Raw genomic sequence first — 57,671 nt, 5'->3', positions numbered from 1 at the left:
TGGCAGGGGGAATAGCTCGCTACTTGAGACGCCGAGTGACTTTGCGATGTTGGCCAGCGAGGATAGCGACAGGCCGGTCATGTCCCGTTCGGCCTGGGACAGGAAGCCTGCAGAAACCCCGGCCTCTTTGGATACTTGTACCAGTGTCTTGCCGCAGAGCTTTCTGTATCGCCTTAGTCGTTGGCCTATCGATTCTTCTGACATCGCTGTTGTATTCCCGTTGCGCGGTATGCGCATGTTTTATCAATATCGTGAGTTTGGCAATCAAAATTTAAGTGACACTAAAATTTGCTTGCTATCATGCACTGAATTATTACGCAAAAGACAGGGAGCAGGTGATGGCAATCGGGATTGGTGGTGTCAGCAAGCAGGATGCACTGCAAAAATTATCGTGCATGACGGCAAATGTGCAGCCGATTGAACTGGCTGAATATCAGGCGAGAATGGGCAAGGCCGCGAGTCTGATGCAAGAGCATGGTATTGATGCCATGTATCTGCATGCAGGGACTAGCCTCAAGTATTTTACCGGTCTGAAATGGTATGCCAGCGAGCGTATGGTCGGTGCAGTGCTGACGGCCGGTGGTCAGCTACGTTTTATTGCACCCCATTTCGAGCTGGGTACGCTGGATGAGTATATGGTTCAGCGCGCGCCGGTGAGTGGCTGGCATGAGCACGAATCGCCTTATGCGCTGTTGTTCCGTGTGCTTGGCGAGCTGGGTGTCAATGCTGATCAGGCCAATACCGTACTGGCTATTGATGAAAGTACTCCGTTCTTCGTGTTTGACGGTTTGCGCGAACAAGGTGCGGCTTGTCGTTTCGTCAATGCCAAGCCAGTGACAGCTGGTTGCCGCATGCAGAAATCTGCTGCCGAGCTCGCGCTGATGCAGGCGGCCAAAGACATGACGCTGGAAGTTCACAAGGCGGTTGCCAGCATCTTGCATGAAGGCATCTCCACGCTAGAGGTCGAGGCGTTCATCGATGAGGCGCATCGCAAGGTGGGTGCGGCTGCGGGTTCCTATTTCTGTATCGCCTTGTTTGGCCCGGCGACGGCTTTTCCGCACGGGGTGAAGGAACCGCAATACCTGAAGCAGGGTGATATGGTGTTGATTGATACCGGTTGTGAGCTGCATGGCTATCTGTCGGATATTACCCGCAGCTATGTTTTTGGCGAGGCCAGCGAGCGTCAGCGGCAAGTATGGCAAGCAGAAAAGTCAGCGCAGGCTGCGGCCTTTGCTGCTGCACAGCTGGGCAAGCCTTGCGGCTCGGTTGACCTGGCTGCCAGAGCGCAATTGCAGGTGGATGGTTTTGGCCCGGAGTACGAGCTGCCGGGGCTGCCGCATCGTACGGGTCATGGCATCGGGCTGGATATTCACGAGTGGCCGTATCTGGTGAGTTCTGACCAGACGCCGCTGGCGGTCGGCATGTGCTTCAGTAATGAGCCGATGATATGCGTGCCGGGAGAGTTTGGCGTGCGGCTGGAGGATCATTTCTACATGACCGAGCAAGGCCCGCGCTGGTTTACCGAGCCTAGCCACAGTATTGACGATCCGTTTGGTTATCAGCGGTAAACGGACCGTCAATCCGGCTTTGTACTAGCCTGGTGTGAGGTCGGCGGCCACGGTGCTGACGGCCTCTTTTTCCAGCCAGTCATGAATGGCCTTGGCAGCCAGCAGCCATTGCCTGTCCAGCATCACCATATGGCCCAGTTCGTCGATATTGCATTGCTTGGCATTCAGGCGTTGCACGACCTCGCGAACATCGCTGTCGCCGATCAGCAAGTCAGACTTGCCCAGCAAGACCAGCGCATGATCAGGGCGTTGGCTATATCTTGCGGCCAACGTTGACCAGCTCATGTCGAGCAGGGCTTTCTGGCTTTCGGGCCGGCAATGGCTAAGGCACCATTCGATATCCTTGTCCGAACTGTGTTCGCTGAACAGCAGGGCGCGTACGCTGTCAGCATCCATGCCGGTGCCGGTCAGCTGAAACATATTGAGCCGGGTCAGCAGGTCGGGGCGCTGACACATCATGCGCCAGGTCGAGCGTGACAGCCCGCTGGCCGGTACGGGTGCCAGCAGGGCGACGGCGTGCAGCGGGTGTCGGGTCAGGTATTCCTGCACCACAAAGCCGCCCATGGAGTGGGCGATGATGATAGGCTGCGGGTCACCCAGCAAGGTCAGCGCTTGCGCAAGATTATCGACATAACGATCAATGCCCGGCGGCAGACCATTGCTGTTGGGTGATTTGCCGTGGCCCTCGAAGCTGAGGGCCCAGCAATCAAAACCTTGTTTGGCAAACCAGGGCATGAAGCGCTCATGCCAGCAGCTGGCATCCGAATAAGCGCCATGTAAAAACAGCAATGGACGCGTCTGGCGTGACTTGCCCATTGCCGGTTTGTGTATCAGTTCAAGTGCGGACAAATCAGAGTACCTCCGCCGCGTGGTCGGCGAGTCGCGAGCGCTCGCCGCGTTGCAAGGTGATATGGCCCGAATGCGGCCAACCTTTGAAGCGATCTACGACATAAGTCAGGCCAGAGCTGCCTTCCGTCAAGTAGGGGGTGTCAATCTGGCTGATATTTCCCAGGCAGACAACCTTGGTGCCCGGGCCTGCACGGGTAATCAGGGTCTTCATCTGCTTGGGCGTCAGGTTTTGCGCTTCGTCGATGATCAGATACTTGTTGAGGAAGGTGCGGCCGCGCATGAAGTTCAGCGATTTGACCTTGATGCGGCTGCGGATCAGGTCGCGGGTGGCGGCGCGCCCCCAGTCGCCACTGTCATCTTCGCTGCGATTGAGCACATCAAGGTTGTCTTCGAGTGCGCCCATCCATGGCAGCATTTTTTCCTCTTCGGTGCCAGGCAAAAAGCCGATGTCTTCGCCGACTGGCACCGTCACCCGCGTCATGATGATTTCGCTGTACAGCTTTTGTTCCAGCGTCATGGCGAGGCCGGCAGCCAAGGTCAGCAAGGTCTTGCCGGTACCGGCCTGGCCCAGCAAGGTCACGAAATCGATCTCCGGGTTCATCAGCAGATTCAGCGCGAAGTTTTGTTCGCGATTGCGTGCGGTGATGCCCCAGACATTGTTTTTCTGGTGACTGTAATCCTTGAGGGTTTCGAGTGTGGCTTCTTTGCCTTCCTGCTGGATGACACGGGCTTGCAGGGTTTGATCGCCGCCTTGCCATAACAGCTGGTTCAGCAGCAGCTTGTTGGCATCCGGGCCTTTGAGCTGGTAATAGGTGCGACCGTTTTCCTGCCAGGATCGCAGCTCCTTGCCGTTTCTGTCCCAGAACTGGCTGTTGATTTCGAGTGTGCCGGTATACAGCAGGTCGCTGTCTTCCAGCACCTTGTCGTTGAAGTAGTCTTCGGCATCCAGCCCCAGCGCACGTGCCTTGATGCGCATATTGATGTCTTTCGACACCAGTACGACCTCGCGTTCGGCATCGTGCTGCTTCAGTGCCATCACGATGCCGAGTATCTGGTTATCGGCCTTGCCGACTGGCAGCGGATTGGGTAGTCGTGTATCGAGCAGGCGAGTCTGCAAAAACAGGCGGCCACTGGCGGCCTGATGGCTCTTGCTGCCTAGCGGGATGCCATCGTCGATATTGCGTTGCTGGCTGACCAGCTCGTCAATGAAGCGGCTGGCCTGGCGGCCGTTGCGGGCAACTTCGGACATGCCTTTCTTGTGATCGTCGAGCTCTTCGAGAGTGATGATGGGGATGTAGATGTCGTGTTCTTCGAAGCGGAACAGGCAGGTGGGGTCATGCAACAGCACATTGGTGTCGAGGACGAACAGTTTGCTGATCTTGCTTTTCTTGCGGCCAACCATGATTACCCCCTTGTCTGGTCAGGCCTGATGGCCTGACCGTGATCATCGCGGTGCCGGCAGAGATTTTATCCGGCTGTCGGCACCTGGCTCAGGGACTCGATGAAGGCGAGTACTTCATCGACGTGTCCGGGCACCTTGACGCCGCGCCATTCGCGCAGGATCTGGCCTTGGCCATCCAGAACGAAAGTGCTGCGCTCAATGCCTCTTACCTGTTTGCCGTACATGTTTTTCATTTTCATGACAGCAAACATCTCACATACAGTTTCGTCCGGATCGCTGATCAATTCAAATGGCAAAGCGTACTTGGCGCGGAAATTTTCATGGGATTTCAGGCTGTCACGCGAGACGCCGAAAATCGTGCAGTTGGCCGCAAGAAAGCGCTCGTGCAGATCGCGAAATGCCAGTGCCTCGTTGGTGCAGCCCGGCGTGTTGTCCTTGGGGTAGAAGTAGGCAATGGCAAGGCCGCTGGCCGGCAGGCGGGCAGTCAGGCCGCTGGTGGCCGGGGCTTCAAAAGCGGGGATAATCGTGCTCATGGTGGTCTCCATGTGGGTGATGTCGTCTGAGCAAAACCAGTACGGCACCGCTGCCGCCCTGATGGCTGTCGGTTTCACAAAAGGCCAGTACGTCCGGGTGCTGGCTTAACCAGCCGCGTACCATTTTGGGCAGTACCGGTTCGCCGCGCGAGCTCAGGCCTTTGCCGTGAATGATGCGCACGCAATTGCCTTGCTCGCGTTTTCGGTGCAAAAACACGGTCAGCTGTTCGTGTGCGGTGTGACGGTCAAGACCATGCAAGTCGAGCTCGCCGCAGACAGGCCAGTGTCCGCTCTTGAGGCGGCGCAGGCTGTTGCTGGCAATGCCGGGGCGGCGATGTTCGTAAGGAAGCTGTGCCGGTTCAAACCAGGCTGACATTTGTGTCAGCAGGGCATCGGTGGTCAGCAAGCTGTGGGATTTGCCATGCATGGGGCGCGGGCGTGGCTTGGGCAGTTGCGGGATGTGACGATTGTCAGGCTTGAGTGGCTTGACGCCGGGGACGGCAGACGGGAAGTCGATTTCAGCCGCAGGCGGCTCAGGGTTGGCCGCAGCCGGCGCCACGGGGGCGCGGGGCTGCAGCTTGATTTGCTTCAGTTGCGACTTGAGTGCTTTCAAGCAACTTACTTCAGCTGATCCAGATAACGCTCGGCGTCCAGAGCGGCTTGGCAGCCGGAGGCGGCGCTGGTTACGGCCTGGCGGTAGATATGATCCTGCACGTCACCGGCAGCGAAGACACCTTCGACGCTGGTGAGGGTGGCATTGCCATCGCGGCCGCCACGGGTAATCAGGTAGCCGGTTTCATCCATTTCCAGCTGGCCTTTGAAGATGTCGGTGTTCGGCTTGTGGCCGATGGCGATGAAGACGCCCATCAGGCCGATATCTTCGCTGCTGCCGTCGTTGAATTTCAGGCGAACACCCGTCACGCCGGAAGCATCGCCGAGGACTTCATCCAGATTGGCATTCAGCTTCAGGGTGACTTTGCCTTCGGCAACGCGAGCCATCAGCTTATCGATCATGATCTTTTCGGCGCGGAAGCTGTCGCGGCGATGGATCAGGGTCACATGCTTGGCGATGTTGGCCAGATAGAGTGCTTCTTCAACGGCAGTGTTGCCACCACCCACGACGGCTACGTCCTGATTGCGGTAGAAGAAACCATCGCAGGTCGCGCAGGCGGAAACGCCTTTGCCGGAGAACGCTTGCTCGGATGGCAGGCCCAGGTACTTGGCGGAAGCGCCAGTGGCGATGATCAGGGCGTCGCAAGTGTATTCGCCGCTGTCGCCGATCAGGCGGTAAGGCTTCTCATCCAGCTTGGTAGTGTGGATGTGATCAAAGATCATCTCGGTACCGAAACGCTCGGCATGCTGCTGGAAGCGCTGCATCAGCTCCGGGCCCATTACGCCGGAAGCGTCGGCAGGCCAGTTATCAACCTCGGTCGTGGTCATCAGCTGGCCGCCTTGGGCGAGGCCGGTAATGATGACCGGTTTCAGGTTGGCGCGTGCCGCGTAAACGGCAGCAGTGTAACCGGCAGGGCCGGAACCGAGGATGAGAAGCGGGGAGTGACGAGTCTGGCTCATGTTTTTTTCCTGTCAAACAGAAACGATAAGGCGTATTCTAACAGCTAAAGCACCTGTATCCGATTGAGTGTTGCTACTTGCCGGATAGATTTCGATTATCAACCATAGCAAAGGAGGATTTCATGGATGGCATTTCGGCGGCATCGGCGCAGAATATCAAGCAAACCACAGAAACTTTCGTGCTGAAGAAGGCTATGGAAGTGGCAGGAGATTCGGTGTTGAGTCTGGTTGGGGCGGCGGTTTCTGCATCGCCAAATCAGACCAATAATCCGCCAAATCTGGGTAATCGCATTGATGTGCGTGCCTGATGCCTTGAGGCAGTAAAACAAGAACGGGAGCCTTGGCTCCCGTTTTTCATTGCAGCTCAGGCGCTGGCACTGATAGCCGGGCCACTTGGCGGGCCGGCATCCTGCAGCAAGGACTGGTTGGCCTGATATTGCACGACAGCCTGCCTGGCAGGGTTGCCGCTGAAGCGCTGGTCTGCAAGTTCATTGCGATTCTGCGCAGGTGGATTGCTGGCAGGAGGGCGTGGCGCGGCTTCCGCGCGAACGGCATCGTTGGCGCTGTTGCCGCGGTTCTCGCTGCCTTGACTGTTACTGCTCTGTGCCGTGACGGCCTGGTTGGCCGCAACCTCACGCTGGCGATCAAACAGCTGGCTTTGCAGGGCGCTGCTGGTGGCGCTGATGGCATTGCTGCTTACCGGTGGTGCGGCCGGTGGCGGGGCAGCTTGTTCTGCTGCCGGTGCGGGCGTGGCGACGGCGGCGGGCGGGCTGTCTTCCGGTCGCTCGCGTACATTGCGGCCAACGTTGCTGACCGGGCTGTTAAAACTGTTAATCGCGTTCAGGTTCAGATCCATGATGGCGAGTCCCATGGCTTGGATTTGATTCTATTGTAGCGCAAGTACTTGATGTTGTTGGTGGTGAAGGCAGTCTGATCATCCAGATAATCAGGCCAAGTCCGAACGTAACCAACCCCGCGCCGAGCAGGGCCTGGTCAGCACGGAGCTGATAGCTGCTGAAGCCGATGGATAGCGTAATGGTGCAGATGGCAATGGTTTTGCTTCTGCGTGTCATGGTGCGATGCTGTTGCCACAGTCGCAACGGCGGGCCGAAGCGCGGGTGGTCGAGCAATTTTTGCGACAAGGCCGGATTGCTACGCGAAAAGCATGCCAAAGCCATGATCAGGAAGACGGTTGTTGGCATGACCGGCAGTAGTGCGCCGATCAGGCCCAAGAGCAAAAACAGGTAGCCGGCGACCAGCCAGAGCATTCGCAGGGGCTTTTGCATGCACCTCTCCGTGTGGTCGTGCCGGATTCAGTTTGGGCTGTTGTTCAGGGTGAGGGCCAGCATGCGCTCCGCCAGCTCGCTGACAGACAGATCACCACTATCGCGATACCACTGCACCGTCCAGTGCAGGCTACCCAGCAGGGTGCGACGCAGTAGGCGGGTGTCCTGCTTGACGAGGCCTTCGGCAGCAGCCTGATCCAGTACGTCCTGCCACAACGCTTCGTAGCGGTCGCGCAGGATGATCAGCCCCGGTTTGGCGTTGTCCGACACGCTGCGCCATTCGTAGAGCATCACTTCCAGCGCGGCCTGGTTGTCACCCAGCAGCGAGTGCAGATGGACGTGGAATAGTGCGGCCAACTTGTCGTGGGTGTTTTTGGCTTGACCCAGTGCGATGGCCAGTTGTTCGGTCGTGGCGGTAATGCCCAGCGCCATCACCGCCACCAGAATCTCTTCCTTGGTGCGGAAATGATAGAACAGGCTGCCAGACTGTAGGCCGACGGCATTGCCGAGGTCGCGCACCGTGGTGCGTTCGTAACCCTGATCGCGGAACAGGCGGGCGGCCGCACGGATCAGCTCCATGCGGCGGCTATTGTCTTCGGTGTGGCCAGGCAAGGTTTTACTCATCTTGAATTTCCACGGTGATTGGCAGGGGGGCGCGGTTCAGCAGTTGTTCGCAGGCTTGCAGGACGCGTTGCGGCTGCATGTCTTCGAGGCAGCGCAGGTGCTGATAAGGGCACTGGCGCTCGAAGCAGGGGCTGCAGTCCAGACCCAGCGTAACGATTTCAGCCTTGTCGCTCAAGGGCGGGGTGAAGTCGGGGCTGGATGAGCCATACAGGGCTACCAGCGGCAGATCCAGTGCGGCTGCAACATGCATGAGGCCGGAATCATTGCAGACGGCGAGCTTGCACAGCGCCAGCAAATCGATTGCCTCATCGAGGCCGGTCTTGCCGCACAGATTGATGGCGATGTCGCTGCTGAGGCGGCTGATCTCATCACCGATTTCCTGATCCTTGCCCGAGCCGAACAGCCAGACCTGAAAGCCTGCCTCGTGCAACATACGTGACAGGGCAGCAAAGTGGCGTGCCGGCCAGCGCTTGGCCGGGCCGTATTCGGCACCCGGGCACAGTGCGATAGCCGGTTTGTCGAGATTCAGGCCAATGCGGCTGGCGGCTTCGGCGCCCTTGGCAGTCGAGCCTTGCAGTGAAGGGTAGGGAATCGGTCGTTGCAGGGCGTGGCGGGGCGCTTCGGCAAGTATGCAGAAGCGCTCGACCATGGTTGGCAGCTCGTGCTCGTCCAGTTCGCGCAGATCATTCAACAGGCCGTAGCGCATTTCACCGGTAAAGCCGGTGCGCAGCGGAATGCCGGCCATGAAGGGGATCAGTGCCGCCTTCAGCGAGCCGGGCAGTACGACCACCTGATCGAACTTTTCTTTCGCCAGTTCGCGCGCAACGCGCCAGCGCTCGCCCAGACGCAGCTGGCCATGGCCGAAGGGATTCAGGTGGGCCTTGGCCACCTCGGGCATGCGTGCCAGGAGTGGCAGCGTCCAGGCCGGTGCAAACACATGCAGCTCGACGCCGGGGTTGCGCTCGTGCAAACGGCGGTACAGCGGCTGTGCCATGACGCCATCGCCCACCCAGGACGGGCCGATTACCAGTATTTTTTTGATCATGTAGCAATTAAAAAAGGTGCGACGTTGGCCGCACCTTGTCAAAGTGAAGAGCCGGCTCAGTGATGGCCGCTAACCGGGCCGTTCAGCTTGTAGCGGGTGCCACAGTAAGGGCACAGCGCTTCGCCGCCGTTCTTGACGATAGGCAGGAATACGCGCGGATGCGAGTTCCAGGCCACCATGTCTGGCGTAGGACAGTGCAGCGGCAGGTCCTTGCCGGTGACTTCGATCAGGCGTTCCTTGTTTTCTTTCAGCTCGGCCATGGTATTGCTTTCAGTTCTTTGCCCGCAGGCGGTTAGTCGATATAGGTGAGCCAGTGCTGCTTGTCGGCAGCCAGGCCTTTGACGCAGTCAAAGTAGCGTTTCTGGATGGCGGCGGTGATCGGGCCGCGTGTGCCTTCGCCGATAGGGCGGCGGTCCAGTTCGCGGATCGGGGTCACTTCGGCGGCGGTGCCGGTGAAGAAGGCTTCGTCAGCCGTGTAAACCTCGTCGCGGGTAATGCGTTTCTCGATGATCTCGTAGCCCATCTCTTCGGCCAGTTGCACTACGGTGTCGCGGGTAATGCCTTCGAGTGCGCTGGTGAGATCCGGCGTGTAAATCTTGCCCTTGCGGATGATGAAGATATTCTCGCCCGAGCCTTCGGCGACAAAACCGTCCACGTCCAGCAGCAGGGCTTCGTCATAGCCTTCAGCCGTGGCTTCGTTGTTGGCGAGGATGGAGTTCATGTAGTTGCCGTTGGCCTTGGCCTTGCACATGGTGATGTTGACGTGATGACGGGTGAAGGAACTCGTCTTCACGCGGATGCCTTTTTCCAGGCCGTCTTCGCCCAGATACGCACCCCATGGCCACGCAGCCACGATCACCTGTACATCATCCTGTTTCGGCGCTACGCCCAGTTTGCCGGAGCCGTAAAACGCCATCGGGCGGAAGTAGCAGGACTTCAGCTTGTTGGCACGCACCACGTCGATATGCGCCTGATTGATCTCGTCCTTGCTGAACGGCAGCTGCATGCCGAGAATCTTGGCGGAGCGGAACAGACGGTCGGTATGGTCCTGCAAGCGGAAGATTGCCGGGCCTTGCGGGGTTTCGTAAGCGCGCACGCCTTCGAAGACGCCCATGCCGTAGTGCAGGGTGTGGGTCAGCACGTGGGTGGTGGCATTGCGCCAGTCAACCAGTTCGCCGTTGTACCAGATGAATCCGTCACGATCAGCCATCGACATGGTGAATCTCCGTTTTGTCCTGTTTTTGATATCGCGCCATTATAGCGCTGTGTCGCTTGCTTGTGTTCTCAAGCAAGTGCTTGGAAAACATGCTGCCACAATCCGCGTACCTGCCGGTAGTCTTCCTGCGGAATGTCATGCACCTGCTTGCTGTCGTTCAGTCTGGCCGAGTGTTGCAGGCGGCGGAAATAACGGTAGGCACTTTGCACATGGGTGGCCATGTCTTCCGGTATCAGGCCAACGTTGGCCGCAAAACCCAGCAGCGCGATATTGCCGCTGTTGCGGGTGAGCTCGGGATAGTCGGCAGCGTGGGCAAGGATCAGATACTGGGTGATGAACTCGACATCAACGATGCCGCCGCGCGCATGTTTGATGTCGTCATCGTGTGCCGGGTGGCTTTCCAGCATCTTGTGGCGCATGCCGATGATTTCGTTGCGCAGCGCCGGCAGCTGCCGCGGCAGCGTCAACACCTGATGGCGAATCGCTTCGAAACGCTCGCCTATGGCGGCATCGCCGCAGACAAAGCGTGCGCGTGTCAGCGCCTGATGCTCCCACAGCCAGGCTTGGCGGTGCTGGTATTGCTCGAAAGCCGGCACGGTGCTGACCAGCAGGCCGCTGTCACCATTCGGGCGCAAGCGCAAATCCAGCTCGTACAGCGTGCCGGCGGCGGTGACGCTGGTCAGCCAGTTGCCGATCTTGCGCGCGAGGCGCGAGTAGATTTCCTGCGCATCGGGATGGTCATCGTCGTAGAGGAAAATCACGTCGAGATCCGAGGCATAGCCCAGCTCTTTGCCGCCGAGTTTGCCGTAGCCGATGATGCTGAATTGTGGCGTGTCGCGATGCTTTTTCGGCAGGCCGGCCCAGCAGTGACGCAAGGTGGCATCCAGTACCAGATCAGCCAGGGCCGACAGCTCGTCCGACAGCGCCTCCAGCGTCCACATGCCGGCCAGATCCTGCGCCACCAGACGGAAGGTCTGGGCATGCTGGAAGTGGCGCAGGGTGTCCATCTGCGCCTCGACATCGGCGTGGCAATCCTGCAACTGTTGCTCCAGCTGTGCGGCCAACGTTGGCCAGTCCGGCGCGGCATACAACACGCGGCCGTCCAGCAACTCGTCCAGCAGAATCGGGTGGCGGTTCAGATAAGCGGAGACCCAGGCGCTGGACGAGTACAGCGAAGCGAGGCGTTGCAAGGTTTGCGGATACTCCTGCAGCAGCGACAGATAGGCGGCGCGGCGGCTGATGGCTTCCAGCAGGCTGATGATGCGCGACAGGGTGGCGTCCGGGTTGTCAAAGCCGGCGGCAACCTCGATCAGCGGCGGCAGCAGGGCGTCCATCTTGTGGCGGCTGGCATCCGGCATTTGCAGATAACGTTGGCCGCAAGCCATGCTGCGCAACTGGCGCTGCACATCCTCGGGCTGCTGATAGCCCAGTTGGCGCAGAGTGTCGGCGCAATCGGTACTGGCGATGTCCAGCCACAGATTTTGTAGCGGATGAGCAGCCGCACCCTCGGTCGGCAGCAGGAATACCTGCTCGAAGTGACGGGTCACGCGGTGGCGGTGCTGGTTCAGTACCTGCATGAAGCCCGCCCAGTCGGCAAAACCCATGCTGCCGGCGATGCGGGTCTGGTTCTCGCTGCTGGTTGGCAGATTCTGGGTTTGCTGATCGTCGAGATACTGCAGGCGGTGTTCGAGATTGCGCAAAAAGGTATAGGCATCCAGCAACTCGGTCACGGCGTCAGGTTCCAGCAGGCGCAGCTCGGCCAGCAGGGCGTAGGTGTCACGTGTGCTTTTCAGCTGCAGGCGGCGCTCGCGGCCGCCGCGAATCAGCTGGAATACCTGGGCGATGAATTCGACCTCGCGGATGCCACCCGGCCCCAGCTTGATATTGTCGGCCATGTCGCGGCGGGCGACTTCGCGGCGAATCTGTGCGTGCAGCTCGCGCATCGCGCCATAGGCGCCGTAGTCCATGTATTTGCGGTAGACGAAAGGTCGCACCAGTTGCGCCAGATAGCTGTCGTCGCCACTCATCACCCGTGCCTTGATCCAGGCATAGCGTTCCCACTCGCGGCCTTGGGTCAGCAGATAGTTTTCCAGTGCGGCGAGGCTCATCACCAGCGGGCCGGAGTCGCCATAAGGCCGCAGGCGCATGTCGACGCGGAAGACCTGGCCATCGTAGGTCAGGTCGTTGATGGCGCGAATCAGCTCTTTGCCGAGGCGGGTGAAGTATTCGTGGTTGGATGTCTTGCGGCGGCCATTGGTCTCGCCGTCTTCTGGGTAGATGAAAATCAGGTCGATGTCGGACGAGACGTTCAGCTCGAAGCCGCCCAGCTTGCCCATGCCGATCACGATCAGCTCCTGCACTTCGCCGCTTTCCTCGCCTATCGGGTCGCCAAAGGCGGCCAAGCCCTGGCGTGCTACCGGCAGAGTCTGCTGTACGGCAAAATCGGCCAGCGCGCTGGTGGTGGTGACGACTTCGTGCAGATCGGCCAGGCCGGCCAGATCGCGGCTGATCAGCCTGGCCATGATGGCGGCGCGCAGTTTGCGCAGGGGCGGAATCAGCTCGTCGACGCTGCTGATGGCCTGCCAGTCGGCAAAGGCCAGCATTTCCTGGCGGTCAAATGGCTGTGCCAGCGATGCTTCGAGACGTTCAAGCTGTGCCGGATGGGCGTTCAGCAGGCGGTCCAGATAAAAACTGAATGCACGCGCACTAGCGATGGCCTCGTGGTTTGCTGGCATAATGTCCTTTCAACGCCATGACGAAATCGTGAACGAACATTCTACCGCCTCCGCAGCACCCGAAGTAAAGCAGGCTGATCACAGCTTGCGCGTGCTCAAGATCCTCCGACCGCTGACTCGTGCGCTGGCCTGGCTGCTGGCGGGCCTGTCTGTCTTTCTGCTGCTTGCTTTTCTGTTGTTCCGCTATCTGCTGTTGCCGCAGCTGGACAGCCTGCGCCCAGGCTTTGAGCGCCTGCTTGGCGAGGCGGTTGCCATGCCGGTCAAGGTTGGCCGCATCGAAGGCGAGTGGCAGCTGTGGGGGCCGCGCTTCGTACTGCACAGCTTGTCGCTGCAGCCCAGTCACAGCGCGCCGGCCATTGCCTTGTCGCGTATCGAGCTGGTGCCGTCATGGAAAAGCCTGCTGTACCTCGAGCCGCGGCTGACCAGTCTGCAACTCGATGATTTGTCGCTGGCCTTACGCCGCGATCGTGGCGGGCGACTCTTCCTGAACGGTATTCCCTTGCAACAGCCGCAGACTGCGGCCAACGATTACCGCGTGTTTGACTGGTTGCTGCGGCAGGATCATATCCAGCTGCGCTTGCGCGAGTTGAGCTGGCGCGACGAAATGCTGTCCTTGCCGCCCTTGAGCCTGCAAGGCTTGAGCCTGTCGCTGCGCGATGGCTGGCAAGGTCACCGTCTGCAGTTGCAAGGCAAGCCGGACAGCCGTTTGCTGCCGGGCTTGTCGGTAGACGCCAGCTGGCGTGGCGGCGAGATTGCCGATTTTGCCGAATGGGCGGGCGATGTCAGCGTGCAGACCGGCAGTGGCGAGCTGTCGCTGATCAAGCGCTACTGGCCGGATGCGCCGTTTGCCGGCAAGGGCCGCGCCAGCTCCTTTGTGCAGGCCGGCTTTGCCGAAGGCCGTATCATGTCGCTGCACGCCAACTGGCAGGTCGAGGATGTGGCTTTGGCGGTGCGTCAGCAGAATGTGCCGCTGCCAAGGCTGGCGGGCGAGGTTGATTACCAGAGTCCGGCGGCCGGCGAGCATCGCTTTCAGGCCAAACACCTGACACTGGCGACGGATAAAGGCTATCTGCTGAAGGATGCGGCTATCGAGGCCGGCTGGCATGTGGCGCGCGGTGGCCGTTTACGCGCCGACAAGGTGGTGCTGGATACGCTGTGGCCGTGGCTGCAGGAGCGCGTGCCGCAATGGCAGGACTTTCCGCTGCGCGATTTCGCCGGCGAGTTGCACGATGTGGTGTGGCAATGGCAAGGGCCGCTGCTGAAGCCGAAGCATTATCGTCTGAGCAGTCAGTTCAACCGTGTGGCAACGGTCTGGCGTGATGGCCCGGCACTGGCAGGCGCCTTGCGTGGCAAGCTGCTGCTGGGCAGCGATGGTGGCGAAGTACAGTGGCAGGGCAATGATCTGCAGCTACGTTGGCCGCAACAACTACGTGAGACCTTGGCCGTGCCAGCCATGGATGGCCGTTTGCAATGGTCGCGACAACCGGAAGGCGTGTGGCGGCTGCAACTGCCACAGCTGAAAGTGCAGACCGGCGATTTTACCGCCCAGATTCAGGGTGGCTGGCAGCTGGCTGACAAGGTCAGCGGCCGGCTGGACATCAGTGTGCCGCAGGTGGATGTGGCACGGGTGCCGGCTTATCTGCCGGAAATCATCGGCAAGGATACGCTGGATTGGCTGTATGCCGGCCTGCGCGGCGGCGTGGCGCGCGAGGTGAAGTCTGTAGTCGAAGGTGATTTCGCCAGCTTCCCTTTTGCCGGTGGCAAGGGCGGGCGTTTCGAGGTGACAACCGCCATCGACAATGGCCGTTTGCGCTTTGACCCGGCCTGGCCGGATCTGGAAAACATCCAGGGCCGTTTTGTCATGCGCAATGACAATATCGAGATCAGCGCCAGCAAGGCGGCCACGCTGGGGCTGGATCTGGCGCAGGTGCGGGTGGCGCTGGATGATCTGGTGACGCGGCCAACCGTGCTGCACATTCAGGGCAAGGTAGCCGGCAAGCTCGCCCAGATGCTTGCCTACACCGGCAAGTCGCCAGTGGATGGCTGGCTGGACGGTTTTCTGGCGACGCTGGCTGCCGAGGGCGCGGCCAGGCTTGATCTGGGGCTGAATATTCCGCTGGATGATCCTGAAGCCAGCAAGGTAGACGGCAAGCTTGCGCTAGCGGGCAATCGTTTGGGTTTCAGTGATTTGCCGCTGCCGCCGCTGACCGAAGTCAATGGCAACCTCGCGATCAACGAACGCGGCGTGAATACAGCGGGCATCCACTTTGCTGCCATGGCTGGCAAGGGTGTCTTGCGCGCCACGCAACATGGTGAGGATATCGGCTTTACCGTCGAGGGTGACGCCGATGTCAGCCAAGTGTTGCAGCGTTATGTGCCGATGTTGCAGCCATTCGCACATGGCCAGTTGCCATATCGTGCGAATTTCACCGTAGGCAAGGTGTTGTCGCCAGTGCATATCAGCAGCAGCCTGCAGCCGGTATCGTTGTCGGCCCCGGCACCCTTAACCAAGGCGGCCGGTGAATTCTGGCCGCTAGAGCTGGAAATCAGGCCGGAGGCGCAGCAGTGGCTGGTCAACTGGCAACAGGCACCGCGTGCGGCAGGGCAAGTGAAACTGGATGCCGGGGGCAATCTGCGGGCGGTCAGCGTCGGTGCCGGCGTGGCAGCACCTTTGCAGGATGGCGTGATCAGCATTGCCATCAGCCAGCCGCAGCTGGCGCTGATGCCGTGGCTGCAGGCTTTGCAGCAGGCCAGTGCGGCCAACGGTGAGGTGAGCGGGCAGAGCTTCCCCTTGCTGTTGCGGCTGAAAACCCCGTTGCTGACGGCGGCCGGCTACCGGCTGGAAGATGTGGACAGTACGCTGCGCTGGGCGGGTGGTGCCGAGCCTTTCTTGCTTGACTGGCAAAGTCAGGCGGCGGCCGGGCAGTTGCGTTATGTCTGGCAGGATGGCGGCCAGCTGAGCGGCAAGCTGTCGCGTTTGCGCCTGCCTTTGCCCGAAGAAGAGTCGCAGCCAGCACTGGGCGTCAATGATGTGGCCGATATGCCGGTTCCGGCACTGGATGTGGCGGTCGATAACCTGAGCTGGCGAGAAAGCGCGCTCGGTGCGCTGCATGTGCAGGCGCGGGTGCAGGACAATATCTGGCAGTTCCAGCGGCTGAGCCTCGGCATGCCTGATAGCGAGCTGCTGCTGAGCGGGGTGGCAGCGCGACAGCGGGATGCGGCCACGCGCATCAATGTGGCCGTCAAGACGAAGGATGCTGGTGCGCTGCTCGCACGTTTTGGCATGAACGATGTGCTGATTGGCGGCCAAGGTGAGCTGCAAGGCCAGCTGCAGTGGCCGGGGCGTTTTCTGGACTTCCAGTCGGCGCAGCTGGCCGGCAATCTGGCCCTGTCGCTGGAGCGCGGGCGTTTTGCCGAGGTGAATCCGGGCGCGGCGCGCTTGTTGGGCATCCTCAGCTTGCAGTCCATCGGCCGGCGTATCCGGCTGGATTTCACCGATGTTTTCAGCAGCGGTTTCTCGTTTGATACGCTCAAAGGCGATGCCAGCATCGCGCAAGGCGTATTCCGCAGCAATAATGTGAAAATGAGCGGGCCGGGCGCGAGCGTCGAGATGGCCGGCTGGGTCGATCTGGGCAAGGATACCCAGGACCTGCGCGCCAGCATCGTGCCGCACCTGTCGGAAAGCGTGTCCCTGCTGGCGGGGGCCACGCTGGTGAATCCGGTGCTGGGGGCGGTGACCTTGCTGACGCAAAAGATTCTGCAAGACCCGATCAATCGGGTGTTTTCCTTTGACTATCACATCAGTGGCAGCCTCAGCGATCCGGTCGTCGTGAAGATGGGCGAGAAAGTCGAGCCGGCTGCCAGTGCGCCACAAGGAGTTGCCCCATGAAACAGAACTTCACTGTCGCCACCATCCAGATGGTGTCCGGTACCTCGCTTGCGGCCAACCTTGCCACCGCCAGCCGGCTGGTGGCTGAAGCCGCTGCCGGCGGAGCACAGCTGGTGGTGTTGCCCGAGTATTTCTGCCTGATGGGCAAGCACGACAAGGACAAGGTGGCGATACGCGAGGCCTATGGCCGGGGCGAGATCCAGCAGACCTTGGCCGCACTGGCGCGCGAATACCGGCTGTGGCTGGTGGCCGGCACCATTCCGCTGGCTTGCCCCGAAGACGACAAGGTGTTCAACACCTTGCTGGTGTATCGCCCGGATGGCGAGGTGGCCGGTCGTTACGACAAGATTCACCTGTTCGGTTTTACCGGCCATGGCGAGCGCTATTGCGAGTCGGACAGCATCGTGGCCGGCGACACGCCCTTGCGGTTGCAGACGCCGCTGGCCGATCTGGCCTTCGGCATCTGTTATGATCTGCGCTTTCCCGAGCTGTTTCGCGGCATGACGCCGTTTGATGTACTGATCCTGCCGGCGGCGTTTACCGCCACCACCGGGCAGGCGCACTGGGAAGTATTGTTACGCGCCCGCGCCATCGAGAATCAGTGTTATGTGATTGCCTCGGCGCAGGGCGGCCTGCATGAAAACGGCCGCGCCACCCATGGCCAGAGTCTGGTCATCGACCCCTGGGGCAAGATTGTTGCCCAGCTCGACAAGGGTGAGGGAGTGGTGTTTGCCGATATCGATTTTGCCAATCTAGAGCAGGTGCGCAGCCGTTTGCCGGCGCTGGCGCACCGCGTCATTCATTGAAAGTTTCCGCCATGAGTCAAGCGTTTTCCATTGCCGACAGCCTGTTGCTGAGCCCCTATGGCGTGAACGAGCAAGTCATCGACAGCACGCTGTCGCGCATGCTGCAGTATCAGGTCGATTATGCCGATCTGTACTTCCAGTACACTCGCAGCGAGGGCTGGAGCCTGGAAGAAGGCATCGTCAAGGCAGGCAGTTTCAGCATTGATCAGGGTGTCGGCGTGCGTGCGGTATCCGGCGACAAGACGGCGTTTGCCTACTCCGACGATATCAGTGCCGCCGCGCTGCTGAAGGCTGCCGATGCTGTGCGTGCTATCGGTGCCATTGGCGGACAGGGCAGTGCCGGTGCCGTCAGCCAGCGCCAGCCGGCCGCGCGTTATGCGGCTATCGACCCGCTGACCACGCTGTCGGCCGATGCCAAGGTGGCGGTGCTGGAAAAGATCGAGCGCATCGCACGCAGTGTGGACCCGCGCGTGATCCAGGTGATGGCAGGGTTGGCCGCAGAATACGATGTGGTTTATGTCGCGCGCCATGATGGCGTGCGCGCTGCCGATGTACGCCCTCTGGTGCGTATCAGCGTGACGGTGATTGCCGAGCAGAATGGCCGCCGCGAAGTAGGCAGCAGTGGCGGCGGTGGCCGTTACGAGTTGACTCGACTGAATGATGCGCTGATCGAACATCATGCCCGCAAGGCCGTGCAGCAGGCGCTGATCAATCTCGAGGCGCGACCAGCGCCGGCCGGCCAGATGACGGTGGTGCTGGGCAGCGGCTGGCCAGGCGTGCTGTTGCACGAGGCCATCGGTCATGGTCTGGAGGGCGATTTCAATCGCAAGGGTACCTCTGCCTTCAGTGGCATGGTCGGCCAGCGCGTGGCAGCGCCGGGCGTGACCGTGGTTGACGATGGCACCCTGTCTGACCGTCGCGGGTCGCTGGCGATCGACGACGAGGGCAATGCCACTCATTGCACTACGCTGATCGAAGACGGCATCCTGCGCGGCTATATGCAGGATGCGATGAATGCCCGCCTGATGGGGGTGGCACCGACCGGCAATGGCCGTCGCGAGTCTTATGCACACATCCCGATGCCGCGGATGACCAACACTTATATGCTTGGTGGCGATAAGTCCCCCGAAGAAATCATCGCTTCGGTAAAGGATGGCATCTATGCGGCCAACTTCGGCGGCGGCCAGGTGGATATCACCAGCGGCAAATTCGTGTTCTCTGCGTCGGAGGCGTGGAAGATCGAAAACGGCAAGCTTGCCTATCCGGTGAAGGGTGCCACACTGATCGGCAATGGTCCGGAAGTGCTCAACTATGTCGGCATGATCGGTAATGATCTGGCGCTGGATGAGGGGGTCGGCGTTTGCGGCAAGGAAGGGCAGAGCGTGCCGGTGGGCGTGGGGCAGCCGACTTTGCGCATTGATGGTGGCCTGACCATAGGCGGCACTGCCTGATCAGCCAGCTGGCCAAACCGCCCGTAAGGGCGGTTTTTTGTTGGACGGGGCATAGTTGGCCGCAAACATGGTGCTGTGATTTTGTCTGAATCGAAAAAGGCATATTTTAAAGCGATAAATTGCCATTTGATGTGAATGTTTGATTTATTGCGCTATGTCTATTGATGAATTTGGCAGTTGCTATAAAATCCCCGCATTTTGTTGCACTGCAAGATCATCATGTTGCTTACCTTGAAGAGGGCGATGATGCCCAAGACTGAAAATCCGGTGTCCCACAGCTTGCTCGAGGATGTCATGGCCATCCTGATTGGCACATTGCTGGTGTCGTTTGGCGTGGTGATGTTCAAGCAGGCCGGCTTGCTGACCGGCAGCACGGCAGGCATTGCCTTCCTGCTGCACTACCAGACCGGCTTGTCATTTGGCCTGACTTTTTTCCTGATCAATATTCCGTTTTACTGGCTGGCCTGGAAGCGCATGGGCAAGGTCTTTACCATTCGTACCTTTATCGCGGTCAGCCTGCTATCGCTGTTCACCGGCTTGCATGGCCAGTTTCTGGATTTCGGCACATTGAACCCACTCTATAGCGGCCTGATCGGTGGCTTGATGATGGGGATGGGTTTCATCGCGCTGTTCCGGCACAAGGCCAGCCTCGGCGGCATTAATATCCTGGCCTTGTTCCTGCAGGATCGTTATGGCCTGCGTGCCGGTAAGTTCCAGCTAAGCCTGGACTTTGTCATCCTGTTTGCCTCGCTGTTTCTGGTCAGCTGGCAAGCGCTGCTCGGTTCACTGGTTGGTGCGGCCGCGATGAATCTGGTGATCGGCTTCAATCATCGACCGGATCGCTACGTGGTCTAGTTTAGTTGCCTCACAAAAAAGCCGGGACGATAGCGTCCCGGCTTTTTTATTGCAGTAGCGGGATTCAGTGGCTCGGCATGGCCGGCAGAAAACGTATGCCGGTGAGGCTGACCAGTTTGTCATAGCTGATCATTTCCGGCTTTTCCACATCACTATTGGGTGTCCAGTACACCCACGACTTGTTGGCGCTGGCATCGTATACCAGCTTGTAAAGCGCGTCGGGTATGCGAACCTCGCCGGCAAAACGGGCAGGATTGCCGGGCGCGTTGTATGTGCCGGTGATGACGTAAACATCGCCTCTGGCGCGCATCACGTATTTTCGCGTGGCCGCCTCGACAGATCTTGCCCAGACGCCGCGATTATTTTCAGGAGCTTGCGGCACCATGTTGGCGAGGCTGAAGCTCTGCGCCATCGCCTCGGGCGTGGTGCGCTGTGCGGCTGCTGCGAGGTGCCCGCGATCAAAGCCGCTGCCTTTGTAGTCGGCAAGTTGGCCGCGTTCGGCTGATGGCAGTCGTGCTTCTTCATAAAAGCGGTCGGTGCGTTTTTCGTCGGCAGCTTCTTTCAGGCTGCGTGCCGAAAGTTTTTCCGCAGCAAACAGTGGTGCCTTGTTGTTGCCACTGTGCAGGATGGCGAAATCATCAAAGCACAGTTCGCGCAGTTTTCCCTTGGTGATCGTTTCAGGGGTCTGCGGGGCGGTGTGCTGATAGAAGAAGTCTTGGCACTGAGTAAAGCGGGTAGGGGTTAGGTTGGTGGCTGGTTGGCTGGCTGCGTGAGCGGCATTCCAGGGTTGTTGAAAAGCCGTATAGGCAAGGATCAGAGCCAGTGGTGTAAGCAGTAATAACTTTTTCATGCGGCGCAGGTGAGAAACCATAAATTCTACCTGAAATTGCATGCAATTTGTGCTGATTTAAATCATTTCGGATGCTGGGAAAAGGCCGTGCTTTGTTTAATATCTTTTTTTATTCAATGACTTGTTTTTACTGTCACTTATTGCGGTCACTGAAAATGTAATTCTGGTTTCGAGGTGAGGGATGAGTCTGCATCTGTAAATTTATTGAATTCAATTTGACTGCGCGCGATATTCTGGCGCATATACTGTTTGATCCACGTCATTGCTTAACTCGCCCAGCTTGCCGTGTTCAAGCTATATAGATAATCTTGCATTAAGATTGTGGGATGAATCCTGCCCTTATTATTAAGCAATTTGCAGGGTGGTCATCGTGAACGGCTGCTGGTCTATTGTCAGTAAAAAAGTGGTACATGATTGGTAGATGCTGTCCGCTCGCTGCTGAAGAAAGTAATCGACCCGTTCAGTATCTGTTAGACCGCTTTTGCTTGACTCGGATAAGTGCAAGCAAGCCGGCAAGCTATCGAACCCTGAGTTGATCCTTGTCTTGGGTGTATTTGCGAGAAGGACGCGGTATGCTGGTAAGGCACCGATTGAGTGAGATTTGCTATGGCGGCAGGGAAAGATGATGCGGTTGTCGGAGTGAAAATATGGATGCTGAGAGGGCCATAGTTCATTTTGCATCACTTTCAAAATGGATCAGTATTTTCAGGGTGAGCAGCGCCTTGGATTTGGTGTCGTAGCTAAATCAATACTTGGTGGGTGTGTGACTTTGACACACTTTGCCTGGAAATGTGCTGGATACATTTGTGCAGCCTCAGGCGTTGCTGCTTTTTAACTTCCAGATGCATGTCATGTTTGGTTTGCCGACTAGTTTTTGTTGGTGGCTTGGCGTTTGTGGTGCTCAATAATGTGGCTTAAAACCGTTTCGGGATGTTTGCTTGGCAGTCTCAAGAGGCTCTGATGCATGACTCTGTGCATAGTGAGTGATTTGTCGGCAGGGAGAGTGCGGACGGAGTGCCGTCTTGCAGCACTAAATTGAAGGAATAAAAAGTAATGAATAACCAGAACACAATGCTGCATGAGGCTCTCAGCTTGCAGGATGCACTGAATTACGATGCTGCCGAGGCATTGTTCAAAAAGATACTTATGCTGGATGCGGCCAACGTTGTTGCCTTGTATTCACTTGGGGTTATTGCCTCGAAGCATCGGCACGATACAGAGCTGGCGCTTGGTTACTTTGAACGAGCTTGCACCATTTCCGAAAACTTCGTCATGGCTTGGAATGCGCGTGGGGTGCAGTTGCAGGCTTTAGGTCGCTATGTGGAGGCTGGTGAAGCGTACAAGCGTGCTACCGAGCTTGACCCAGCCTATGCTGAGGGCTGGATGAATCATGGAATTTTGCAGCACACCTTGGACAAGCATGTGGATGCACTGCTTGCCTTTGATAAAGTGCTTGAGATAGAGCCTGACAATCCACGGGCGTTGGCTAATCGTGGCATCATTCTCACTCAGCTGAAGCAGGGTGAGCTGGCGATCCAGACATTCAGAAGATTGACCGAGGTTGCACCTGAATATGACGAAGCAGCAGGCCTTTTGCTTTACGAGCAGCTGCACGCTTGTGATTGGGGTGATTTCGATCGACTTTGTGCGCAGATTGTTAATGGTGTGCGTGCTGGGCGGCGTATGTGTAGTACTTTGGCACTCATGTCTATGGTGGATTCGGCACGAGACCATTTCCTGTGTGCGCAGACATATGCCAAGACTTTGCAAAGCAAACCTTTCCCGCAGTTATGGCAGGGTGAGCGCTACGAGCATTCGCGTATTCGAGTCGGCTACCTGTCGCCGGATTTTCGCGAGCATCCGGTTGGCCAGTTGATGATAGGTATCATCGAGGGACATGACCGGCGTGGCTTCGAGACTTATGCCTTTTCGTTGGGGGTCGATGATGGCAGTAGTTTGCGATCTCGATACCAGATGGCGTTTGAGCATTTTTACGATGTACGTAGTCAAACAGCAGAGCAGATTGCGAGGTTGGTCCGGGAGTGCGAGATAGATGTGCTTGTCGACCTTGCCGGTTATACCTCGGATTCACGCACTGGAGTGTTGTTGCATAGACCGGCACCTGTGCAGGTCAACTATCTGGGCTATCCGGGCACAATGGGCTTGCCGTGCATGGATTACATCATTGCCGACCGCTACACGATTCCCGAGCAGGATAAGCAATATTTTTCGGAACAGGTTGTGACGTTGCCGTATACGTATTTGCCAACTGATGCCGGCCTCTGCGCTTCGCCAACCACTCCGCCACGCAGTGAATATGGCTTGCCTGAAAGTGCGATGGTTTTCTGTGCCTTCAACCACGATTTCAAGATTAATCCACGCCTGTTCGATATGTGGATGCGTATCCTGCAGCGGGTGCAGGATAGTGTGCTATGGCTGATGGCTCGTAATGAATCGATCAAAAATAATCTGCGGCGCGAAGCAGCAGTTCGTGGTATCGATCCGGCGAGGCTGATTTTTGCCAGCCGAGTGCCGGAGAAGGCGGATCACCTGGCGCGCTACAGACTGGCGGACTTGTTCCTCGATGCCACTCCTTACAATGCGCATACTACTTGTGCTGATGCACTGCAAGGTGGCTTGCCTGTGATTACCTATCGTGGCAATGCCTTTCCCGGGCGTGTTGCATCAGGCCTCTTGGCCGCAGCAGGTCTGCCTGAGTTGGCGGTAGACTCTTTCGAGGCTTATGAGAATCTAGCTGTTGATTTGGCGCATGATGCTGTGCGTCGTCATGCGTTACGTCAGTACTTGCTGGACAACCGTAGTAGCTTGCCCCTTTTTGACACCCTGCGTTTTTGTCGTGACCTTGAGTCGGCTTACACCACTATGTGGCAGTGCCAGCAGCAGGGGCAGCCAGCTGCTAGTTTTATTGTTGAATCATCTGCTGGAGTCAGCCCTGTTGATCAGATGGTTTCTCCCGCAGCGCCGGAGCCACTGCGCAGTCTGCTCCAGCTGTGTCCACAAATGCCGATTTTAACGGTATTGGATGTGGGCGCTGCGCTGGGTGAGGCTCCGCTATACGATCCACTGATTCGTGCTGGCAAGGCGAGGTTGTTTGGATTCGAGCCTGATCGCGAGGCTTGCAATGCGCTAAACGCGCGCTATGGGGCTCCGCACCGGTTCTTCCCGTATTTTGTTGGTAACGGACATGTGCAAACTTTTCACGAAACAAACTGGGGGTTGACTGGCTCACTTTTCGAGCCGAATACTGCTTTGCTTTCGCACTTCCAGAATTTGGCTGAGGTGACGACTCCGGTGGCGCAGCATGCTGTAGAGACTGTGCGACTTGATGATGTGTCTGAAGTACGAGAAGTCGACTTTTTCAAGATTGATGTTCAGGGCGCGGAGTTGATGATTTTCCAGAATGCCTTGCGCGTACTTGCGTCTACTCTGGTGGTTCAGGTAGAGGTCGAGTTTGTCGAACTCTACAAAAAGCAGCCCTTATTTGCTGATGTAGATGCCTTCATGCGTGCGAATGGTTTCAAATTTCATACCTTCCTTGGTTTTGGCAGCAGGACATTCAAGCCTCTGGTTTGCAATAATAATCCAAACCTGGGGTTGAACCAGCGCTTGTGGTCGGATGCAATTTATGTTCGTGACTGGCAGGCGCTCGGACAATTTAGCGATGTTCAATTGATGAAGATGGCGTTGATCCTGAACGATTTTTACCGCTCCTATGATTTGAGTTATTTGTTACTGTCCGAACTCGATCGTCGAAAGGGGGGCGCGCTAGCTAACGAGTATCTTGATCGTCTCAGGGGAGGTTCGAATTGAAAGTGAGTTCAGATATGAGAGATGAGCTATCTAGTGACAGTGAGTCGATAGTGCAGCGGCTGCATATCGGTGGCAAGCAGGTCCGGGCTGGCTGGAAAATATTCAATGCGATAGCAGCTGAAGGTGTCGACTATCTGGGAGATGTGCGAGATCTGTCGGGTTTTGACGATGGTCAGTTTGCCGAAGTTTATGCAAGTCACGTACTTGAGCATTTATCTCAACAGGAAATCCTGCCTGTGCTGCAGGGAATTGCGCGTATTCTGGTGAGTGGAGGGCGGCTAATGGTATCTGTTCCTGATCTGGACATCCTGTGTCGCCTGTTTGTTTCACCACAATTAGGTGCCAACGAACGATTTCATGTGATGCGGATGCTGTTCGGCGGGCAGACTGATGCCTATGATTATCACTACATTGGTCTTAATTATGAATTCCTGCAGCACTATCTCATTTCTGCCGGATTTAGTAAGGTCACTCGTGTTGAGTCGTTTGGTCTGTTCGATGATACAAGTGAGTTCAAGCCATATGGTGTAGCGATAAGCTTGAACTTATTGGCTATTAAATAAGAGAAATAATGAAAAAAGCACTGATCACCGGGATTACCGGACAGGATGGATCCTATCTGGCAGAGTTCCTGCTTGAGCAAGGCTATGAAGTACATGGTATCAAGCGCCGTGCCTCATCGTTCAATACTCAACGTATTGACCACCTGTACCAGGATCCGCATATCGAGCACGCATCATTCAGATTGCACTATGGTGACTTGACTGACTCTTCCAATCTCACTCGCATCATTTCAGAGGTGCAGCCGGACGAGGTGTACAATCTTGGGGCTCAAAGCCATGTTGCAGTGAGTTTCGAGTCACCTGAATATACGGCGGATGTTGATGCTATTGGTGCATTACGTCTACTGGAAGCGATCCGCTTCCTCGGGCTGGAAAAGAAAACTCGTTTCTATCAAGCTTCGACCTCTGAACTTTATGGTCTGGTGCAAGAGGTGCCGCAACGGGAAACTACGCCGTTTTATCCTCGGAGTCCATATGCGGTTGCCAAACTGTACGCGTACTGGATCACTGTTAATTACCGAGAGGCGTACGGTATGTACGCATGCAACGGAATTCTTTTCAATCACGAGTCACCACGTCGTGGTGAGACATTTGTTACTCGCAAGATTACCCGCGGCCTAGCCAATATTGCCCAGGGTCTGGAGGACTGTCTGTATCTGGGTAATTTAGGTGCGCTACGCGATTGGGGGCATGCTCGAGACTATGTGAAGATGCAGTGGCTGATGCTGCAGCAAGATCAGCCAGAAGATTACGTGATTGCTACCGGTGTGCAATACAGTGTTCGCCAGTTTGTGGAGTGGAGCGCAGCAGAGTTGGGTGTGACTTTGCGATTTGAGGGTGAGGGTGTTGACGAGGTTGGTGTGGTCGCCGCTATCAGCGGAGGCGCTGCCCCTGCGCTCAAGTTGGGTGATGTAGTGATACGTGTTGATCCACGCTACTTCCGCCCGGCAGAAGTTGAAACGCTGCTTGGCGATCCGTCCAAGGCTCGCGAAAAACTTGGGTGGGTGCCGGAAACTACGGTACAGCAGATGTGTGCAGAAATGGTTGCCGCTGATTTGCAGGATGCCCGACGCCATGCTTTGCTCAAGCAGCATGGCTACTCTGTGGCGGTCAGTACGGAAAGTTGAAGAGGAGAGGGGTGGCATTGCCAGCGGTTTCTATTTGACAGTGCGTCAGGATGACAGATTTTTTTCAACTACTCGGAAATTTCTCATGAAATGCAGTAAAGACCTACGCATTTTTGTTGCTGGCCATCGGGGGATGGTGGGTAGTGCCATCTTGCGTCGTCTGAGGGCTCGGGGTTATCAAAACATTATCACCCGTAGTCACGCCGAACTGGATTTGACTAGCCAGGCCGCTGTGGATGCCTTTTTTGCCGAGCAGTCAATCGACCAAGTGTATCTTGCTGCAGCAAAGGTAGGGGGTATCCAAGCAAACAATACTTACCCAGCCGAATTTATCTACCAGAACCTGATGATTGAGGCCAACGTAATTCATGCAGCGCATCAGAGTGGTGTGCAGAAATTACTGTTTCTGGGCTCATCCTGCATCTATCCCAAGCATGCGTCGCAACCAATGCGTGAGGGTGCGTTGTTGACGGGTACGCTTGAACCTACCAACGAACCTTACGCTATTGCCAAAATCGCCGGAATCAAACTATGCGAGAGCTATAACCGGCAGTATGGACGAGATTATCGCAGTGTGATGCCAACCAATCTATACGGCCCCGGTGATAACTACCATCCAGAAAATAGCCATGTCATTCCGGCTCTTATTCGCCGTTTTCATGAGGCTAAACTGGCGGTTTCTCCGCAAGTGGTAGTGTGGGGAAGTGGCGCCCCACGTCGTGAGTTTTTGCATGTCGATGATATGGCTTCGGCATCAGTGCATGTTATGGAGCTGGAGAGTGACAAGTGGCAATCTATTGTTTCTCCAATGTGTTCGCATATTAATGTCGGTAGTAGTCACGATATTACCATCCGTGAGCTAGCCGAGCTTGTTGCTGAGACCGTTGGCTACCATGGCGAGATAGTATTTGATGTGAGCAAACCTGATGGAGCGCCAAGAAAGTGGATGGAGTCCGGCGTACTGCTTAATTCAGGCTGGTTGGTGGAGAAAGAGTTGGGTGTCGGATTGGCAGAGGCATATGAAGATTTTCAGAAGTCTTTTGAGCTGGCGACAACCACCCGCTCTTCGTAGTATTTCTAACTGGCTTTCGAGGCCAACTGATCTCCTCCCGACTAACCGAGCGGTCTAATTTAGAGGTTTCGGGCTTCAAGATGGGCTAACCGGAACTCGCCGGGAGTCCGATCGCCCAACGAACTGTGTGGCCTAAACTCATTGTAATCCCGCCAACGCTCGATCTTGTCACGCGCGTTACCCAGCGACAGAAACCAATGTACGTTCAAGCACTCATCCCGCAAGCTGCCATTAAACGACTCGATAAAGGGATTATCCGTGGGTTTTCCTGGACGCGAGAAGTCCAACGTCACACTGTAATGACCCACTAAAAACCTGCACAGGTCATAACTCACACAGGAGCATGTGATGAGTATGACCATGGCAAACGATATCAAACGCTGGACCGCCAAGCGCAAAGCCGCGCTGATGATGGAGATCATTCAAGGCAAGAGCACGGTGGCAGAGGCCTCCCGCGCCTGGGCCTGTCCGAATTTTTGTGTAAACAGGGTTTAGGTTACGCCTGTGGAATGCGCTCCTCGAACTGAATGGTAAAGCGAGTCAGCGCCACCTTCCAATCCCGAATCGGCATGGTCCACTTCTGGCTGATGTTCTTCAGCGCCAGGTTGAACCGCCCCGGGTTTCGCGGAGGCCATTTTGTGTGAGTCAGACCTGCATGGCCAGCTCACTCAGACTGCGATAATAGTTTGCTTCTGCCTCCGCCGGTGGAATGTAACCGATCGGCGCCAGCAAGCGGTGGTGATTGAGCCACGCCACCCATTCCAGCGTCGCTAGCTCCACCGCCTCCAGACTCTTCCACGGCCCGCGCCGGTGAATGACCTCAGCTTTGTACAAGCTATTGATCGTCTCGGCCAGCGCGTTGTCGTAGCTGTCGCCAGTGCTGCCGACCGAAGGCTCGATACCTGCTTCGGCCAGCCGTTCGCTGTAGCGGATCGAGACGTATTGCGAGCCGCGATCGCTGTGGTGGATTAAAGAGTCGCAACTCGGCTGCCGCGCCCACAGCGCCTGTTCCAGCGCATCGAGCACAAACTCGGTGTGCATGTTGCGACTGACGCGCCAGCCAACGATATAGCGGGCGAAGACGTCGACGACGAAAGCGACATAGACGAAACCCTGCCAGGTCGACACGTAGGTGAAGTCCGAGACCCACAGTTGGTTTGGCCGTTCAGCAACAAACTGCCGATTCACCCGGTCCTGCGGACACGCTGCCGCCGGATCGGGGCGCGTGGTGCGAACCGCCTTGCCGCGGCTGACGCCACGCAAACCGAGCTGCCGCATCAGCCGCTCAACGGTGCAGCGTGCCACCGCGATGTGCTCGCGCCGGAGCTGACGCCAGACCTTGTCTGCGCCGTACACCTGCTGATTGACCTGCCAAACGCGCTCGATCTCAACCCTCAACATGTCGTCACGCAGAGCCCGAGGGCTACGCATGGCGGGATCGCGCTGCCGGGCGACATTGCGGTGATAGGCGGACGGGGCAACCTGCAAGATCCGGCAGATCGGCTCGACCCCAAGGCGGTCGCGGTGTGCGTTTATGAAGGCCCTCACGACTTGAAGCGGCGGTCGAGCTCCGCCTGCGCGAAAAATGCGCTGGCCAGTCGAAGGATTTCGTTGGCCTTCTTTAACTCACGCACTTCGCGCTCGAGTTCTTTGACGCGCGCGGCTTCGGTGCCCGCCGGGCCATCGCCCTGGCCAGTATTGCGCTCTTGCTGGCGAATCCAGCGGCGCAATGTTTCAGCGGTGCAGCCGATCTTGGAGGCGATCGAAACGATCGCGGCCCACTGCGATTCGTACTGATCCTTGGCGTCAAAGACCATGCGTACAGCGCGCTCGCGGACTTCCGGGGAAAACTTGGTGGATTTGCTCATGGCTCCATTCTCTCAAGTGAGGGAGCCTCCGCGAAACCCGGGGCGATTCAGGTAGAACAGTTTCAGCAACGCCTCATCACTCGGAAACGAGCCCCGATTCTTCGTCAGCTTTCGCAGGCTCATATTCACCGACTCGATGGCATTGGTGGTGTAGATCACTTTCCTGATCTCCGGCGGATAGTCAAAAAATGGCGTCAACCGAGCCCAGTTGCGTCGCCAGGACTGACCAATCGGCAGATACTCGTCATCCCACTTGGCCTCAAACTCGCCGAGCCGCTGCTCTGCTTCGTCGAGGGTTGCGGATTGGTAGATCCGCTTCAGGTCGGCTGCCACCTCCGGGCGCCGCTTCCACGACACGTAGTTCAGGCTGTGCAGCACCATGTGCACGATGCACAACTGCTACCGGCACGGCTGGCCAGATTCACCGGAATCCGCATCGCTTCCGGGAAGCCCTTCAGGCCATCGACACAGGCGATAAAGATGTCCTATACGCCCCGGTTACGCAGCTCGGTCACGACCTGAAGCCAGAACTTGGCGCCCTCCGTCTGGGCCAGCCGCATCCCCAGTACCTCTTTCTCTCCAGCCAGGGTAACGCCGATGGCGAGATAGACGGCTTTCACGCGGACGGCCCCCTCACGCACCTTCACGTGAATGCAGTCGAGGTAGATGATCGGATAGACCGCATCGAGAGGACGAGCCTGCCAAGCTTTGACCTCTTCGCTGACGGCATCGGTGATGGAGGAGATCAGGCTGGGCGAGACCTCGGCGCCGTACATCTCTTCCAGATGGGCCTGAATTTCCCGCACCGTCATGCCCCGGGCGTAAAGCGAGATGACTTTTCGTCGAATCCGGCCCAGCGGGTTTGGTGCTTGGGGATGAGTTGTGGCTCGAAGGTGCCTTGGCGGTCGCGTGGTACTTCGATAGGTAATTCACCGAACTCGCCCTTGAGGGTCTTGCGGCTCTTGCCGTTACGGGTATTGCCGGCGGGATTGAGCACTGGCTCGTGTTTGCGGTGGCCGAGATGCGCCGCCATCTCGGCATCCAGCGCTTTCTCGACCAGCAGCTTGGTGAGCTGCTTGAGTAGGCCGTTCTCTCCGATGAGGTCTTCGGGCTTCTGGTAATCGGCCAGCAAGCTGTCCAGTAGTGCGTCAGGTACGTTGTGATTTTTCGAGCTCATTGTGTCTCCAGACTAGGTGGCAGTTTCCTGCCAAATGTCTGTTTACACAAAATTCAGTACACGCCCGTCAGTGAGCTTGCGAGAAGTTGAAGCTCGGGTGCCAGCCGCTGTTCTTGGTCGAATCGAGTTGTTGTTCGATGTGCTGGTCGATATCAAGAATGAGCTTGGCATCGCCTAGATACCCATTGCAGCGTACAAACAAAAGCCGGCTTACGCCGGCTTTTTTGCATTACTGGACTGAAAACACCAATGGCCACTAATCGGCACTAACACACTTAGTGAATAAAGCAAAATGTGTCGCATCGAAAAATTAAGCATAAAGTGTCGTTGGCGACACATTATGCTTAACGGCACAGTCTTCATGACACGTCATGAAGTGTTTGTTTGGGCCGGCGTCTACAGAATTCAGCGCCACATTCAAGCCATATAAGCCTTTCTGAATTTTGAAAAATGGAAATGCCCCCAAAAATGCCCCCGGCAACCAGTCGCTGGCTGGTTTGCACCGTCACTACCCCTGTTGTCGCGTACTCACGGATAGCGTCTGCTGTGTAATCCGACCCGCTGGATGCCTGTCGTTTTTAGTCAACTTTTGCCCGGGCGTGAGAGAAGCCATGGTTGCATAACTTTGAAAGTGACTAATCGAAAAGATGACTGAGTGACGGTTGCTGAGGCATAATGCGAATGTGCTAATTATGCGCCGCACCAAGACATGCCTACGGATAGTGAAAGTCTGCAACAACTCAGCTACAAGCAACGCCAGCGGCTGAGCTTTATCGACTTCAGCCTGTATTTTCTGGGTGAAATCCGCCGTGCTGACCTTATGGCTCGCTTTGATATCGCGCCAGCGGTGCAAACCCGTGACCTGACGCTGTACCGCCAGCTGGCTGCGGCCAACCTAGCGCTGGATGGTCGTAGCAAATCTTACCGTATCTTGCCGACTTTCCAGCCGCTGTTCGAACACAAGCTCGAGCCAGTCATCGCCGCGCTGATGCAGGGCGAACCCTACAGCATCGAAACTCTCGGCAGCCCTTCATTGCCGGGTGATTACCCCGCCATGCTTAATCGCCCGGCCATGCCGATTCTGGCAGCGGTCAGCCGCGCCATTCGGCAGCAACGGCTGTTGAACGTGCGCTATTACAGCGCCAGCAGTGGCGAGCAGGAGAGGGTGATCGCGCCGCATGCGCTGGTCGATAGCGGCCTGCGCTGGCACGTGCGCGCTTTTGACCGCCTGCGCGGCCGCTTTATTGATCTGGTGCTCACCCGCCTGTTGGCCGCCGAGATACTCGATGCTGCCCCGCAGCCACACGAAGCAGCCAGCCACGATGAACAATGGCAACGCACAGTCACCTTGCAACTGGTGCCACATCCCAGATTGACCGACCCGACCATCGCCACGCTGGACTATGCGATGACTGACGGCATGCTGACCATCAGCGCTCGTGCGGCCAACGTGGGCTACCTGCTGCGGCGCTGGTATGTCGATTGTTCGGCGGATGCTTCGATTGATGATTCGGCTTGTCGTTTGTGGTTAAAGAACACGCAGTCTATTGACGGTGCGCCGAGCATGAGATTGGCGCCAGGCTTCGAGGAAGAATAGATGCCAGATAACGCCCCCAGGGTGTAGCCCTGGGGGTGAAGGCACGAAATGTATGCCGCCCGGCTGCCTCATTCAGAGAAAGTTCGGGTGGGACTGGTTAGCCGATAGCAGAAGAATCGTCACGTGTTGTCTGCAAGACAGCACGCAACAACAGCAGTAGTAAGGGAAAGTGAATGCAACTGAAACAAGCCCCTGCGCCAGGCGCACGTGTTTTGATTCGCGATGAAGAGTGGATTGTTCAAAAGGCTGATATGTGCAGCCTGGGTGGCTGGCAGCTTAGCTGCATTGGGGTATCTGAAACCGTAAGAAACCGAACAGCGCTGTTTCTTACCGGTCTGGAGCAGGTCACCATTATTGACCCTGCCAAAACCGAGCTGGTATTTGATGCGTCGCCTACTTTCATTGCTTCCCGGCTGTATGTCGAAGCGCGGCTGCGTCAGGCCGCTATCCGTAATGATGCAGTGGTGATGGGCCAGCACGCCGTGATGGATACCATGCCCTTCCAGTTGCAGCCTGCGCAGCAAGTACTGCAGCAGCTGCGCCCGCGTTTGCTGATTGCCGATACGGTCGGTTTGGGTAAAACGCTGGAAGCCGGCATTCTTACCGCCGAGCTGGCGCGTCGTGGCAAAGCCCGGCGCATTCTGGTGGTGACGACCAAGAGCATGATGCGTCAGTTCCAACAAGAATTCTGGAACCGGTTCACCATTGCGCTTACCCGGCTGGACTCGGCAGGTATTCAGCGCATTCGCCGCGATATCCCTACCAATCACAACCCATTCAACTACTACGACCGAACCATCATTTCGGTCGATACCCTCAAGCGCGATAGCGAATACCGCCACTATCTGCAAGAAGCATGGTGGGATCTCATCATTATCGATGAGGCGCACAATGTCTCGTACAAAGGCAACCGCACGCAAAGTAACCGCTTGGCCGAGTTGCTGGCCCAGCGTTCGGACGCGCTAATCCTGCTAACGGCCACGCCGCACAACGGTAAAAAAGAAAGCTTCGCCAGCCTGATGCGTATGCTGGACCCGACGGTGTTACCGGCGGGCGAGCGTGTTGATTACACCCGCGACGATGTTGGCCATCTGTTTGTGCGTCGCTTCAAGAAAGACGTGCGCGACCAGATGCAGCAAGACTTCCCGGAGCGCGAAGTCTACCGGCTGGAAACCCATGCCAGCCCGGCAGAGAACGCGGCTTTCGAAGCACTGGCCAACCTGCGCCTGGCCAGTGATGGCGGCACCCAGCGTGAAGGCGCCATGCTGTTTCGCACCACGTTGGAAAAGGCCCTGTTTTCGTCGCCGGCGGCCTGCTTGCAAACCCTGCGCGAACGCATGCGCCGCGTGGAGAAAAAAGACCCCGCACACGACGACCTGCCCGCATTGCGCGAGCTGGAACAACTCGTCGCCGCCATCACGCCCGACAAGTTCAGCAAATTCCAGCATCTGGTGCAGCAACTGAAGCAAGGCGCCAAGTGGCGCTGGACCGGTAGCGACCCTAGCGACCGTCTGGTGCTGTTCACCGAGCGTATCGAAACGCTTAAATTCCTGCAGACCGAGCTGCCCAAGGCGCTGGGCCTGGCGGCAGCATCCGTTGCCATTCTGCATGGCCAGCTGCCCGACGTGGAAATTCAGCAGACAGTCGAAAACTTTGGCAAAACCCATTCGCCCCTGCGCTTGTTGATTGCGTCTGATGTGGCGTCGGAAGGCTTGAACCTGCACTACCAGTCGCACCGCTTGGTTCACTTCGACATCTCGTGGTCGCTGATGGTGTTCCAGCAGCGTAACGGCCGGGTAGACCGCTACGGCCAGACCAAAACGCCGATGATCGGCTACCTGCTGACGCTGCCGGACAACGAACGCATTCGTGGTGATCTGCGTTACCTGGAAATCCTCATCGACAAAGACGAGCAGGCCGCCCGCAACATTGGCGACCCGTCTGCCTTCATGGGCTTGTACGACGAAGAACTGGAAGTGGCCGAGGTGGCCGCTGCCATTGAGGGCAAACGCACGGCTGATGAGTTTGCCGCGCTGCTGGCGCAAGACAACGTCGACCCCTTCGAATTGCTGTGGTCCAGCACCGTTGACGAAGCTCCGGCCCCGGCCGTTACCACCTCGTCCACGCCTGCTGCTGTCACCAGCGAGCTGCCCACCTTGTTTAGCGACCACTACCGCTACCTGCGCGACGCCCTGCGTCTGCTCGTTAGGCTATCGCCAAAGGAGCTTCTGTCATTAGATTGCGAAGATGCCCGCCGCACGCTCAGCTTCCAGCCTGGCAGCGACCTGGCACAGCTATTGGAACGCGAGTTGGCAGACGAGATGTATTTGAAACTGGGCTCAGACAAAGGTATTGCAAACCGCACACTGACACTCAGCGCCGACAAGGCCATCATCAACCGCGCCATTGCCGACGCGCGCGACACCAATAGTTGGCCGCAAGTGCAGTACCTGTGGCCGCTGCACCCGGTATCGCAGTGGCTGGATTACAAGCTGATGTCGCAGTTCCGCCGCATGTCCGCCCCAGTCATGCGCGTGTCCAAAGGTCTGCAAGCTGGCGAATCGCTGGTACTGGTGCTGGCGCAGGTGCCCAACCGTCGCGTCCAGGCCATGCTGGCCGAGTGGGTGGCGGTACAGGTAGACGCACGTGGTTACGTCGCCGGCGTATTGCCCTTGCCCGATGTGCTGCAGCGCACCGGGCTGGCGGACGCGCAGCTGGCCAACGATGGTCAGGCGCCCGACACCCGCACCCTGCAGCAAGCCTTGCCCCAGGTGATCGCCGCAGCAGAAGCCCATCTGCGACCCATCAAACAGGCATTCGACGCCGACTGCCAGCAGCGCCTCGATAGCGAGCTGGCCAAGCTGCGCACCCTGCAAGACAAACACCTGCAGCAGCTGGCGCTGGATTTCAGCAGCGGTATCGAGCAGGTGAATGCCGCGCGGCGTAAGCAAAAAGAACACGACACCGCCGACCTGTTCCAGAACTACCAGCAATGGATACGCGACACCCTGCAGCTGGATGACCGCGCCCAATTCACCATTGTTGCCGCCTTGATGGCCTGAAGTAAGGAAACCGCCCATGAGTTTTGCCATTCCCGGCCTGGATAACGCCAACGAGTTTTACAGTCAGCACTACCTGGACGACATCCTGGAGCGCGACCTCAAGCCGCTGTTCGACAAATGGAAAGAGCAGGGCAATAACAGCCCGCTGGCCAAAGTACGCTCTGCTTCGGGTACCAATAGCTACTTCCGCGCCCGCGACCGCTTTCTGGCAGAAAAAAAACGCAGCGAACGCCAGGCTTTGTTTATCGACCTGGTACAGCCGCTACTGGAAGCCATCGGCTATGGCCTGTCGCCGCAAAACCTGCCGCTGGCAGAAGGCGAGCTGCCCGTACTGGCGGTGTACCGCGATGCCCGCCAGCAGCCCTTGCTGGTGATTGCCGCTGCCGTATCCGACCCCGCCGACGACGAAGCCGGCCCGCTGCAGCTGTGTCCGGGCCAGCCAGGCAAGCACGGTAGCGAAGACTGGGAAGAAATCATCAGCCGCCGGCTGTTTGCCGACGACCACCCACCGCGCTGGGTGCTGCTGGTACACCACGACGAATGGCTGCTGATCGAACGCAGCAAATGGAGCCGCAAGGCCCTGCTGCGCTTTAGCCTGCCCGAGCTGTTTGGCCCGCGCGACGAACGCGCGCTGCGCGCTTTTGCCGCCCTGGCCGGTGCCGCCTCGGTGCTGCCGGTAGAAGGCGGCGCCGCCTTGCTGGACACGCTGGACGACAGCTCGCACAAGCACGCGTTCGAGGTGTCTACCGACCTCAAATACGCGCTGCGCGAGTGTATCGAGCTCATCGGCAACGAAGCCATCCGCTACAAGCGCGAAGTGGCCAAAGAAAAGGTGTTCGACCGCAACGATACCGACCTGGCCGAGCAGCTTAGCCGCGAATGCCTGCGCTATATGTACCGCCTGCTGTTCCTGCTCTATATCGAAGCCCGGCCAGAGCTGGGCTACGCCCCCATCAATGCCCCGGCCTACCTCAAGGGCTATAGCGTAGAGCACCTGCGCGAGCTGGAACGCACCCCGCTCACCACGCCCGAGGCGCAAGACGGCTTTTATTTCCACGACAGCCTCAAGCAGCTGTTCGACCTGATCTGGCAAGGCTACCCGCGCCGCGATGCCCACGCCGGCCAGATCGAGCTGCAACACGATGCCGTGCTGGAAACCGGCTTTACCATCGCCCCGCTGCAAGGCCATTTGTTCGACCCGGCACAGACCAAGCTGCTGGGCAGCGTGCGCCTGCGCAACCGCGTACTGCAGCGCGTTGTCGAGCTGATGTCGCTGTCGCGCAGCGGCAAAGGCAACCGCCGTGGCCGCATCAGCTACGCCACGCTGGGCATTAACCAGCTGGGCGCGGTGTACGAGGCGCTGCTGTCCTTCCGTGGCTTCTTTGCCGAAGAAGAGCTGTACGAAGTCCGCCCCGACCCCAAAGGCAAGAAAGCTGCCAGTACCGACGGCGACGAAGACGCTGATGATAGCGACGACAGCGTGCTGGATACCCCCAGCGCCGCCGACAAGAAAAAAGACGCCGCGCTAGATCCGTTGGACGCCGCTTACTTTGTGCCGGCCAGCCAGATTCACCTCTACACCGACGCCGAGCGCCTGTTTGGCGGCGAGCCGCGTCGTTATGCCAAAGGTGAATTCATTTACCGCCTGGCCGGCCGCGCCCGCGAAAAATCCGCCAGCTACTACACGCCAGAAGTGCTCACCCAGTGCCTGGTAGAGCACGCGCTAAAAGAAATCCTGCCCGGCAAATCGGCCGATCAGATCCTGCAGCTCACCGTGTGCGAGCCGGCCATGGGCAGCGCCGCGTTCTTGAACGAAGCCGTTAACCAGCTGGCCGAAGCCTATCTGCAAGCCAAGCAGAAAGAGCTGGGGCAGAGCATTCCGCACGAGCAGTACGCCGAAGAAAAACAGCGCGTCAAAATGTACATTGCCGACAGCAATGTGTTTGGCGTGGACTTGAACCCGGTAGCGGTAGAGCTGGCCGAAGTCTCGTTGTGGCTCAACGCCATCTTCAAGGGTAGCCACGTGCCGTGGTTTGGCATGCAGCTGTACAGCGGCAACTCGCTGGTAGGCGCCCGCCGCGACGTGTTCAGCACCGCCCAGCTATCGCCGGGCAAGGGCGACGGCGGCCAGCCGGAACGCGACTGGCGCTGCGCCGTGCCGCGCGCGCTCAAGCTGGCCGATACCCCAGCCAGCACCGATATCTTCCACTTTTTGCTACCGGCAGATGGTATGGGCATGGTCAGCGACAAGGTGGTGAAGGCACTGGAGCCCGCCGCCTTCGAGCAGTTCAAGCTGTGGCGCAAAACCTTCTGCGCCCCGCTTAGCCGCGACGAGGTAGGCCGCGTGCAAAGGTTGGCCGCAGCGGTAGAGCAGCTGTGGCAGCAGCACGCTGCCGAGCTGGCCCGCGTGCGGGTGGCTACCAGCGACCAGCTGCACGTATGGCCAGACCCGGCGGCCAACCATGCGCCCACCAGCACCGCGCAGAAAGACGCCATCTTCCAGCGCGAAATGCTCAGCGAAGCGCAAAAGAACGCCAGCCCCTACCGCCGCCTGAAACTGGTGATGGATTTCTGGTGCGCACTGTGGTTCTGGCCGTTGAATCAAGCCAGCGAGCTGCCCAGCCGCGAGCACTGGTGGTTTGTGCTGGAAACCGTGCTGCTGGGCAACGCCAGCCTGACCAGCCAGCCGGCCACCGACTTGTTCCCCGACACCGTGGCGCAGCCGGGGCTGGACTTTACCCCGGAACGCGACCGTCACGGCCACGTCGACCTGGAGGCGCTGATGGCCGCGCTGCCGCAGCTGCAAGCAGCCCACGCCGTGGCCCTGCAACAGCGCTTCATGCACTGGGAGCTGGAGTTTGCCGATCTGTTCAAGGTGCGCAGTGGTTTTGACGTGATCTTGGGTAACCCACCGTGGATCAAGGTGGAATGGAACGAACAATCACTGCTGTCCGACTTCGACCCGCGCTTTGCTATCCGCAAGCTGTCCGCCAAGCAGACCGCCGACCAGCGCGAGGCAGTATTTGCCGCCCAGTTGGCCGCACGCAGTGACTATTTGGCGGAATGTGTGGCTTCCGAGGGCATGGGGCAGTTCCTGAATGCCGTGCAGAACTACCCCTTGCTAAAAGGTCAGCAGAGCAATCTGTACAAATGCTTTCTGCCGTTGGTGTGGCGAGTGGGGGCGGGGGTGCAGGCTTTGCTGCATCCGGAAGGGGTATACGATGACCCGAAGGGGGGACCATTGCGTGCAGAGCTATACTCTAGGGTTAGCAAGCACTTTCAGTTTGAGAATCAGATTTCTCTGTTCTCTGAAGTGCATCACAACACCAAATTCAGCATCAATGTATTCGGTCCGAAGAAGGTAGCGCCTAGCTTCCTGCACATGGCAAATGTCTTTGCGCCAGCAACGATCAACACAAGCCTCGGACATGCAGGCGGTGGTGCGATTCCCGGCATCAAGCGTGATGAAGGCGGCTGGAATACCGCCGGCCACGCCAGCCGGGTAATCGAGGTGGATGCCACTATGCTGAGCACCTTTGCCCTGCTCTACGACGAGCCGGGCACGCCCGCGCTGCAGGCGCGGCTGCCGGCGGTGCACAGCCGCGAGCTGGTGTCGGTATTGGAAAAATTCGCCAAGGTGCCACGCCGGCTGGGTGATTTGCAGGGCGACTATTTCACGCTGGAAATGTGGCATGAAACCGGCGCACAAAAAGACAGCACCATTCGCCGCGATACCGGTTTTGTTGATAGCCCCGCCGACTTTGTGTTGTCGGGCCCGCATTTCTTCGTTGGTAACCCATTGAACAAAACCCCGCGGGCAGTCTGCACGCTGAATAGTCATTACGACACGCTCGACCTCGAAGCCTTGCCCAACGACTATCTGCCGCGTAGCAACTATCAGCGTGAATGCGCTAGCGACGTCTACCTGGCACGTACCCCGCGTGTGAGCTGGGTAGAGGCGGGGGAAAAAGAGGCCAAGCCAGTTACGGCGTATTATCGGCACACTAACCGAGAGATGCTTAGTCAATCCGGAGAAAGAACTCTTATTGCGATATTGCTCCCGCCCGGAGCGGGACATGTTCACACCTGCATAAGTACAGCATTCAAGAGCTATAAAGGGTTGATCGATTTCCATGCGCTCACACTGAGTATTTCAATTGATTTTTTTATAAAATCAACAGGTGCAGGTCATGCAAATCATGCTTATTTAAGTCGACTTCCGGTTCGTGTTAGCAATGAAAAACTATGTATCCGGGCATTAAGTTTATCTGCACTCACCACTCACTACTCCAGTCTTTGGGCCGAATGCTGGGATAACGCTTTCTGCCAGGACACCTGGGCTAGCAACGATCCACGCTTGCCGCAGGACTTCTTCAGCAACTTGACTGCCAAATGGCAGCGTAACTGTGCGCTGCGCAGCGACTTCGCCCGCCGCCAGGCGCTGGTGGAAATCGACGTGTTGGCCGCACAGGCGTTGGGATTGACGCTGGACGAGCTGCTTACCATCTACCGCGTGCAGTTCCCGGTGATGCGCCAATATGAGCGCGATACCTGGTACGACGCCCGTGGCCGTATTGTCTTTACCGCCAGCAAAGGCCTGGTGGGCGTGGGCCTGCCGCGCAAGGCCGGCAAGAAAGACGCCCCTTGCAAGCTGACCTACCCCGACACCGGCAACGAAACCCGCCGCCTGGGCTGGGAAGACATCATGCCCAAGCGCGCCGACGACGGCACGCTGAAGCCGCAGGTACCAGATAAAACCATCATCGAACGCCCGGTTATCGACGACACCCAGCCCGGTGGCCCGATTGAACGCACCATCCAGTACGTCGCCCCCTTCACCCTGGCCGACCGCGAAGCCGACTACCGCGTGGCGTGGGCCCACTTCGCCAAGGAGCAAGCAAATGACTAACACCGCAGAACTGCTGGATGAGGATGATATCGAGCTGGTGCTACCCAATGTCACCGAGCGGTATGAATTGCTCGGGCAGGTGGGCGAGAAGAGTGGTTTTGGTGCTGTCTGGCTGGCGCGTGATTTTTGGCTGAACAGACGGAAAGTTGCCATCAAGGTAAGCGATGAAGACCTTAGCCAGGAGGTGTTGTTATGCCGCGATGTCGAGGGGCAGACTGTCAGGATTTTCGACTATTTCAAAGGGAAGGGCTCCTGGAATGCCTACGCCATGGAATGGCTGGAAAAACCCTGGCTTACCTTGTCTACCTGGGTCGACAAGCATAAATATCGCCAGCATGACCTGCAGCATTATTTCGATTGTTTCGAGATTATCCATGATGCCTTGCGAGGGCTAAAAGATATCCATGGCCGCCCGTACAGCCGGGAAGGGCGCTATGTGCATGCCGACATTAAACCGGCGAATCTGTTCTTCCTGTGTCAGCCCAAAAAGCGGCCGAATAGCGTGTTCAGGATGCCTGCGCACCAGGACATGGTGAAAATCATTGATATGGGGGTCAGTACCGAGCGTGGCGATCCGAAAAAGGGGACGACTCCCGAGTATGACTACAAAAGAACTGCCATATCACGGCCAGGCAATGACTTGTACGCCCTGGGTATTGTGTTTCTGGAGCTGCTGTCTGGCGACCGTCCATCCGATGACATCATGGCGCACAAGGCTCGTATCAAGTCGTTTGTCGCGACATATAGCTCTGGCAGCCAGTACGTGGATGATCTGGCAGTAGAGTTTGCCCGTCTGTGCGCCCGTGCGGCAACGCAACCAACAATCACGGCGCGCAGTCTGCAAGACTGGCTGGATGAGCAGCTATTCGAGTTGAACGAGGCCAGCTTGCTGCTGCTGCGAAGCATTCATCACCACCAGCGCGGTGCCCTGATGAAAGAGGAGCTAGCCAGTGCCGCCTTCCCCGACATGGCAAGCTATTTCGGCTGGCAGAACCAGACTGTTGGCCGCATCGCGTTTCTGAAAGAGATGATTGCCGATATGTACGAGCAAGGCCTGCTGGTTCGTGAAGACGGCAGTTATCGTTATTTCGTCCGCTGAATTTGTTATTCGCAAGAGGACGACGCATGTCTGCGATAGCTGATGGGTTGAGTCTGATTGCGTTGCAGTAATAAAGCGGCAGCTTGCTGGGTCAGTGATGTATATCGATTTAGCTTGGGCTGATTGTGGTCAGGTCGGGAAGTCGCGCTTGCCGTGGGCAGCTTTGAAACAGGGGAAAGTATGAGTGCTGAGGGAAAGTTGTTTGCGATTGCCAACGACGCAACGCTGAGTGCCGCGATTCGCGCTTGTCGGCAAAAACTCGTTTACATCGCACCGGGTGTTTCAGTACCGATTGTCGAGGCAATTGATGCATTGTTTGGCCGCGCAGACCCGCCGGCGGTCACCGTCATTATCGACACGGACCCAGAGGTTTGCCGCTTGGGCTATGGCACAGAACAGGGCCTCAAGCTTTTGCAGAAGATTGCCGCTGCGCGACAACTACCTCTGCGTTGTCAGCCGGGCGTGCGTCTTGGTGTGTTGATCAGTGACGAGCAAATGTGGGTGTATACCCCGACTCCGCTTTTGATTGAAGCGGGGGCGCAACGTAGTGATCAGCCTAACGCGATGTTGCTGGGCAACGCCCAGGCCTTGCAGGTGGTCGCAAAGGCTTGTGCCGCTGACGGCTACGACAACAAGGATGTGCCACTGCCTGATCAGGCCGAGATCGGCCGTTCCCCCGCCAGCCCGGCAGCCATTCAGCATGCGCTGAAAGAGCTGGAGCGCCAGCCACCCAAACCCTTTGACCTGGCGCGTATCGAGCGGGTGTATTCCAGCAAACTGCAGTATGTCGAGCTGGAAGTCACCGGTTACCGGCTGACGGCGCGACGTGTCCAGGTGCCAAATGACCTTTTGATCGGCAACGACAGAACGCTGGAAACGCGCTTGCGTAACAGCTTTGCGCTGCTGGAAGGAAAGGAAACGCTGGTGGTAGAAATACCGGATGCCGACCCGAAAACCAATGAAAAGCGCGAAGTGGCAGGCCAGCCTGTACTGGTTAAATACTCGGAGCAGCAGATCGAAGCCGAACGCAAGGCTTTGATGAAAGACTTCCTGACGCCGATTACCGGCTATGGGCAACTGATAAGCCGTGCGCGCCGCACTGCATTTGATGTCCGTGTGCAATGGTTCAAAGACCGGATTGATGCCTACAAGACAGCCGTTGATAAAAGGCTCCAAGAAGCAGTGAACAACTCGGTAAACGAGTTGGTGGAAGCGCTGCTCCCGACTGTTCGTCGTTCCCCGCCTGACCGGCTCTTGAAAAATTGCTTGTGGGATCGCCCAAGCGATGACGATCTGCGCACCGCGCTGAGGAATGAGCTGCACGCAGCGTTTAATACCGGCGAGCGGTTTTTCCAGCCGATGGTCAAGGTTGTCTTCAAGGATTTGACTTATGAAACGACTCAGGATGAGGCATTCCGTAAGCAAATCGAAAGTACGTTCAAGATCAAGGCGGATGATTTTTTCAATGAGTTTGATGCTGCGCCAGAACTGATGGATTGACGAAAATAAATGAATAATTTCTATATAAGTGAGTGGTTGCGTCTGACTTCAAGTGGCCCTGTCACTACATCAGGCAGTGATGATTTAGTGCATTTGCGCCAAGGCGATATGGACGGCGCTTGCGGCCCTTATTGTCTGTATATGGCATTAATCGCCATGGGTTTTATTGTCCGTAGCGATGCCACTGATCTTTCAAGACATGATGGCCGCACACGTGAAGGGCGCTTGCGTGATGCCATCAAGTTGTTTGGAACGCTTTCAAGCGATGGCACGACATGCCTGGAGCTTGAATGGTTGGCGGACCACTTCCGGACTCAAAAATTGCATGCCGAGGCGCTTTTTGAAGATAACAAAAAGGGTTTTGTAGATGCAGCGGTCAAGGCAATTGATGATGGCGGTTTGCCGATTATTGGTCTGCGCTGGCCGAAAACCCTTGGCGGCGGTGGTCATTGGGTTCTGGTTGTTGGTTATGAATGGTATGCCATCGATACAGGCAATGATGATGTCAAAATCCAGCCAACCCGTTTGCTATGCTTGGACCCGGGCTCGCCCACGCCTGGTATTCACGGCTGGAATGCCGTGCTTGATGTGTATGACGAAGAGGGCAAGGCAATTCATCAAGGTAGCTTGCCCTTGGAGCACTGGAGTGCAACGGGCGAGGTGACCAAGTGCCAGATTGATGGCGGGGTCGTTCTGTCTTGTCTCAATTGACTGCATTGGTTTGCGTCAATTGGTGACCATCAACGAACAACATGCCAGCTTTCTTTCTCTTTGAATAAGCCGGTGGTCTTACATTGCGGTATTGATTGCCCGGAGTTTCTTTAATGCAACCCCTCATCGTCGCCCAACAAGTTACCCAGGGTATTGCCGACTTTCTGCGCGCCGCCTTTCCTGCCAGCAGCCCCGGTTTCGCCGGGGTGGTAGAGCGCTTTCTGGCCAAGCGGGACAACGTGTTCAAAGGCCCGTACCTGAGCATTCCGCTGCCATTTCGCCAGCAGGCGGGCGAGGCACCGGCTTTTGCGTGGCTGCCGAACGGTTTTATTCCGCATGCCCACCAGGCCAAGGCCTTCCGCCGCCTGGCGGGGGACGACGCGCGCTCTACGCTGGTGGCTACCGGTACCGGCTCTGGCAAGACCGAGTGTTTTCTGTACCCGATTCTGGAACATTGCCGCCTGCAGCAGGCGGCAGGGCGGCGTGGTATCAAGGCCATCATCCTGTACCCGATGAACGCGCTGGCAGGAGACCAGGCCAACCGGGTAGCCAAGGAGATCCTGAAAGCTGGTGCACTGGCCGGGGTACGGGCGGGCTTGTACGTGGGGGAAACGCCGGAGGTAACGTCGCAGGTGGTGGCAAAACTGCCAGATGGCAGCGTAACGGTGATTACCGACCGTAACGAGCTGCGCAATAACCCTCCGGACATTTTGCTGACCAACTACAAGATGCTGGACTTCCTTTTGGTGCGCGCGGCCGATACCCCGCTGTGGGCGTACCAGCAGCCGGATACCTTGCGCTACCTGGTAGTGGACGAGCTGCATACCTTTGACGGGGCGCAGGGTACCGACCTGGCTTGCCTGGTGCGCCGCCTGAAAGGCCGGTTGGATACCCCGCCGGGGCAGCTGGTGTGTGTGGGCACTTCGGCGACGCTGGGCGACGATGGCGTGGCGGACTTGCTGCGTTTTGCCGGCGATATCTTTGGCGAGGCGATGGACGACGAGGCGGTGATTGCCGAAGACCGCGTGTCGGTAGGCGACTACCTAGCCGATGCTGTGATCGAATACATGCAAACCCCACAGCCGGCCAGCGTGGCGGCGCTGGACCCGGCACAGTATGGCGACATCGCCAGCTATATCGCGGCCCAGTATGCACTGTGGTTTGGCCAGGCGGTAAGCACAGCCGAGGTGGAGACCAAGCCATGGCGTAACGCGTTGGGTGTGGCCTTGAAGAGCCACTTTGCTTTTCAGAACCTGCTGCGTGATCTGGACCGGCTGGGCGGCAAGTCGGTATTGCTGGACGATCTGCTGGCCCTGCTGCCGCGCCGCTTGCCGGCGTGTGACGATGAACGTTACCCCTTGTTATGGCTGTCCAGCTTGTTGTCACTGATTGCTTACGCCCGCAAGCCGGGGCATCAGGACTTCTTTTTGCAAGTAAAGGTAGAAATCTGGCTGCGCGAGCTACGGCGCATGGTGGCGCCGCTGTCTTTACAGCCGGAGTTGATGTTCCATGACGATTTGGGCCCGGCTGAAAAAGAGCACGTTTATCTGCCGGTTATCCACTGCCGCGACTGCCACGCTACCGGCTGGGGCAGTACGGTGCACAAAACCAGCCCCAATCAGCTATCTCGCGATCTGCAGGGCTTTTATAGCGCGTTCTTTGCCGAAGACGTGTCGACGCGGTTTATCTTCCCGCCTAGCGAAAACCCGGACCTGCGCGTTTTTGAACGCAAGCAGGTGTGCCCGGCGTGTGGCACCTTGCACCAGGCTAGCCATACCAGCTGCAGCCATTGCCAGCATGAGGGGCTGCTGCCGGTAGAAATCACCGCCAACCTGCGCGAGAGCACCAAGAACGGCGCCAAGTACACCCGTTCGCACCACGATTGCCCTTATTGCGGCGGCCTGAAGACGCTGAGTATTGTGGGTTCGCAAGCAGCCAGCCTGGCGGCCGTGATGGTGGCGCAGATGTTCTCGTCGCGCTTTAACCCCGACAAAAAGCTGATTGCGTTTTCGGACTCGGTGCAGGACGCAGCACACCGCGCTGGTTTTCTGGCAGCACGTACCTGGCGCCTTAACTTGCGCCCGGCGCTGGCGCAGGTGATTGTGGCGGCAGCACAGACCGGCCACCCGCTTAGCCTGGCCGACTTGCCGCAGGCCTTTGAACAGCGCTGGCGTACCCAGCTGGGCGACGGTCACTACTTGGCCAACTTCCTGCCACCGGTACTGCACTGGTTGCGCGATTACGAAGCGCTGATGGCCGAAGGCGAGCTGCCTGCCGGTAGCGAGCTACCCAAGCTGATGTCACAAATCATGCCGTGGCTGATCAATGCCGAATTTGGCCAGGATGCACGTATCGGCCGCTCGCTGGTGGTCACCGGCACCGCCAGTGTTCAGCCTGACCCGGCAGCGCTGGATGGTGCGGTCAGCTGGCTGCTGCCGCGAGTGTCGCAAGAAATCGACCCGCTGGCAGCGGCAACTGCAGCCGAAGTGAAAGTGTTTCTGAGCGGCCTGATTGAAACCATGATCCGCGCCGGTGCCTGGCAAGATACCGGACTGGATTTTTACGCCAAAGTGGGTTCTACCCCTTGGCCCTACATGAAAACCCCGTTCCAATACAAGCTGCTGACCAGCCCGCGTTCGCCTCGCTTTTTGTCGCTGGTGGCGTACAAACAATCGCTGAATGTGGCTGGCGACAAGCTGTTCCGTGCTTGGGCATTCAAGGCCTTCCCGGTGTTGCATAGCATTGCCTTGGGCGTGGATGCGCTGATTGTGCCCTTGTACCGTTTGGCGTTCAGATCGCTGGTTGAGGCCAAGCTGGCAGTAGAACTGGACGCAGACATTGCTGACGATGTGAGCGTATGGGGCCTGCAGCCGCAAGCCTTCAAAGTGCTGCCGGGGGTGAGCCACTGGCAGTGCACGACGTGTCACAGCGAAGTGTTTGCCGCGCACGACGATGTGCTGGCTGGCCAGCCTTGCCGCAGGCTGGATTGCCGTGGCGAGTTGGCCGCAGCGGCACCGCTGGGCGATTATTATCGCAAGCTGTATTTGAATGCGGATATTCAGCGCGTGGTGGCGCACGAGCATACCGGTTTGCTGCCTCGCGAAACCCGCGAGCGGGTAGAGCGTAACTTCAAATCGGACAGTGCCCAGCCTGGCGCCATCAATGTGCTGTCTGCTACGCCAACACTGGAGATGGGTATCGATATCGGCGATTTGTCGTGCACGTTGTTGTGCTCGGTGCCACCGCAGCAGGCTAACTACATTCAGCGCGCAGGCCGGGCAGGGCGGAGCACCGGTAATGCCTTGCTGATGACCATGGCCACGAGCAAGCCGCATGATTTGTATTTCTGGCAAGACCCCAAAGCCATGATTGCCGGCAGTGTGCAGGCGCCTGGCGTGTTTCTGAATGCGTCGGCGGTGCTGGAGCGCCAGCTGACCGCCTTTACGCTGGACTGCTGGGTGCGGGAAACCGGCCAGACCGCGCAGATCCCTGGCGAAGTGCGCGCCGTGTTTGCGGCGATTGAAAAGCAGAACCTGAGCCGTTTTCCTTACCCCTGGCTGAGTTACATCGATCAAAACCGTGAAAGCCTGCTAAGCCGCTTTGTTGCGCTGTTCAATACCGGGGCCTTCACGCCGCTGACACCTGAAACCGTGCAGTGGCTCAGTACCTTCATTGATGGTGGTATCGGAGAAGAAGGCTCCTTGCCCTGGAAACTGGTCCACCGTCTGAGTGGGATTGCCAAGGACGTTGCCGAAATCAAGCGCCAGCGCGACCGCGCCTTGAAAGAGGCCGAGAAGCTGCAAGCGCTGGAAGTGCTGGGGGCGGAGCAGCAGGAAGAGCTGGACCGGCTAAAGCAAGAGCGTATTGCGCTGGCAAGACTGGTGGGCGCCATTGAGGGCAAGGCCACGCTGAATGTGCTGACGGATGAGGGCTTGTTACCAAACTATGCCTTCCCTGAGCAGGGCGTATTGCTGCGCTCCATCATCGTGCGCGACGCCAAACCGGGTGCCGAGCGCCCGGATCCGCTGACCTTTGAGTACGAGCGCCCAGGGGCTGCCGCCATTACCGAGCTGGCCCCCAATAACACATTTTATGCCGAAGGCCGCCGGGTGATGGTGAACCAGGTGGATGTATCCAAGATCAAGCCCGAAGCATGGCGCTTCTGCCGCCAGTGTGCCTACGCCGAGCCGCTGTCGTCCGGCGATCATCATCAGCATTGCCCGCGTTGTGGCGATACTTTGTGGCGCGACAGCGGCCGGGTGCATGAGATGCTGCGGCTGACAACGGTGTTCGCCCGTACGCTGGACCGGGACAGTCGCATTGCTGACGACAGTGACGAGCGCCAGCGCGGGTTTTATGTGCGCCAGGCCTTGGTGGACTCTGCCCCCGAGGCGGTACGACAGGCCTTTGCCGTAGACCAGCCGACGTTTCCGTTTGGTTTCGAGTTTCTCGACAAGGTGACATTCCGCGAAGTGAACTTTGGCGAACAGACGCCAGAGCCAAACCCCATGGTGGTGGCTGGCGAAGAGCTAAACCGACCGGGTTTCACCATTTGTCCGGAGTGCGGCACGATCCAGCGCCGGCGCAAGGAGGACAAGCAATATCTTAACCATGCCGCTTGGTGCAGCCGGCGCAAGGATGCCGAGGCCAATACCCAGCAGTGCGTATTCCTGTACCGGGAATTTACCAGTGAGGGTATTCGTATCTTTCTGCCCGAGGTGGGCTTTACCGATACCAAAGGCGCGTTGTTGAGCTTTGTCGCCGCGCTGGAGTTGGGGCTGACCAAGCGCTTTCGCGGGGCGGTGGCCCACTTGCGCATTGCACTGGATGTGCGCATGGCGGCGGGTTCTGACCAGCCCAGGGCGTATCTGGTGATTTACGACAGCGTGCCAGGTGGAACCGGGTATCTGAAAGAGCTGATGCGCGACCCGGAGCCCTTGTTTGAGGTGATGTCGCTGGCCTTGCAGTCGCTGGATGCTTGCCCTTGCAACCAGGACGACGAGGCAGATGGTTGCCATCGTTGTGTCTACCGCTATCACAACAGTAGCGACCGCCGTGCTATTTCACGCCGGGCAGCACAAAAGCTGCTAGGCCAGGCGCTGCAGCATAAGGCTGCACTGAAACCGGTAGGCAATTTGTCCAATGTGCAAACGAACAATGCACTACTGGATAGCGTGCTGGAGCAGCGCTTTATCGAGGCGCTACGGCGTTCGCACGGTGGTACCAAGTTCGAACTGTCCGAGTTGCTGTTCCGTGGCAAGCCGGGCTATCTGGTGAAAGCCGCTGGCCGCCGCTGGCGTCTTGAACTGCAGGTCAATCTGGGGCCGCAAGACGGGGTAGTGCTGCCCAGTAAGCCCGACTTTGTGTTCTGGCCGGACGATGCCAGTGGTGACAAACCCATTGCCGTGTTTCTGGATGGCTGGCAGTACCACAAGGACATCATTACGCAAGATCTGGCAAAGCGCATGGCAATTGCCAAAAGTGGCAAGTTCTCGGTGTGGACTCTGACCTGGGATGACCTGGAGGAGGCACTGCAAGGCAAGTTGCCCGCTACTCCCTCACCCTGGCCAGCTTTGGTTCATGAGCAGGCCACCGCAGCACTGGTCAAATTGTTTGCTGCGCAGGGCATCGAGCACCTGTCCAGCTTCAAGGCTATGCCGGTCTTTCAACAACTTCATTACCGTTTGAGCGCGTGCGACCATCAAGCTATGCGCAAGCACGCCTGCGTGCTGGGTATCGGCCTGATGAGACCAGAAGCGGATGCCACACAGTTGGCCGCCATGAAATTGGGTAGCTGGTGGCGCCGCCTGGTTGATCTGGCATTGTTGCCTGATACACCGCAGCACAAGTGGGGTATGCGCGTGCTTGGGGGCAGTTGTGACATGGCTATCGGTCTGGATGCGCCGAGTTTGGGGCACATACTGCAAGGCGGGTCACAGGCCATACACGAACCTGTGATTGTGTTGCAGTGGAAAGATCAGACCGGTTCGGAAGTGGAGCGTTTGCAGCTGTGGCAACAACTATGGCAGTGCCTGAATCTGCTACTGCCTTTAAGGCATATGTGGGTAGGCAATGATGCCATGGCTGGCCTGGACAGCATGCACGATTGCCCCGCATTGCAAACCAGAGAGGCAGGATTGCCCGCTGAGTGGGAGAGTGTTGCCGAAGTATGCGATGCCATGCTTCAGCCATTCTTGGCGGCAATGGCTGTACACTTGCCGCTACCGGAAGATGGTTTTGCTTTGCTCAGTGATAAAGGACGAGTGCTGGCAGAGGCCGAGCTGGCTTGGCCGCAGCACAAGATAGCCTTGCTGTTACCTGACAACGATGACCACGCCCTCATCTTTAAACAGCATGAGTGGCATGTATGTGTGCTGAGCGACGATTTTGATGTCGAGCAGCTGATTGGATTGATGACGGAGCTGGATAAATGAGCCTGACCCCAAAAATTGCCATCTCGGATGATTTTCTGAAGTCGTTTGCGGCCGTGCCGCGCTCTCACCAATCAGCCGTGCTTAATTTTGTTGCAAAATTCAGGCAGAACCCGTTGGCGACCGGGATCAACTACGAGCGCATTAATGACGCAGCCGACCCCAACATGCGGTCAGTGCGAGTGAACGACAGTATGCGAGGCATTGTGCTAAAGCCTGATGTAGGCAATGTGTACTGCCTGCTGTGGGTGGACCAGCACGATGATGCTTATCAATGGGCACGTCGCCACAAGGTCGCCATCCACCCAGACGTAGGCAGCATTCAGATTTTTGCGGTGGAAGAGGGGGAAGCGGCCAACCATGTAGAGGTAGTTGTGGATCAGCCTGCAAGCTTGTTTGCTGGCCTGAAAGATCGCGAGATTCGCCGCCTGGGTGTGCCGGATGAAATGTTATCGCAGGTGCGCACGGTAGCGAGTGAAGCAGCGCTGGATGACTTGCAATCCTGCTTGCCTGATGAGGCGTACGAAGCCTTGTTTATGTATGCGGCCGGTTACTCGCTGGAGCAGGTTCTTTTGGAGATGGCGGCTCAGCAAGAGCCTGTTGACCCGAATGACTTTAGCGCGGCCTTGGATCGCGATGCGTCGCGCCGACATTTCGTGGTACTGACCGATGATAGTGATCTGGAAGCATTGCTGGGTGCGCCACTGGAGCGGTGGCGGGTGTTCTTGCACCCCAGCCAGCGCAAGCTGGTTGAGCGCGACTGGAATGGCCCGGTAAAAGTCACGGGCGGCGCGGGGACAGGTAAAACGGTTGTAGCGATGCATCGTGCGGCAAGGCTGGCAAAACAGTATGCCGATATTCCAGGGCGGCCAGTTGTATTCACCACTTTCACCAAAACACTGGCTGAAGATATCCGGCAGCATCTTGCCTTGCTTTGTAGCCCGCAGGAGCTGGAAAAAATCCAGGTAGTGAACCTGGATCAGTGGGCTACCGGCTTGCTTCGACGCTTTGGTTACAAGAGCAGCCTGCTTTACAGCGAATTGGAGCGACGCCAGTACTGGAGGGCGGCGATGTCGGCATTGCCTGCTGGTGTGGATTTGTCGCCGACATTTTTACGCGCCGAGTTTGAGCGTGTGGTGTTACCGCAAGGTTGTGAGACAGCAGAAGACTATATGCGTGCCAGTCGTATCGGGCGTGGTGGCCAGTTGAGCCGGCAATTGCGCAAGTCAATTTGGCCCGTGTTTGCCGAGTATCGTGCCCAGTTGCAGGCTGCCCACTACAAAGAGCCTGAGGAAGCCTTCCGCGAAGCGGCACAGTTGCTGGCAGGCTCGGCTGAATCGCTCGGCATCCGAGCCATGGTAGTCGACGAAGCTCAAGACATCAGTAGTGCTGCCTTTGAGCTGATCCGCACTGCGGTACCCCTGGCTGAGAATGACCTATTCATCGTCGGTGATGCACACCAACGCATTTATCGGCACAAGGTTATATTGAGCCGTACCGGCATTGAGGTGAGGGGTCGTAGCAAGAGTTTGAAAGTGAACTACAGGACAACAGATGAAGTTCGCCGCTGGGCATGTGCTCAGCTGGATGGCTGTGAAATTGACGATCTGGATGGCAATAGCGACTCATTAAGTGGTTACAAGTCGCTTACTCATGGAGAGGTGCCAGATATCCTGCACAGTGCGTCATCCCAAGATGATGTCGCACATGTAGTCAATATTCTTCGGGGCCTAGAAGTTGGAGGCATGGAGGCTAGACAGGTTTGTGTTACGGCTCGTACCAACGAGGATCTAGATGCTATTGCTGCGGCACTCAAGCAAGCAAGTGTACCTTTTTTGAAGTTGGACTCCTCAACGACCGATGATGCTTCGACGCCTGGTGTTAGGTTATTGACCATGCACAGAGTGAAGGGCTTGGAGTTCAATGTGGTCATTATCGCTGCATACAAGGGAGCTGCTGCATATGCTGAATCTTACAATCGCGATGAAGATGCAGGCGTGACAGAGGAAGCAGAAGTAGCAGAACGCTGCCTTCTACATGTTGCTGCCACACGTGCCAAACAACACTTGTTTGTGCTTTCTAGAGCGGTGTAGGCGTGCCAGCCATGACGGCTGCTTCAAGCCGTCGTCATGGCAGTTCTTTGGGCGCCAGCAGCGGTAGTAATCAGTAGCCCATCGGTCTCATCGAACCATGTTTCTATCTGTTCAATCTGCTGTGGGAGCATTGTCGTTTCCTCAAAACGGGGTGATAAAGTCTGACCAAGTGCGGCGTTTGTCAATGTACTTGTAGCTTATTAGCACTGTACATCCAGTGTTTCTGGCTAGCAGCCTGTGCACCCACGCATGAGTCAGTCTCTGAATATCCGACAAGATCAATGATTGCGGTAAAAACACGCCATGCTGGTGTGGCCTGAATCGGCTTGACCAGCAAAAGTGATGTAACGTTAAGTCACGGTCTTTGCCCTCATGGCGCGAGTACTACCGGCCTGATATCCACCGCGGTGCCGGATTGCCGGCCTCGACCAGCTGCTGAATCAGGGTGTACATGCGATCTCGCTGCTTTTCTGCTTCTGGCACGCGCTGCAAGGTCAGGTGTGCATTGCTGTATTGGCCAAGCTGGCGCTGCACTTCGGCGAGCGTCAGCGGGTCGGCTGCGGAGTCGGCTGTCAGCAGCGCGCATAATCGCTGCATATTCTCTACTTGCCGCTGCGATGGTGTGAAGGCTGGCATGGGTATGGGCTTGGCGGCGGTATGCGGATAAACCGGTGCCGGTTTGCCTCTGAGCTTTTGCCACCAGTTGCGCTTGTCAGGGTTGGCTAGGTGCCAGTCAAACTTGTCCCGCTGGGCAATGAGCTGCATTTCTTCGCGCAGTGCGTAAAACGCGCCACGATAGCCGTGATTCAGGCTTTGCCAGTAGGCCTGCCTAGCGTGACTCTCCAGAGAGGTACCGCTGACGCGTTCAATGCAGTGCGGCAATTGATGTTCCGTGACAGAACCCATGCGAGGTAAATCGCTGTCCTCGCACCAGTAGACAAGCTGCATGCGCTCATAGCAGAAATGGTATTCGCCACAGCCGCACTGCCATAGCCCGTGCCAATTGGGCATCAGTGAGTTTTCGCGCCAGCCGTCAGTCCAGTACTCATCGCATGAGAAGTTCATGGAAAGAAAATTAACCGTCGCATACTGCCTGCCACAGCATTCAGCCTCATAGGCATTGCTGCCGTGAATTCTCGTCATGGCCTATCCATTGCCGGTAAATGCTGCACTGTATTATCGAGTCTGATGGCATATCCAGCGTGCGGAATCAGCAGGCAGGCATCGCCAGATGCAATTGGTCTGGCGCCAGGGCATGTAAGGTGTTTTCACGGTGATTGGCGGCCTGCGTACTGGGCAGAGATACCTTTTCGTCGGCAAGACGAAGCGTCTTGCCATCTCGGCGCCGTAATAGGCAAGCAGACCGGACGGGCTGGTCATTTATCCAGACAGTCAAGGTGCGTGTCAGCATCACAGTATCCGTTTGCGGCGGCGGCCCATGGTCTGCTCAACCTCCTGTTCCAGAAAATCCGGCATCTGCAGCGCCACCTTAATGCCAAGGTTTTCCAGCACCTGAAACAGTTTTCCTGTGGTGGTCTAACAAATATGGACATCCTTTGATAACGCACTTTGCGGGTGTGACCATCATCGGTATGCCCGGCAAAAACGAGGTAACGTTAAGTCACGGTCTTTGCCGTCATGGTATACGTGCCAGCTCGCTGGCCTTCCGGCACGCGCTGCATGGACATCCCCTTAATGCGCAGCCGGTGATTCCGCCCGATATCCCCGGCACCACGTCAATCTATATCACGGTATCTCACGGTAAATCTGCTGGCACACCCGCTGTAAAACCGCATTGCCCGATGAAATGCCACTGCCGGTAAAGGCTGTTGCCGGGCAGGTTGGATATCCGCCATGGTGTGAACTGCAAGCTGCAGCGGCCCAGGGTTTTGCTGGCAGTCGGCGGGCGACGGATGCCGATTTGTGCCATGGCGCTGGTGTGGGCATCGGTCACGGTTTGTTCTCCTTGCCAGTGGCGGCAGTGCTGGCAGCGGTTTTCTTGGGTGGCGAGCCGTTCGGCTTCGGCCAGCGGCAGGCCACCATCGTGGTGCATGATGGCGATGCGTTCCGCGATGGCTTCTTGCCGGCTGTGCCAGTGGTCCAGATAGGCTTGCCAGCTTGTGGTCAACGTCGCGGCGTCAAACTCGCCGCTGGCCAGCTGCCGCCGGATGATGGCGAGGTGTTCGTCCTTTTCTCCGGGTGGCCAGTCTCCCAGGCGGGCCGCTTCATTGACCAGTGCAAGCAGGCTGGCCGGGATGGCCGTGTGGCTTGCGGTGACGGGAAGTGCGGGAACCACGGGAATAGTGCCTTCCGCACCTTGTGCGACAAGGCGGGGGGCGCTGTCCGGTGTTTCCCGTTGGCGGTAATGGCTCATGGGAACAGCGGGAACGGCGAGGCGGGCCAGATTCAGTTGCATGTGTCGTCCTCCCAGATCAGCGGGGTCAGCAGGTAGATGTTTGATGGCTTGCTGCCCATGCCCGGCAGCTTGGCTTTGTAGGTATTGCGGTCGCTGGCCTGGGTCTTGAGCCAGCCACGATGAGCGAGTGCCTTGGCGAGGCTGGCCGCATTGAAGCCTTTGCATAGCTCCTGGCGAAAGGCAGTCGGCAGTACGTAAAACCACAGGCCGTCGCTTTCGAGGCGGCGAAAGCCGGCACGGTTGATGGTGCGGGCGGCGGCGGCCGGGTCGGCATCCCACGGGGTGAAGCGGCTTTCGCCATGCGCTTCCAGAAAGGCGCGCACGGCGGCCAGGCCTTCGCGTGTTTCGGCATCGCCCGTACCACCACGGCTGGCCAGCCATTCACGAAACAGCCGTTCTGCCGCGAGCATGGCTTCGCCTTGTGGCCAGCCGGTCAGCCCCCAGGCGCTGGCCAGCTCACCCGCCAGCGCCACGAGGGCAAAACGGTTGGCCGCACGTATCACCTGGCCGGATGCGCCGGCGGGTACGTCTTCCGCCAGAAAGCTGTCGCGTGCCTGCCGGATCAGCTCGGGGAGGGCGGCACGTTCCTTGACGAGCTGCCGCACAAAGGTGCGGCCAACGTGGCCATGCTGCTGTTGGCAGGCGTGTTTGATGGTTTGTGACAGCGCCGCACCACTGTCCAGATGGTGCAGGGTGTCGAACAGGCCCAGGCCGTGGCCGGCATCGGCGGCGATGTCGATCAGGCGGATTTCCTGCCCAGCGCGGCTTTGCTTGCCTGCTTCCCGCATGTGCTGGGCCAGGCTGATTTCGCCGGCTGATAACAGCAATACCCGCCAGCGTGCCGGTGTACGCATGCTGCCGTTGCGACTGGCGCGTGCCTTGCCCTGACCATTGGCAATCAGATAGGCCGATTCGCCGGCTTCACGCGGGTCAACCTGGGCCAGTTCGTCCAGAATCACTAGCAGGTCATTGCGGCTGGCGCACAAGCTTTCCAGCCCGTTGCTGGTGGCCCGCCATTTGAAACCGTAATCCGCCGGGCTGCCCCACACCGAAGCGGCCGCTTCCAGTGCCGTGGATTTGCCGGCGCTGGAGCTGCCGATCAGGTGAAAGCCGCCGGATTCGCCCGCCAGCTCGGCCAGCGGTGCGGCAAAGGCCAGTGATAACGCAAACACCAGCCGGCTATTGCCTGCGGCCAACATGCCGATTTGCTCTCGCCAACCCGCGACACTGCCAGCCTGTACCATGCCCAGCGATTCGTCACGTTCGCTTTGCAGAAACACGTCTTCGTCTTGTCGCTGGCCGATGACTTCATCGTGCAGCACGAAGGCCGCGCCATGCCAGCCGGTGCGCTGGGTGCTGCGCACCAGTCTGGGCGGGTTGCTGCGTACCAGATAGGCATTCAGCAGCTCGCGGGCCTTGCGGCTCGGGTCGATATCCAGCCCGCCACGCGCCAGTTCTTTCGCCAGCTCGCTGCCATCGCCACAGGTCAACTCGGCCGGCATGGCCCAGCGATGGGTGCGGCCTTCGGCATCCTGCCAGCTCAGCAAGCGCCCCCAGTTGCTGCCGCGTTCGTCACGGCTCTTGGCCTCCACCAGCAAGGGCGAGCAGATCCAACGCGGCGGTTTGTCGCCATCTGCGTCCAGTGAATACACGCCGGGGCGATCTGCGCGTAGCAGCAGGGCGTAGCCTGCCGGCATGGGCAGGCGGTTCCCGCTTGTCCCGTTTGCCTTGTCGCCGTTCGGGAAGTTGGCTTCAGGCGCTAAAGCCTGTCCGGGGGCGGCCGACGGGTCGGTATGCCCGTGTTTCCCGTCGTTCCCGTCGTCCGGGCAAGACAATGATGTTTGTACGGCATTGGCCACGGCAGCCAGCCCCGCCAGTTGGTGCAGGTCGTTAAAGTCGGATGGTGCTTTACCGTGGGCGTGTTGTGCCAGCTGTTCCGGCGTGAAAACCGGCAACACGGCGCGGCCACGTGGGTGCAACGCCTTTGCCGCCTTGCTGGCAGCCTTCTGGCCGGTTTGGCTGGCATCGACATCACCACACACCAGCACCGGCACATCAAGCGGCAGCGTCGCAGCCAACTTTTGGGCAATCACCGCCAGATTGTGGGCGGTGAACGCCACCACCACCGGCCAGCCTGTCGCCTGGTGCAGACTGCAACCCGTGGCCCAGCCTTCACACAACAGCACGGTATCCGCGCCTGTGAGTTTGCCCAACACCAGCGAGGCGCCCTTGACCTGTCCGCCGGTCTGGAAGGTCTTGCGGCCATCCTTGCCGATGTATTGCGCGGTCACGATGTCGCCATCCACCCGCGCCGGAATCACCAGCATGTCGCGCAATTGCTTTGCGCCATAAGAGGTCATGCCCTTGGCGACAAGGTAAGGGTGATCAGCCTGCACCGTGCCGGCATGCGCCCACAGCCTGGCTGCCTTGACCTTGGCGGCTTCGCGCTGTTGCTGTGCCAGTGCTTCCGCCTCTGCCAGTGCGGCCAACCTTTCGGCATCGATGGCGGCGCGTTCTGCCGGACTGGGCGGGGTGTACGGGGTGTCAGGCCGGTAGCCGTGCTGGATGGCGTCATGAAACAGGCTGGCAATCGTGACGCGCCCCGCTGGCTTGATGCTCCTCCATACCGCTTTGGTAGCTTTGGCCTGATAGTTGGCCGCGCCTTGGCTCCAGTCATCCCACAGGGTAAAACCGGCTTCGCCCAGTTCGGACTTGATGGCCATGCCGATCAGCACCCACTTGTCGCGGTCGTGGGCGTCCAGATGTGCCAGTGCGGCGCGGATGCTGTCGGCCGGGTTACGAAAGGGTGCGTTCATGCAAAACCACCTTGCGGTAACTTACGGTGACTGACGCTTTACCTGCCTCTTGGCAATCAGCAGACAAGCCGGTGGCCTTGCCCGCTGGCAGGGCAATCGCATTCGTTTTCATGCGGGCTTACTCCTCGATGTCCAGCTGCAGCGTCTTGCAGTGCTGAATCAGTGCTTGTCTGGCGCGATCAAGTGCCGATGCGGCCAGCAAATCCAGCTCGTCAGCAGTACGCCTGACAAAGGCTTTCACCTGACCGTCTTCGGTAACGGCAACGATGATCAGCGTGGGGCAGCGACCTTCGAGTTCTTCGGCCATGATGTCGGCAATCGGATTGGTGGCAATGCTCTTGCGGATGGCGTCTTTCATGCTTTCACCCCCAGAGTTTTCTGGCTATGGGCAGTGTGGTAGGCAGGAGCGTGCTGATCTTGCGCATCGATCCATTGCTGGATGTCTTCAGCTTTCCAGGCGGTGATGCGTGCGGACAATTTGACGGGGGCAGGGAAGGTGCCAGCGCGGACGCGCCGCCACAAGGTTGAGGCCGAAAACGGCAGAATACCTGGGGTGCCGTTCTTGTCATCGCCAACCAGCAAAGGCTGGCGTGTAATGACCCACTAAAAACCTGCACAGGTCATAATTCACACAGGAGCACGTGATGAGCATGACCATGGAAGACGATATCAAACGCTGGACCGCCAAGCGCAAAGCCGCGCTGGTGATGGAGATCAT

40 protein-coding genes, 2 pseudogenes and 1 other annotated feature (1 of these 43 running past the window's edge) are annotated in these 57,671 nt (G+C 58.1%); of the genes and pseudogenes, 19 read left to right on the top strand and 23 right to left on the bottom strand.

Annotation, left to right across the window (positions count from 1 at the left end; genetic code table 11):
• Positions 1-237 carry the beginning of a helix-turn-helix domain-containing protein gene (locus ACZ9W6_RS13560; RefSeq protein WP_465191694.1) on the bottom strand. Its footprint begins 354 nt before the window's first position, so only the first 237 of its 591 coding nucleotides appear in the window; its start codon is at positions 235-237; its stop codon lies beyond the left edge, outside the window.
• Positions 238-338: 101 nt separating this feature from the next.
• On the opposite strand from ACZ9W6_RS13560, the gene ACZ9W6_RS13555 reads away from it, so the two are divergent.
• The gene (locus ACZ9W6_RS13555; protein WP_465191693.1) at positions 339-1,568 is read left to right on the top strand and encodes a M24 family metallopeptidase; all 1,230 of its coding nucleotides are present in this window, start codon (positions 339-341) and stop codon (positions 1,566-1,568) included.
• 24 nt (positions 1,569-1,592) lie between these two features.
• Here ACZ9W6_RS13555 and ACZ9W6_RS13550 read toward each other — a convergent pair whose 3' ends face one another.
• The 5 genes from ACZ9W6_RS13550 to trxB form a co-directional block, all read right to left on the bottom strand.
• Positions 1,593-2,384 (bottom strand): alpha/beta hydrolase, encoded by a 792-nt coding sequence (locus ACZ9W6_RS13550; protein ID WP_465191860.1) that lies wholly within the window; start codon positions 2,382-2,384, stop codon positions 1,593-1,595.
• 34 nt (positions 2,385-2,418) lie between these two features.
• On the bottom strand, positions 2,419-3,819 hold the full coding sequence (locus ACZ9W6_RS13545; protein WP_465191692.1) for a PhoH family protein: 1,401 nt from the start codon (positions 3,817-3,819) through the stop codon (positions 2,419-2,421).
• Between the two features lie 65 nt (positions 3,820-3,884).
• Positions 3,885-4,352 (bottom strand): peroxiredoxin, encoded by a 468-nt coding sequence (locus ACZ9W6_RS13540; RefSeq protein WP_465191691.1) that lies wholly within the window; start codon positions 4,350-4,352, stop codon positions 3,885-3,887.
• Positions 4,327-4,965 (bottom strand): Smr/MutS family protein, encoded by a 639-nt coding sequence (locus ACZ9W6_RS13535; protein WP_465191690.1) that lies wholly within the window; start codon positions 4,963-4,965, stop codon positions 4,327-4,329. Before ACZ9W6_RS13535 ends, ACZ9W6_RS13540 begins: the two co-directional genes overlap by 26 nt.
• Before the next feature lie 5 nt (positions 4,966-4,970).
• Positions 4,971-5,924 (bottom strand): thioredoxin-disulfide reductase, encoded by a 954-nt coding sequence (trxB, locus tag ACZ9W6_RS13530; protein WP_465191689.1) that lies wholly within the window; start codon positions 5,922-5,924, stop codon positions 4,971-4,973.
• A 122-nt stretch (positions 5,925-6,046) separates the two neighbouring features.
• Between trxB and ACZ9W6_RS13525 the strand changes: the two genes are divergently transcribed.
• The gene (locus ACZ9W6_RS13525; RefSeq protein ID WP_465191688.1) at positions 6,047-6,232 is read left to right on the top strand and encodes a YjfB family protein; all 186 of its coding nucleotides are present in this window, start codon (positions 6,047-6,049) and stop codon (positions 6,230-6,232) included.
• 56 nt (positions 6,233-6,288) lie between these two features.
• Here ACZ9W6_RS13525 and ACZ9W6_RS13520 read toward each other — a convergent pair whose 3' ends face one another.
• From ACZ9W6_RS13520 to glnE, 7 genes are all read right to left on the bottom strand, one after another.
• On the bottom strand, positions 6,289-6,780 hold the full coding sequence (locus ACZ9W6_RS13520; RefSeq protein ID WP_465191687.1) for a hypothetical protein: 492 nt from the start codon (positions 6,778-6,780) through the stop codon (positions 6,289-6,291).
• The gene (locus ACZ9W6_RS13515; RefSeq protein ID WP_465191686.1) at positions 6,755-7,210 is read right to left on the bottom strand and encodes a YbaN family protein; all 456 of its coding nucleotides are present in this window, start codon (positions 7,208-7,210) and stop codon (positions 6,755-6,757) included. Before ACZ9W6_RS13515 ends, ACZ9W6_RS13520 begins: the two co-directional genes overlap by 26 nt.
• Positions 7,211-7,237: 27 nt before the next feature.
• Positions 7,238-7,834 carry a TetR/AcrR family transcriptional regulator gene (locus ACZ9W6_RS13510; RefSeq protein WP_465191685.1) on the bottom strand — a complete coding sequence of 199 codons (597 nt, stop codon included), beginning with the start codon at positions 7,832-7,834 and terminating at the stop codon, positions 7,238-7,240.
• Positions 7,827-8,879 carry a lipopolysaccharide heptosyltransferase II gene (gene waaF / locus ACZ9W6_RS13505; RefSeq protein WP_465191684.1) on the bottom strand — a complete coding sequence of 351 codons (1,053 nt, stop codon included), beginning with the start codon at positions 8,877-8,879 and terminating at the stop codon, positions 7,827-7,829. Before waaF ends, ACZ9W6_RS13510 begins: the two co-directional genes overlap by 8 nt.
• 56 nt (positions 8,880-8,935) lie before the next feature.
• Positions 8,936-9,139, bottom strand: a complete 204-nt coding sequence (locus tag ACZ9W6_RS13500; protein WP_465191683.1) for a zinc-finger domain-containing protein — start codon at positions 9,137-9,139, stop codon at positions 8,936-8,938.
• A 32-nt stretch (positions 9,140-9,171) separates the two neighbouring features.
• Positions 9,172-10,095 carry a branched-chain amino acid transaminase gene (locus ACZ9W6_RS13495; protein WP_465191682.1) on the bottom strand — a complete coding sequence of 308 codons (924 nt, stop codon included), beginning with the start codon at positions 10,093-10,095 and terminating at the stop codon, positions 9,172-9,174.
• 68 nt (positions 10,096-10,163) lie between these two features.
• Positions 10,164-12,830: a bifunctional [glutamate--ammonia ligase]-adenylyl-L-tyrosine phosphorylase/[glutamate--ammonia-ligase] adenylyltransferase gene (gene glnE / locus ACZ9W6_RS13490; RefSeq protein WP_465191681.1), complete on the bottom strand. Its 2,667-nt coding sequence runs from the start codon at positions 12,828-12,830 to the stop codon at positions 10,164-10,166.
• Between the two features lie 28 nt (positions 12,831-12,858).
• On the opposite strand from glnE, the gene ACZ9W6_RS13485 reads away from it, so the two are divergent.
• The 4 genes from ACZ9W6_RS13485 (at position 12,859) to ACZ9W6_RS13470 (ending at position 19,831) form a co-directional block, all read left to right on the top strand.
• Complete coding sequence (locus ACZ9W6_RS13485; protein ID WP_465191680.1) at positions 12,859-16,719, top strand: YhdP family protein; 3,861 nt, start codon at positions 12,859-12,861, stop codon at positions 16,717-16,719.
• Positions 16,716-17,525, top strand: coding sequence for a carbon-nitrogen hydrolase family protein (locus tag ACZ9W6_RS13480; RefSeq protein ID WP_465191679.1), 810 nt, complete (start codon positions 16,716-16,718; stop codon positions 17,523-17,525). Before ACZ9W6_RS13485 ends, ACZ9W6_RS13480 begins: the two co-directional genes overlap by 4 nt.
• An 11-nt stretch (positions 17,526-17,536) precedes the next feature.
• Positions 17,537-18,976, top strand: coding sequence for a metalloprotease TldD (tldD, locus tag ACZ9W6_RS13475; RefSeq protein ID WP_465191678.1), 1,440 nt, complete (start codon positions 17,537-17,539; stop codon positions 18,974-18,976).
• Between the two features lie 243 nt (positions 18,977-19,219).
• Positions 19,220-19,831, top strand: coding sequence for a YitT family protein (locus tag ACZ9W6_RS13470; protein ID WP_465191677.1), 612 nt, complete (start codon positions 19,220-19,222; stop codon positions 19,829-19,831).
• A gap of 64 nt (positions 19,832-19,895) precedes the next feature.
• On the opposite strand, the gene ACZ9W6_RS13465 is transcribed toward ACZ9W6_RS13470, so the two are convergent.
• A complete protein-coding gene (locus tag ACZ9W6_RS13465; RefSeq protein ID WP_465191676.1) occupies positions 19,896-20,702 on the bottom strand; it encodes a DNA/RNA non-specific endonuclease in 807 nt (268 codons plus the stop codon).
• A gap of 1,032 nt (positions 20,703-21,734) precedes the next feature.
• Here ACZ9W6_RS13465 and ACZ9W6_RS13460 point away from each other — a divergent pair.
• The 4 genes from ACZ9W6_RS13460 to fcl all read left to right on the top strand — a co-directional run bounded on the left by ACZ9W6_RS13460 (position 21,735) and on the right by fcl (position 27,274).
• Complete coding sequence (locus ACZ9W6_RS13460; RefSeq protein ID WP_465191675.1) at positions 21,735-24,512, top strand: FkbM family methyltransferase; 2,778 nt, start codon at positions 21,735-21,737, stop codon at positions 24,510-24,512.
• Positions 24,513-24,526: 14 nt separating this feature from the next.
• Positions 24,527-25,075, top strand: coding sequence for a class I SAM-dependent methyltransferase (locus ACZ9W6_RS13455; protein ID WP_465191674.1), 549 nt, complete (start codon positions 24,527-24,529; stop codon positions 25,073-25,075).
• 8 nt (positions 25,076-25,083) lie between these two features.
• Positions 25,084-26,202, top strand: coding sequence for a GDP-mannose 4,6-dehydratase (gmd, locus tag ACZ9W6_RS13450; RefSeq protein WP_465191673.1), 1,119 nt, complete (start codon positions 25,084-25,086; stop codon positions 26,200-26,202).
• Positions 26,203-26,287: 85 nt separating this feature from the next.
• Positions 26,288-27,274: a GDP-L-fucose synthase gene (gene fcl, locus ACZ9W6_RS13445; protein WP_465191672.1), complete on the top strand. Its 987-nt coding sequence runs from the start codon at positions 26,288-26,290 to the stop codon at positions 27,272-27,274.
• A gap of 59 nt (positions 27,275-27,333) precedes the next feature.
• Here the strand turns inward: fcl and ACZ9W6_RS13440 are convergent.
• Positions 27,334-27,567: pseudogene (locus tag ACZ9W6_RS13440) on the bottom strand (integrase core domain-containing protein); the annotation flags it as partial.
• Positions 27,568-27,634: 67 nt separating this feature from the next.
• On the opposite strand from ACZ9W6_RS13440, the gene ACZ9W6_RS13435 reads away from it, so the two are divergent.
• Entirely contained in the window at positions 27,635-27,769 is a 135-nt protein-coding gene (locus tag ACZ9W6_RS13435; protein WP_465191671.1) for a hypothetical protein, read from the top strand.
• Positions 27,770-27,919: 150 nt separating this feature from the next.
• On the opposite strand, the gene ACZ9W6_RS13430 is transcribed toward ACZ9W6_RS13435, so the two are convergent.
• Both ACZ9W6_RS13430 and ACZ9W6_RS13425 read right to left on the bottom strand, forming a co-directional pair.
• A protein-coding gene (locus ACZ9W6_RS13430) for an IS3 family transposase (RefSeq protein WP_465191670.1) occupies positions 27,920-29,142 on the bottom strand; the annotation gives its coding sequence in 2 pieces (ribosomal slippage) (positions 27,920-28,854 and positions 28,854-29,142; 1,224 coding nt in all).
• Positions 28,748-28,864 (bottom strand) — a sequence feature (AL1L pseudoknot). (Overlaps the previous gene by 117 nt.)
• Before the next feature lie 12 nt (positions 29,143-29,154).
• Positions 29,155-30,319: pseudogene (locus tag ACZ9W6_RS13425) on the bottom strand (IS256 family transposase).
• Between the two features lie 709 nt (positions 30,320-31,028).
• Between ACZ9W6_RS13425 and ACZ9W6_RS13420 the strand changes: the two are divergent.
• The 8 genes from ACZ9W6_RS13420 (at position 31,029) to ACZ9W6_RS13385 (ending at position 51,721) form a co-directional block, all read left to right on the top strand.
• Positions 31,029-31,916: a WYL domain-containing protein gene (locus ACZ9W6_RS13420; RefSeq protein WP_465191669.1), complete on the top strand. Its 888-nt coding sequence runs from the start codon at positions 31,029-31,031 to the stop codon at positions 31,914-31,916.
• A gap of 173 nt (positions 31,917-32,089) precedes the next feature.
• Positions 32,090-34,978: an SNF2-related protein gene (locus tag ACZ9W6_RS13415; RefSeq protein WP_465191668.1), complete on the top strand. Its 2,889-nt coding sequence runs from the start codon at positions 32,090-32,092 to the stop codon at positions 34,976-34,978.
• A gap of 16 nt (positions 34,979-34,994) precedes the next feature.
• Positions 34,995-39,887 carry an Eco57I restriction-modification methylase domain-containing protein gene (locus tag ACZ9W6_RS13410; protein ID WP_465191667.1) on the top strand — a complete coding sequence of 1,631 codons (4,893 nt, stop codon included), beginning with the start codon at positions 34,995-34,997 and terminating at the stop codon, positions 39,885-39,887.
• Positions 39,880-40,986 (top strand): serine/threonine protein kinase, encoded by a 1,107-nt coding sequence (locus ACZ9W6_RS13405; RefSeq protein ID WP_465191666.1) that lies wholly within the window; start codon positions 39,880-39,882, stop codon positions 40,984-40,986. Before ACZ9W6_RS13410 ends, ACZ9W6_RS13405 begins: the two co-directional genes overlap by 8 nt.
• A gap of 153 nt (positions 40,987-41,139) precedes the next feature.
• Positions 41,140-42,486 (top strand): hypothetical protein, encoded by a 1,347-nt coding sequence (locus ACZ9W6_RS13400; protein WP_465191665.1) that lies wholly within the window; start codon positions 41,140-41,142, stop codon positions 42,484-42,486.
• A gap of 9 nt (positions 42,487-42,495) precedes the next feature.
• The gene (locus ACZ9W6_RS13395) at positions 42,496-43,197 is read left to right on the top strand and encodes a hypothetical protein (RefSeq protein ID WP_465191664.1); all 702 of its coding nucleotides are present in this window, start codon (positions 42,496-42,498) and stop codon (positions 43,195-43,197) included.
• A gap of 113 nt (positions 43,198-43,310) precedes the next feature.
• Complete coding sequence (locus tag ACZ9W6_RS13390; protein ID WP_465191663.1) at positions 43,311-49,631, top strand: DEAD/DEAH box helicase; 6,321 nt, start codon at positions 43,311-43,313, stop codon at positions 49,629-49,631.
• Complete coding sequence (locus ACZ9W6_RS13385) at positions 49,628-51,721, top strand: UvrD-helicase domain-containing protein (RefSeq protein ID WP_465191662.1); 2,094 nt, start codon at positions 49,628-49,630, stop codon at positions 51,719-51,721. Before ACZ9W6_RS13390 ends, ACZ9W6_RS13385 begins: the two co-directional genes overlap by 4 nt.
• Before the next feature lie 384 nt (positions 51,722-52,105).
• On the opposite strand, the gene ACZ9W6_RS13380 is transcribed toward ACZ9W6_RS13385, so the two are convergent.
• The 6 genes from ACZ9W6_RS13380 to ACZ9W6_RS13355 all read right to left on the bottom strand — a co-directional run bounded on the left by ACZ9W6_RS13380 (position 52,106) and on the right by ACZ9W6_RS13355 (position 57,535).
• Complete coding sequence (locus ACZ9W6_RS13380) at positions 52,106-52,864, bottom strand: hypothetical protein (RefSeq protein ID WP_465191661.1); 759 nt, start codon at positions 52,862-52,864, stop codon at positions 52,106-52,108.
• Between the two features lie 613 nt (positions 52,865-53,477).
• The gene (locus tag ACZ9W6_RS13375; protein WP_465191660.1) at positions 53,478-54,137 is read right to left on the bottom strand and encodes a hypothetical protein; all 660 of its coding nucleotides are present in this window, start codon (positions 54,135-54,137) and stop codon (positions 53,478-53,480) included.
• Complete coding sequence (locus ACZ9W6_RS13370; RefSeq protein WP_465191659.1) at positions 54,128-56,953, bottom strand: DUF927 domain-containing protein; 2,826 nt, start codon at positions 56,951-56,953, stop codon at positions 54,128-54,130. Before ACZ9W6_RS13370 ends, ACZ9W6_RS13375 begins: the two co-directional genes overlap by 10 nt.
• Positions 56,934-57,065: a hypothetical protein gene (locus tag ACZ9W6_RS13365; protein WP_465191658.1), complete on the bottom strand. Its 132-nt coding sequence runs from the start codon at positions 57,063-57,065 to the stop codon at positions 56,934-56,936. Before ACZ9W6_RS13365 ends, ACZ9W6_RS13370 begins: the two co-directional genes overlap by 20 nt.
• Before the next feature lie 6 nt (positions 57,066-57,071).
• Positions 57,072-57,311, bottom strand: coding sequence for a hypothetical protein (locus ACZ9W6_RS13360; protein ID WP_465191657.1), 240 nt, complete (start codon positions 57,309-57,311; stop codon positions 57,072-57,074).
• A complete protein-coding gene (locus ACZ9W6_RS13355) occupies positions 57,308-57,535 on the bottom strand; it encodes a helix-turn-helix transcriptional regulator (protein ID WP_465191656.1) in 228 nt (75 codons plus the stop codon). The genes ACZ9W6_RS13360 and ACZ9W6_RS13355 overlap by 4 nt, the downstream gene beginning before the upstream one ends.
• Between the last annotated feature and the right edge of the window lie 136 nt (positions 57,536-57,671).

Source organism: Vogesella lacus (assembly GCF_979366295.1).
This window is presented reverse-complemented; position numbering and strand designations above follow the sequence as displayed.

What these genes read in the sequence shown, in the direction of transcription:
- ACZ9W6_RS13555 (WP_465191693.1), top strand. Translation starts at nt 339, where the DNA reads ATGGCAATCGGGATTGGTGGTGTCAGCAAGCAGGATGCACTGCAAAAA.
- ACZ9W6_RS13550 (WP_465191860.1), bottom strand. Translation starts at nt 2,384, where the DNA reads ATGGGCAAGTCACGCCAGACGCGTCCATTGCTGTTTTTACATGGCGCT.
- ACZ9W6_RS13545 (WP_465191692.1), bottom strand. Translation starts at nt 3,819, where the DNA reads ATGGTTGGCCGCAAGAAAAGCAAGATCAGCAAACTGTTCGTCCTCGAC.
- ACZ9W6_RS13540 (WP_465191691.1), bottom strand. Translation starts at nt 4,352, where the DNA reads ATGAGCACGATTATCCCCGCTTTTGAAGCCCCGGCCACCAGCGGCCTG.
- trxB (WP_465191689.1), bottom strand. Translation starts at nt 5,924, where the DNA reads ATGAGCCAGACTCGTCACTCCCCGCTTCTCATCCTCGGTTCCGGCCCT.
- ACZ9W6_RS13525 (WP_465191688.1), top strand. Translation starts at nt 6,047, where the DNA reads ATGGATGGCATTTCGGCGGCATCGGCGCAGAATATCAAGCAAACCACA.
- ACZ9W6_RS13520 (WP_465191687.1), bottom strand. Translation starts at nt 6,780, where the DNA reads ATGGATCTGAACCTGAACGCGATTAACAGTTTTAACAGCCCGGTCAGC.
- ACZ9W6_RS13515 (WP_465191686.1), bottom strand. Translation starts at nt 7,210, where the DNA reads ATGCAAAAGCCCCTGCGAATGCTCTGGCTGGTCGCCGGCTACCTGTTT.
- ACZ9W6_RS13510 (WP_465191685.1), bottom strand. Translation starts at nt 7,834, where the DNA reads ATGAGTAAAACCTTGCCTGGCCACACCGAAGACAATAGCCGCCGCATG.
- waaF (WP_465191684.1), bottom strand. Translation starts at nt 8,879, where the DNA reads ATGATCAAAAAAATACTGGTAATCGGCCCGTCCTGGGTGGGCGATGGC.
- ACZ9W6_RS13500 (WP_465191683.1), bottom strand. Translation starts at nt 9,139, where the DNA reads ATGGCCGAGCTGAAAGAAAACAAGGAACGCCTGATCGAAGTCACCGGC.
- ACZ9W6_RS13495 (WP_465191682.1), bottom strand. Translation starts at nt 10,095, where the DNA reads ATGTCGATGGCTGATCGTGACGGATTCATCTGGTACAACGGCGAACTG.
- glnE (WP_465191681.1), bottom strand. Translation starts at nt 12,830, where the DNA reads ATGCCAGCAAACCACGAGGCCATCGCTAGTGCGCGTGCATTCAGTTTT.
- ACZ9W6_RS13480 (WP_465191679.1), top strand. Translation starts at nt 16,716, where the DNA reads ATGAAACAGAACTTCACTGTCGCCACCATCCAGATGGTGTCCGGTACC.
- tldD (WP_465191678.1), top strand. Translation starts at nt 17,537, where the DNA reads ATGAGTCAAGCGTTTTCCATTGCCGACAGCCTGTTGCTGAGCCCCTAT.
- ACZ9W6_RS13470 (WP_465191677.1), top strand. Translation starts at nt 19,220, where the DNA reads ATGATGCCCAAGACTGAAAATCCGGTGTCCCACAGCTTGCTCGAGGAT.
- ACZ9W6_RS13465 (WP_465191676.1), bottom strand. Translation starts at nt 20,702, where the DNA reads ATGGTTTCTCACCTGCGCCGCATGAAAAAGTTATTACTGCTTACACCA.
- ACZ9W6_RS13460 (WP_465191675.1), top strand. Translation starts at nt 21,735, where the DNA reads ATGAATAACCAGAACACAATGCTGCATGAGGCTCTCAGCTTGCAGGAT.
- ACZ9W6_RS13455 (WP_465191674.1), top strand. Translation starts at nt 24,527, where the DNA reads ATGAGAGATGAGCTATCTAGTGACAGTGAGTCGATAGTGCAGCGGCTG.
- gmd (WP_465191673.1), top strand. Translation starts at nt 25,084, where the DNA reads ATGAAAAAAGCACTGATCACCGGGATTACCGGACAGGATGGATCCTAT.
- fcl (WP_465191672.1), top strand. Translation starts at nt 26,288, where the DNA reads ATGAAATGCAGTAAAGACCTACGCATTTTTGTTGCTGGCCATCGGGGG.
- ACZ9W6_RS13435 (WP_465191671.1), top strand. Translation starts at nt 27,635, where the DNA reads ATGGCAAACGATATCAAACGCTGGACCGCCAAGCGCAAAGCCGCGCTG.
- ACZ9W6_RS13420 (WP_465191669.1), top strand. Translation starts at nt 31,029, where the DNA reads ATGCCTACGGATAGTGAAAGTCTGCAACAACTCAGCTACAAGCAACGC.
- ACZ9W6_RS13415 (WP_465191668.1), top strand. Translation starts at nt 32,090, where the DNA reads ATGCAACTGAAACAAGCCCCTGCGCCAGGCGCACGTGTTTTGATTCGC.
- ACZ9W6_RS13410 (WP_465191667.1), top strand. Translation starts at nt 34,995, where the DNA reads ATGAGTTTTGCCATTCCCGGCCTGGATAACGCCAACGAGTTTTACAGT.
- ACZ9W6_RS13405 (WP_465191666.1), top strand. Translation starts at nt 39,880, where the DNA reads ATGACTAACACCGCAGAACTGCTGGATGAGGATGATATCGAGCTGGTG.
- ACZ9W6_RS13395 (WP_465191664.1), top strand. Translation starts at nt 42,496, where the DNA reads ATGAATAATTTCTATATAAGTGAGTGGTTGCGTCTGACTTCAAGTGGC.
- ACZ9W6_RS13390 (WP_465191663.1), top strand. Translation starts at nt 43,311, where the DNA reads ATGCAACCCCTCATCGTCGCCCAACAAGTTACCCAGGGTATTGCCGAC.
- ACZ9W6_RS13385 (WP_465191662.1), top strand. Translation starts at nt 49,628, where the DNA reads ATGAGCCTGACCCCAAAAATTGCCATCTCGGATGATTTTCTGAAGTCG.
- ACZ9W6_RS13380 (WP_465191661.1), bottom strand. Translation starts at nt 52,864, where the DNA reads ATGACGAGAATTCACGGCAGCAATGCCTATGAGGCTGAATGCTGTGGC.
- ACZ9W6_RS13375 (WP_465191660.1), bottom strand. Translation starts at nt 54,137, where the DNA reads ATGCAACTGAATCTGGCCCGCCTCGCCGTTCCCGCTGTTCCCATGAGC.
- ACZ9W6_RS13370 (WP_465191659.1), bottom strand. Translation starts at nt 56,953, where the DNA reads ATGAACGCACCCTTTCGTAACCCGGCCGACAGCATCCGCGCCGCACTG.
- ACZ9W6_RS13365 (WP_465191658.1), bottom strand. Translation starts at nt 57,065, where the DNA reads ATGAAAACGAATGCGATTGCCCTGCCAGCGGGCAAGGCCACCGGCTTG.
- ACZ9W6_RS13360 (WP_465191657.1), bottom strand. Translation starts at nt 57,311, where the DNA reads ATGAAAGACGCCATCCGCAAGAGCATTGCCACCAATCCGATTGCCGAC.